General features: G+C 64.9%; 47 protein-coding genes and 2 rRNA genes (2 of these 49 running past the window's edge). 30 read left to right on the top strand and 19 right to left on the bottom strand.

Annotation, left to right across the window (positions count from 1 at the left end):
- Positions 1-337: ribosomal RNA gene (locus Ga0609869_RS05115) — 23S ribosomal RNA — on the top strand (it extends 2484 nt beyond the left edge of the window).
- Between the two features lie 76 nt (positions 338-413).
- Positions 414-528, top strand: a 5S ribosomal RNA gene (gene rrf, locus Ga0609869_RS05110).
- Positions 529-642: 114 nt separating this feature from the next.
- Here the strand turns inward: rrf and hemP are convergent.
- From hemP to Ga0609869_RS05090, 4 genes are all read right to left on the bottom strand, one after another.
- Positions 643-792, bottom strand: coding sequence for a hemin uptake protein HemP (gene hemP, locus Ga0609869_RS05105; protein ID WP_125406042.1), 150 nt, complete (start codon positions 790-792; stop codon positions 643-645).
- A gap of 5 nt (positions 793-797) precedes the next feature.
- A complete protein-coding gene (locus Ga0609869_RS05100; RefSeq protein WP_170168822.1) occupies positions 798-965 on the bottom strand; it encodes a hypothetical protein in 168 nt (55 codons plus the stop codon).
- Between the two features lie 133 nt (positions 966-1098).
- Entirely contained in the window at positions 1099-2382 is a 1284-nt protein-coding gene (locus tag Ga0609869_RS05095) for a Glu/Leu/Phe/Val family dehydrogenase (RefSeq protein WP_125406355.1), read from the bottom strand.
- An 82-nt stretch (positions 2383-2464) separates the two neighbouring features.
- Positions 2465-3079 (bottom strand): hypothetical protein, encoded by a 615-nt coding sequence (locus Ga0609869_RS05090; RefSeq protein ID WP_369022839.1) that lies wholly within the window; start codon positions 3077-3079, stop codon positions 2465-2467.
- Between the two features lie 151 nt (positions 3080-3230).
- On the opposite strand from Ga0609869_RS05090, the gene Ga0609869_RS05085 reads away from it, so the two are divergent.
- A complete protein-coding gene (locus Ga0609869_RS05085; RefSeq protein ID WP_125406045.1) occupies positions 3231-3854 on the top strand; it encodes a methyltransferase domain-containing protein in 624 nt (207 codons plus the stop codon).
- On the opposite strand, the gene Ga0609869_RS05080 is transcribed toward Ga0609869_RS05085, so the two are convergent.
- On the bottom strand, positions 3851-5701 hold the full coding sequence (locus tag Ga0609869_RS05080) for a glycosyltransferase (protein ID WP_125406048.1): 1851 nt from the start codon (positions 5699-5701) through the stop codon (positions 3851-3853). The genes Ga0609869_RS05085 and Ga0609869_RS05080 overlap by 4 nt on opposite strands.
- Before the next feature lie 366 nt (positions 5702-6067).
- Here Ga0609869_RS05080 and Ga0609869_RS05075 point away from each other — a divergent pair, with 366 nt between their 5' ends.
- The 5 genes from Ga0609869_RS05075 (at position 6068) to Ga0609869_RS05055 (ending at position 12255) form a co-directional block, all read left to right on the top strand.
- A complete protein-coding gene (locus Ga0609869_RS05075; RefSeq protein ID WP_125406051.1) occupies positions 6068-6781 on the top strand; it encodes a sulfotransferase family 2 domain-containing protein in 714 nt (237 codons plus the stop codon).
- 312 nt (positions 6782-7093) lie between these two features.
- Positions 7094-8215: a GDP-mannose 4,6-dehydratase gene (gene gmd / locus Ga0609869_RS05070; RefSeq protein ID WP_125406054.1), complete on the top strand. Its 1122-nt coding sequence runs from the start codon at positions 7094-7096 to the stop codon at positions 8213-8215.
- A gap of 50 nt (positions 8216-8265) precedes the next feature.
- A complete protein-coding gene (locus Ga0609869_RS05065) occupies positions 8266-9198 on the top strand; it encodes a GDP-L-fucose synthase family protein (protein ID WP_125406057.1) in 933 nt (310 codons plus the stop codon).
- A gap of 18 nt (positions 9199-9216) precedes the next feature.
- A complete protein-coding gene (locus tag Ga0609869_RS05060) occupies positions 9217-10401 on the top strand; it encodes a DegT/DnrJ/EryC1/StrS family aminotransferase (RefSeq protein ID WP_125406060.1) in 1185 nt (394 codons plus the stop codon).
- A 6-nt stretch (positions 10402-10407) separates the two neighbouring features.
- Positions 10408-12255 carry a discoidin/SUN/FTP domain-containing protein gene (locus tag Ga0609869_RS05055; protein WP_125406063.1) on the top strand — a complete coding sequence of 616 codons (1848 nt, stop codon included), beginning with the start codon at positions 10408-10410 and terminating at the stop codon, positions 12253-12255.
- Between the two features lie 108 nt (positions 12256-12363).
- On the opposite strand, the gene Ga0609869_RS05050 is transcribed toward Ga0609869_RS05055, so the two are convergent.
- The 8 genes from Ga0609869_RS05050 to Ga0609869_RS05015 all read right to left on the bottom strand — a co-directional run bounded on the left by Ga0609869_RS05050 (position 12364) and on the right by Ga0609869_RS05015 (position 23466).
- The gene (locus Ga0609869_RS05050; protein ID WP_125406066.1) at positions 12364-15009 is read right to left on the bottom strand and encodes a glycosyltransferase; all 2646 of its coding nucleotides are present in this window, start codon (positions 15007-15009) and stop codon (positions 12364-12366) included.
- Between the two features lie 311 nt (positions 15010-15320).
- Entirely contained in the window at positions 15321-17165 is a 1845-nt protein-coding gene (locus tag Ga0609869_RS05045) for a class I SAM-dependent methyltransferase (RefSeq protein WP_125406069.1), read from the bottom strand.
- Between the two features lie 112 nt (positions 17166-17277).
- On the bottom strand, positions 17278-17799 hold the full coding sequence (idi, locus tag Ga0609869_RS05040) for an isopentenyl-diphosphate Delta-isomerase (RefSeq protein ID WP_125406072.1): 522 nt from the start codon (positions 17797-17799) through the stop codon (positions 17278-17280).
- On the bottom strand, positions 17796-18977 hold the full coding sequence (locus tag Ga0609869_RS05035; protein ID WP_125406075.1) for a geranylgeranyl diphosphate reductase: 1182 nt from the start codon (positions 18975-18977) through the stop codon (positions 17796-17798). The genes idi and Ga0609869_RS05035 overlap by 4 nt, the downstream gene beginning before the upstream one ends.
- A 6-nt stretch (positions 18978-18983) precedes the next feature.
- Positions 18984-20273, bottom strand: coding sequence for a BCD family MFS transporter (locus tag Ga0609869_RS05030; RefSeq protein ID WP_125406078.1), 1290 nt, complete (start codon positions 20271-20273; stop codon positions 18984-18986).
- A complete protein-coding gene (gene chlG / locus Ga0609869_RS05025; protein ID WP_125406081.1) occupies positions 20270-21178 on the bottom strand; it encodes a chlorophyll synthase ChlG in 909 nt (302 codons plus the stop codon). Before chlG ends, Ga0609869_RS05030 begins: the two co-directional genes overlap by 4 nt.
- 34 nt (positions 21179-21212) lie before the next feature.
- Complete coding sequence (ppsR, locus tag Ga0609869_RS05020; protein WP_125406084.1) at positions 21213-22637, bottom strand: transcriptional regulator PpsR; 1425 nt, start codon at positions 22635-22637, stop codon at positions 21213-21215.
- Between the two features lie 34 nt (positions 22638-22671).
- Complete coding sequence (locus Ga0609869_RS05015) at positions 22672-23466, bottom strand: cobalamin B12-binding domain-containing protein (protein WP_125406087.1); 795 nt, start codon at positions 23464-23466, stop codon at positions 22672-22674.
- A gap of 311 nt (positions 23467-23777) precedes the next feature.
- Between Ga0609869_RS05015 and bchF the strand changes: the two genes are divergently transcribed.
- The 15 genes from bchF to Ga0609869_RS04940 all read left to right on the top strand — a co-directional run bounded on the left by bchF (position 23778) and on the right by Ga0609869_RS04940 (position 39653).
- Positions 23778-24278: a 2-vinyl bacteriochlorophyllide hydratase gene (gene bchF / locus Ga0609869_RS05010; RefSeq protein ID WP_125406090.1), complete on the top strand. Its 501-nt coding sequence runs from the start codon at positions 23778-23780 to the stop codon at positions 24276-24278.
- A complete protein-coding gene (locus Ga0609869_RS05005; RefSeq protein ID WP_125406093.1) occupies positions 24275-25570 on the top strand; it encodes a ferredoxin:protochlorophyllide reductase (ATP-dependent) subunit N in 1296 nt (431 codons plus the stop codon). Before bchF ends, Ga0609869_RS05005 begins: the two co-directional genes overlap by 4 nt.
- On the top strand, positions 25567-27114 hold the full coding sequence (gene bchB, locus Ga0609869_RS05000) for a ferredoxin:protochlorophyllide reductase (ATP-dependent) subunit B (protein ID WP_125406096.1): 1548 nt from the start codon (positions 25567-25569) through the stop codon (positions 27112-27114). Before Ga0609869_RS05005 ends, bchB begins: the two co-directional genes overlap by 4 nt.
- A complete protein-coding gene (locus tag Ga0609869_RS04995) occupies positions 27104-30679 on the top strand; it encodes a magnesium chelatase subunit H (protein WP_125406099.1) in 3576 nt (1191 codons plus the stop codon). The genes bchB and Ga0609869_RS04995 overlap by 11 nt, the downstream gene beginning before the upstream one ends.
- A 19-nt stretch (positions 30680-30698) precedes the next feature.
- Positions 30699-31595 carry a ferredoxin:protochlorophyllide reductase (ATP-dependent) iron-sulfur ATP-binding protein gene (bchL, locus tag Ga0609869_RS04990; RefSeq protein WP_125406102.1) on the top strand — a complete coding sequence of 299 codons (897 nt, stop codon included), beginning with the start codon at positions 30699-30701 and terminating at the stop codon, positions 31593-31595.
- Positions 31595-32278, top strand: a complete 684-nt coding sequence (gene bchM / locus Ga0609869_RS04985; RefSeq protein WP_125406106.1) for a magnesium protoporphyrin IX methyltransferase — start codon at positions 31595-31597, stop codon at positions 32276-32278. Before bchL ends, bchM begins: the two co-directional genes overlap by 1 nt.
- Positions 32275-33717, top strand: a complete 1443-nt coding sequence (locus Ga0609869_RS04980) for a PucC family protein (RefSeq protein WP_125406109.1) — start codon at positions 32275-32277, stop codon at positions 33715-33717. The genes bchM and Ga0609869_RS04980 overlap by 4 nt, the downstream gene beginning before the upstream one ends.
- Positions 33718-33734: 17 nt before the next feature.
- Positions 33735-34520 carry a photosynthetic reaction center subunit H gene (puhA, locus tag Ga0609869_RS04975; RefSeq protein ID WP_125406112.1) on the top strand — a complete coding sequence of 262 codons (786 nt, stop codon included), beginning with the start codon at positions 33735-33737 and terminating at the stop codon, positions 34518-34520.
- A gap of 10 nt (positions 34521-34530) precedes the next feature.
- Complete coding sequence (gene puhB / locus Ga0609869_RS04970; RefSeq protein WP_125406115.1) at positions 34531-35163, top strand: photosynthetic complex putative assembly protein PuhB; 633 nt, start codon at positions 34531-34533, stop codon at positions 35161-35163.
- Between the two features lie 3 nt (positions 35164-35166).
- Positions 35167-35649, top strand: a complete 483-nt coding sequence (gene puhC, locus Ga0609869_RS04965; protein WP_125406118.1) for a photosynthetic complex assembly protein PuhC — start codon at positions 35167-35169, stop codon at positions 35647-35649.
- A gap of 40 nt (positions 35650-35689) precedes the next feature.
- On the top strand, positions 35690-35986 hold the full coding sequence (locus tag Ga0609869_RS04960; protein ID WP_125406122.1) for an O2-dependent cyclase accessory protein: 297 nt from the start codon (positions 35690-35692) through the stop codon (positions 35984-35986).
- Positions 35983-37098 carry a magnesium-protoporphyrin IX monomethyl ester (oxidative) cyclase gene (gene acsF, locus Ga0609869_RS04955; protein ID WP_125406124.1) on the top strand — a complete coding sequence of 372 codons (1116 nt, stop codon included), beginning with the start codon at positions 35983-35985 and terminating at the stop codon, positions 37096-37098. The genes Ga0609869_RS04960 and acsF overlap by 4 nt, the downstream gene beginning before the upstream one ends.
- Entirely contained in the window at positions 37098-37916 is an 819-nt protein-coding gene (gene puhE, locus Ga0609869_RS04950) for a putative photosynthetic complex assembly protein PuhE (protein ID WP_125406127.1), read from the top strand. The genes acsF and puhE overlap by 1 nt, the downstream gene beginning before the upstream one ends.
- Positions 37906-39120 (top strand): 5-aminolevulinate synthase, encoded by a 1215-nt coding sequence (hemA, locus tag Ga0609869_RS04945; RefSeq protein WP_125406130.1) that lies wholly within the window; start codon positions 37906-37908, stop codon positions 39118-39120. Before puhE ends, hemA begins: the two co-directional genes overlap by 11 nt.
- Before the next feature lie 80 nt (positions 39121-39200).
- Positions 39201-39653 (top strand): c-type cytochrome, encoded by a 453-nt coding sequence (locus Ga0609869_RS04940; protein ID WP_125406133.1) that lies wholly within the window; start codon positions 39201-39203, stop codon positions 39651-39653.
- A gap of 59 nt (positions 39654-39712) precedes the next feature.
- On the opposite strand, the gene bchO is transcribed toward Ga0609869_RS04940, so the two are convergent.
- The 4 genes from bchO to Ga0609869_RS04920 are packed head-to-tail and all read right to left on the bottom strand — an operon-like array spanning position 39713 to position 44064.
- Entirely contained in the window at positions 39713-40582 is an 870-nt protein-coding gene (gene bchO, locus Ga0609869_RS04935) for an alpha/beta fold hydrolase BchO (RefSeq protein WP_125406136.1), read from the bottom strand.
- A gap of 4 nt (positions 40583-40586) precedes the next feature.
- Positions 40587-42272 (bottom strand): magnesium chelatase subunit D, encoded by a 1686-nt coding sequence (locus Ga0609869_RS04930; protein WP_125406357.1) that lies wholly within the window; start codon positions 42270-42272, stop codon positions 40587-40589.
- An 8-nt stretch (positions 42273-42280) separates the two neighbouring features.
- Complete coding sequence (gene bchI / locus Ga0609869_RS04925; RefSeq protein WP_125406139.1) at positions 42281-43285, bottom strand: magnesium chelatase ATPase subunit I; 1005 nt, start codon at positions 43283-43285, stop codon at positions 42281-42283.
- Entirely contained in the window at positions 43282-44064 is a 783-nt protein-coding gene (locus Ga0609869_RS04920) for a spheroidene monooxygenase (protein ID WP_125406142.1), read from the bottom strand. Before Ga0609869_RS04920 ends, bchI begins: the two co-directional genes overlap by 4 nt.
- 129 nt (positions 44065-44193) lie before the next feature.
- Here Ga0609869_RS04920 and Ga0609869_RS04915 point away from each other — a divergent pair, with 129 nt between their 5' ends.
- From Ga0609869_RS04915 to tspO, 3 genes are read left to right on the top strand one after another with little or no spacing between them, the layout of a single operon-like run.
- Positions 44194-45750, top strand: a complete 1557-nt coding sequence (locus Ga0609869_RS04915) for a phytoene desaturase (RefSeq protein WP_125406145.1) — start codon at positions 44194-44196, stop codon at positions 45748-45750.
- Position 45751: 1 nt separating this feature from the next.
- Positions 45752-46804 carry a 15-cis-phytoene synthase gene (gene crtB, locus Ga0609869_RS04910; RefSeq protein ID WP_125406148.1) on the top strand — a complete coding sequence of 351 codons (1053 nt, stop codon included), beginning with the start codon at positions 45752-45754 and terminating at the stop codon, positions 46802-46804.
- Positions 46805-46845: 41 nt separating this feature from the next.
- Positions 46846-47331, top strand: a complete 486-nt coding sequence (gene tspO / locus Ga0609869_RS04905; protein WP_281273281.1) for a tryptophan-rich sensory protein TspO — start codon at positions 46846-46848, stop codon at positions 47329-47331.
- 57 nt (positions 47332-47388) lie between these two features.
- Here tspO and crtC read toward each other — a convergent pair whose 3' ends face one another.
- Positions 47389-48264: a carotenoid 1,2-hydratase gene (gene crtC, locus Ga0609869_RS04900; protein ID WP_125406363.1), complete on the bottom strand. Its 876-nt coding sequence runs from the start codon at positions 48262-48264 to the stop codon at positions 47389-47391.
- Positions 48261-49796, bottom strand: a complete 1536-nt coding sequence (crtD, locus tag Ga0609869_RS04895) for a 1-hydroxycarotenoid 3,4-desaturase CrtD (protein ID WP_125406150.1) — start codon at positions 49794-49796, stop codon at positions 48261-48263. Before crtD ends, crtC begins: the two co-directional genes overlap by 4 nt.
- 114 nt (positions 49797-49910) lie before the next feature.
- Between crtD and Ga0609869_RS04890 the strand changes: the two genes are divergently transcribed.
- The 4 genes from Ga0609869_RS04890 to Ga0609869_RS04875 all read left to right on the top strand — a co-directional run.
- Positions 49911-50783, top strand: a complete 873-nt coding sequence (locus tag Ga0609869_RS04890; protein WP_125406153.1) for a polyprenyl synthetase family protein — start codon at positions 49911-49913, stop codon at positions 50781-50783.
- A complete protein-coding gene (locus Ga0609869_RS04885) occupies positions 50783-51943 on the top strand; it encodes a methyltransferase (RefSeq protein WP_125406156.1) in 1161 nt (386 codons plus the stop codon). The genes Ga0609869_RS04890 and Ga0609869_RS04885 overlap by 1 nt, the downstream gene beginning before the upstream one ends.
- A 113-nt stretch (positions 51944-52056) precedes the next feature.
- Positions 52057-53004 carry a chlorophyll synthesis pathway protein BchC gene (gene bchC / locus Ga0609869_RS04880; RefSeq protein WP_125406159.1) on the top strand — a complete coding sequence of 316 codons (948 nt, stop codon included), beginning with the start codon at positions 52057-52059 and terminating at the stop codon, positions 53002-53004.
- A protein-coding gene (locus tag Ga0609869_RS04875; RefSeq protein WP_125406161.1) for a chlorophyllide a reductase iron protein subunit X crosses the window boundary here: on the top strand, positions 52994-53520 show its 5' portion. It continues 478 nt past the right edge of the window; the window shows 527 of its 1005 coding nt (coding positions 1-527); it begins with the start codon at positions 52994-52996; its stop codon lies beyond the right edge, outside the window. Before bchC ends, Ga0609869_RS04875 begins: the two co-directional genes overlap by 11 nt.

The following is a 53520-nucleotide window of genomic DNA, read 5'->3' as shown; positions in this document are numbered from 1 at the left end:
GCTGTTCGCCATTTAAAGAGGTACGTGAGCTGGGTTTAGAACGTCGTGAGACAGTTCGGTCCCTATCTGCCGTGGGTGTAGGATACTTGAGAGGAGTTGCCCCTAGTACGAGAGGACCGGGGTGAACGATCCACTGGTGGACCTGTTGTGGCGCCAGCCGCAGTGCAGGGTAGCTATGATCGGAAAGGATAACCGCTGAAGGCATCTAAGCGGGAAGCCCCCCTCAAAACAAGGTATCCCTGAGGGCCGTGGTAGACCACCACGTCGATAGGCCGGAGATGTAAGCGCGGCAACGCGTTCAGTTGACCGGTACTAATTGCCCGATAGGCTTGATTTGATCCAGTAGAAGCCAGGCTTCACGGATCGAAAGCAGCACACAAAAGAGTACTGACTTGGAACGGTTTCTTCCTCGGTTTGGTGGTCATAGCGCGAGCAAAACACCCGGCTCCATCCCGAACCCGGCAGTTAAGTGCCGTAGCGCCGATGGTACTGCGTCTTAAGACGTGGGAGAGTAGGTCACCGCCAAACCTAGAAAGAAACCGTGTTGTATCTCTCGATACGATGACCAACCACACCGAATGACAGGCGCCCTTTTCGGGCGCTTTTTTTGTGGCCGTGCACCTGTCAGGCGCACGGCGCTCGTCATTTGGTCAAGATCAGCTTTCCCGCCCGCGTGATCCGCAGAAGGTAGGGCTGGCCGTCGAGGTCGATCACGACGCTCGTGCCGCCCTGCATCAAATCGCGCGCATCATAGGCCGGGCGCGGGCATGCGTTGTCCTTGCGGTCGGCCATGGTCGTCAACGCAGTTCGTGGGTTTCGATGCTGTCGATGAGATGTTCGAACATCCGGGCGCTGTCGGTGATGTCGAAGAGCCCCATCGACAGGGCCTCCCAGACCAGATGGCGCGTGGTGTCGCGCGGCGCCTCTGCGATGCCGGCGCGCGTGGCTTGGCTCAGCTCGTGCATTCTCACCTCCTGTGGCGTGAACGACTCCGGGCTTGTCCGTCGCGGATGGCTGGGAATCTCTGCCGATAGCCTACCGAAAGACTCGGAAATGTAAAGTCCGATTGTTTCACTTGGGTTTATGCGGCGGGTGCGCCTAGAGCGACCCGCCATTGGCAAAATAGGCCTCGGTGCCGCGCGCCTCGACCGACTCGGCGATGCGCTTGAGCCCATGGATATAGGCCGCCTCCCGCATCGAGACCGCCATCTGATTCTGCACCAGCCAGATCGCCTGGGTCTGGGTCTCGATCACCGATTTCAGGTGATCGCGCACCCGAGAGCCGTCCCAGTAGAACCCCGAGCGATTTTGCACCCATTCCAGATGAGACACCGTCACCCCGCCCGAATTCGCCAGAATGTCGGGCACGACGTTCTTCCCGGCGGCCAGCAGAACCCTTTCGGCGTTGGCCGTGACCGGACCGTTGGCCAACTCCAGCACAACGCGGGCCGCGATACGTTCGCAATTGGCCTCGGTGATCTGGCGTTCCAGCGCCGCGGGCACCAGCACGTCGCATTCCTGTTCCAGAAGCTCGGGGTTCGACATCTCCCGCGTCTGCCCGTGCCCCGCGGCGCCCAGCACGCCGCCGTTGAGATGTTTGTGTTCCATCACCGACAACGGGTCCAGACCGGCAGGGTCGTAGATCGCACCGCCGGAATCGCTGACACCGACGATGCGGTAGCCATCTGCGTGCAACAGCTTGGCGATGTGATAGCCGACATTGCCAAAGCCCTGCACGATCACCGAGGCGTTATCGGCGTTCAGCCCGAACGCGCTCTCCAGGTGGCGCAGGGCGTAATAGCCACCGCGCGCCGTGGCGTCGGTGCGCCCCGCCGTGCCGCCAAATGCGATCGGCTTGCCGGTAAAGGCCGAGGGCATCGGCCGGCCGCTGATCGAGGCGTATTCGTCCGCCATCCAGGCCATGACGATGCCGTTGGTGTAAAGATCGGGCGCCAGGATATCGCGGTCGGGCCCGATGAAGGCCGCGAAGGCCTCGACATAGGCGCGGCTCACCCGTTCGAGCTCGGTCCGCGACAGCGTCTTGGTGTCGACGCAGACCCCGCCCTTGCCGCCACCGAAAGGCAGATCGGCCACCGCGCATTTGAAGGTCATCCAGAACGCCAGCGTCTGGATCTCGTCGAGGCAGACGCCGGGGTGAAAGCGGATGCCGCCCTTGGTGGGGCCGCGCCGGTCGTTATAGCGGCAGCGCCACGCCGGCAAGGCACGGCGGCTGCCGTCGTCCATCCGGATCAAGAGTGTGGCCGCCAACGTCTCGCGCGGGGCCTTGAGCTCTTCGAAGACGTCGGGATGGATGTTCAGCCGCTCGCAGGCCAGCCGCAGGTTGTCCTGCGCGGCCGGAAAGAGCGGAACGGGTGCGGGCATGGCGGTGTCCTGCATGGGCCAAGCTTCCCGCGCCGGCGCGCGCTTGTCCAGCATGCATGGCCACCTGCGGCCCGCGGATGCGTCAGGCGGTCACCGGCTGGGCGGGGGCCTGCGCGTAAGAGGCCTCGAAAAAATAACCTACCATCTCCGAGACCTCGTCGCGGCTGTATTTGCGCGGCTCGACCTCGAACTCTGCCATGCGGCCGATACGGCGGGTCGGTTTGAAGAACCGCTCGACATGATGGTATTGCTTTCGATTGACGTAATCGTCGAACAGAATGGTTGCCGGTCGGGTCAACCGCAGGCACGTGGCCACGAAACAGCCCGGACGAAACCGGCCATCGATCAGAACCAGGTCGGGCATCCGAAAAAACGCCTCGTCCCAGACCGCAAGGGGGTAGCGGTAAAACTGCGTCCACTTGGAGGCGTTCACGGGCCGTCCCCAATCGCCCGTCGCACCGATATCGACGTAATAGATCAACGCTTGCGAGGGCAAGGCGGAGGTATCGAGCGCCCGTTGAAGACCGATTGCCCAATCGAAATCGCTCTCGACGCTGAAGATTAACTTCGATGGCCGGCTGGCGGCATAGGCCGTAGACCCGCCCGACCCGTACTCGAGGATGACCTCCGCCGCGTCATACCGGGATTGGACGTGCTTGCGTTCCTTCTCCGGAAAGCTCAACTCCGGTAGGTCCATGTCGCTCCCTTCCTCTGCCATCGGCTTCATTAACCTTTCTCGACAAGGGCGTGAAGCCCTGTTGGCAGCGCGTTGAGGGCTTCAACATGGCGCGATGGCGGTGGTAAGGAGGTTACTGCGGCACGAGCGGATATACACAGGCGAGAACGGCATGGAAAATCAGACCAACCGTCCCAGCAATTACCAGTCAGGCAAATACTGGCAGGAACGGATGGACATGCTGTATTACCAGTATCTGGATTATATCGTGCGAACCGTTGCCAGCTCGGCAGAAAGCATGATCGACGTGGGCAGCGGCAACTGCCCCTATCTGGAATGGTTCGACTGGATTCCCGAACGCTACTCGGTCGACATCCGCGTGCCGTACAACTCGCCCGCCGTGAAGGGCATGAAGGGCGACATACACAGCATGGATTTCAAGCGGAAATTCGACGTGTGCACCTGCTTCCAGGTGCTCGAACATGTGCCCGATGCCGGAAAATTTGCGCAGCGCCTGCTCGAACTCAGCGATCTTACCGTGGTGTCGGTGCCGTTCAAATGGCCCGAGGGGCGGACCAAGGGCCATGTGCACGACCCCGTCGATTGCCCGAAGCTGACCTCTTGGTTCGGCCGTCGCGCAAATTACCAGATCGTCGTGTCGGAGCCATTTCGCAAGGTGAAATCCGACCGGCTGATCGCGATTTACCACCGCGATCCGTCCGTGGAGTTTTCCAACGCGGCGGTCGAGGGCCGGATCCGGCGCGAAGACGGAATGCGCCCAAGTCTGCGCCGCTAATCCAATGCCGCGTCGGCGGGGGCGACCCGCACATCGCCGTACTCGACTGTGACGAGCAGGCACGCGTCCACCTGCGCCCCGCTGCCGGGTACGATGATCTGCACACCATCGGTCTGAAGCAGTTCGAAGAAGGCGGGGTGAAACTCCAGGGCTACGCCAGATTTCCTCTGCGCGCTGTCCAACTGCACGCGATGCGTCACGCCGACCGTGCCCCGTGCCGCGGCGGCGATCTCGGCCATGCGGGCGACCACCTCTGAACGGCTCAGATCGCCGATCAGGTGCAGGTCGCACTGCGCCGGAGCCGCGTCGCGGTCGAACATTTCGCGCGGGATCATGGCCATCCGCCGGGCCGTGTTCTCGGGTGTCAGGCCATCGGGGCGTTGGTGCCAGTAGCGGCAAATCTCGCGATAGTAGTGGCGCAACCCGTTGTAGACCGTGCTGACATGCGTGAGCTTGGTTCGGGTGAGCGAGGACTCGCCGTCAAGCGCGAAGGCGAGCGGCGCTTCGCGCACGAGGCGACGCACGGCGCTTTTTCCATAGCGCGACTGGATACGCCAGATGAACTCGGTATCGGCGCCCACGCGCAGGTTGTCCCAGCGGCCCACCTCGCGAACGATATCGCGGCGGAACAGAAATGATGAATGGCTCCAGTGAATCACAGCGTCGGACAGGCGCCAGTTCGTCGTGAACCGCATGTCGGGGCGGACCCGCGCCCAGTGGGTCACGACGCCCGTCGTCGCCACATCGGAGGCGAGCGCGGCGACCTGCGTCGCAATCTTCTGCGGGTGCGACCAGTCATCGGCGTCATGGGTGGTGACGAAGCGGCCGGTCGCGCGCTCCAGGCCGGCATTGCGGGCCGGGTAAGCGCCCTGATTGCGCGGTTGCCGAAGCGGAACGATGCGCGGGTCTTCACGGGTCAGCGACTGGACCACGTCAAAGGTGCCGTCCGTGCTGCAATCGTCGACGACGATGATTTCGAGCGATGGGTATGTCTGGTCCAGCAAGGAACGCAGCGCGGTTTCGATCGTCGCCTCGGCGTTGAAGGCGGGCATGATGACAGAGACAAGCCCGGTATTCGCACGCACGGCTTGCGCGGCGGGGCAGGCAAGATTGGACAAAGCCAAGGGGCGGTCTGGGTCGCGCAGGGCGATGGGCGCAAAGCCGCGGTTTGCGAGGACCGCGTTGATCAGCGCCAACCGCGCGTCGTCATCCTCTTCGGCACTGGCGCGGGCAAGCAGCATGTCCGGGTCATCCGGCGGGCAATCGCAGCTTTCGAGGCATCTCCGCGCCGCGTCGGCGTCGCCCCGCTGAAGATGGAGAAACCCCAATCGCATCTGCAGTTCCTTGCGGTCGGCAAGGTCTGGTGCATAGAGGGCAATGTCCTCCAGCACCTTCCGGGCACGGTCCGGCTCGTCCTGAAAGGCGTACCAGGTTGCCAGATGGTAGGCGGCCTCGAACCGGATGTCTGGTTCGACCTCCGGACCGTCGGCGATTTGTCGAAGGCTCTCGGCGGCGTCTTTTCCCCGCCCGCCCCACATATGGCTGGTCAGCCGGTACACCGCCTTGAGCTGCGGCGTGGCCTTGGGGCGCCGTCCCTCGGCGGCGCCAAACAGGATATAATGCAGCAAAGGGTTGTAGCCGCTCTCGGCCACGTCCGAGTAGACCTCCAGATAAAAGGCGGTATCGAAGGAAGGGTTCGGATCGCGGCCCATCCGCGCGCCGTATTTGACGTAGTGCTCGACCGGATCAAAGCCGAGGCTCGCCACATCAGGATAGGTTTCGCGGTACCATTCCTGGTCGACGCGCCCCGATTCGCGGATGGTGTCGATCTGGTCCTGGGTATTCATGGGGCTGTTCGGTTCCGGCTCTTGATGATCCCTGTTAGTGCATCGCAGGCGCCTGATCCATGGTGGCGCTGCTCTTGTCCTCGTCCCGTTTGTAGCGCGATCCGACTATGATCCGCAGACGGGTGCAACCGACAAGACAAAACACCCTGGTCACCCTCCGCAAAGCGGCGCCGGTCGTGGGGGTCGGACGCCACTTGAAAACCGACATGGTTTGTTATAGCTGCCACGCCAAGCGACTGTCAGAAACGGCAACGTTGAGTCCTTCGATGATCCTCGCCGGCGGCCATGCGCCCGCTTGGCGATTGCTAGAACGGCGCGTTGCGGGCCGCGTTACAGCCGAACTTCGAAGGGTGGGCCTTGAAGACGATGAAACTGAAGTCGCCGCAGCTTTATCTGTCCATTCCCTTCTGCAACGACGCATATCTCTACATTCGGAAAAACGCCTGCAGCAACTTCAAGCGTCTGATCGTCGAGACCAGCGAGATCCAGAAGCCAAAGCAAGAAACGGCGCTGCATTTCGCCAACTCTCGATACCGTATTTCCAGCGTTCGGCACCTTCGCAACCGCCGCGTCTTGTGCGTGGTGAGAGAACCGATTGGCCGCATCCATTCGGCGTTTCTGAACCAGTTCATCCAGAAGTTAGACGTCCCCGGCAACAATATCCGCAAACAGGCTGACGAAAGCCTGTCAAAGCCCGTCGTCGAGGCTACCGCCGACGACTTCTTTCGCGACGTGGTCATGGCCCGGAGCGACGTCGACCTGCACTTCCTGCCGCAGGTGAAACATATGGCCGATGTCCCCCATGAGATCTGGCCGTTGGAACGTCTTCACGACCGGGCCTCCGAGGCGTGGGGCGACGAGATTGCGGATCGCTTTTTCAAGTCTCACGTGAACTACACCTCCAACATCAATCGGATCGAAGGCGACTACCGGTCTGCATCGATTGGCGAGTTGGCGCAGATGTTGTCCGAAGGTGTTTTCCCAACCATCCGGTCGCTTCTCGGCGACGAGACACACGAAGGCCTCAGGCGGATGTACATGGACGACACGTCCCTCCATGAAAGATCCCTCGAAGCGTAGTGCCGAAGGACCTTTCCCCGGCGCAGACCGGTTTTCCCAGTGACGCCGGCTGTTGGCCCTGTGACGGGAACACGATGTGGGCCTTGGCCGCACTGCGCCATCCGGGCCGGGGCCCGTCACGGCGGGGTCAAGGCGTGACCCGCCCGCCCCTGCCGGTGGGGTCGGGCGCCTGTTGCGAAGGCATTATCACTGTGGAACTGAGCGCGGTCATGCACTAACACAGAGTGCAAATCGCTCTCGCGGGGCAGACCACCGACGAGAACATGATTGCCGGTCTGCTTGAGGAATGAGCACGTCAAACTGGAGACTTCTATGGCGAAGCGGGCACTGATTACCGGGATCACCGGTCAGGACGGGTCGTATCTGGCAGAGCTGCTGCTGGAGAAGGGCTATGAGGTGCACGGGATCAAACGTCGTGCCTCGCTGTTCAACACCCAGCGGATCGACCACGTCTTTCAGGATCCGCATGAGCCCAACCCAAAGCTGAAGCTGCATTATGGCGATCTGAGCGACACCTCGAACCTCACACGCATCCTGTGCGAGGTCGAGCCTGACGAGGTCTACAATCTCGGCGCGCAGTCGCATGTTGCGGTCAGCTTCGAGGCGCCCGAATACACGGCCGATGTGGACGCGATTGGCACACTGCGCCTGCTGGAGGCTATCCGGTTTCTCGGTTTCGAGAAGAAGACCCGCTTTTACCAGGCGTCGACCTCCGAGCTCTACGGGCTCGTCCAAGAGATCCCGCAGACCGAGACCACCCCGTTCCATCCGCGTTCGCCCTATGCGGTGGCCAAGCTCTACGCCTACTGGATCACGGTGAACTACCGCGAAGCCTATGGCATGTACGCCTGCAACGGCATCCTGTTCAACCACGAGTCCCCGCGGCGCGGCGAGACCTTCGTGACTCGCAAGATCACGCGCGGCCTGGCAAATATCGCCCAGGGGCTGGAAGACTGCCTCTACATGGGCAACATCGACGCCCTGCGCGACTGGGGGCATGCCAAGGATTACGTGCGCATGCAGTGGATGATGCTGCAGCAGGACGTGCCCGAGGATTTCGTCATCGCGACCGGCGTGCAGTACTCTGTACGCGAGTTTATCGTTTGGTCCGCTGCCGAGCTGGGGCTGACGCTGGAGTTTTCCGGCGAGGGTGTCGACGAGATCGCCACCGTGGCTGCAAACGAGGGCGACAAGGCGCCGAGCGTCAAGGTGGGCGACGTGATCATGCGCATCGACCCGCGCTATTTCCGGCCGGCGGAGGTGGAAACCCTGCTCGGCGACCCGTCCAAGGCCAAGGCCAAGCTGGGCTGGACCCCCGTAATCACCGTGCAGGAGATGTGCGCCGAAATGGTCCGCGAGGACCTCAAGGTCGCGCAGCGGCACGCGCATCTTAAATCGCACGGGTTCGACATGCCCATTGCACAGAGCGGCTGACCCAGCGCCGTTCGGATGCTAGCAAGCGCGTTTCGAGGAAAACCGAGAGTATGAAAGTCTTTCTCACAGGCGGAAGCGGCATGGTCGGCCGCAACGTGATAGAGGCTGCCCGCGCGGCGCAGCACGACATGATCGCACCGGGCAGCCGGGATCTAGATCTGACCGATCGCGCCGCGACCTTTGCCGCGATCGCCGAGATCCAGCCAGACATCGTCATCCATGCCGCGGGTCGGGTCGGTGGTATCCAGGCCAACATCGCCAATCCCGTGGGCTTTCTGGTCGATAATCTCGATATGGGGATGAACGTCGTTCTGGCGGCGCGCGCGGCGAACGTGCCGCGCGTGCTCAACCTCGGATCGTCGTGCATGTACCCGCACGCGGCGCCGAACCCCCTGAAGGAAGAGCTGGTCCTGACAGGCGCGTTGGAACCGACAAACGAGGGATACGCGCTGGCCAAGGTGGCCACATCGCGGCTTTGCGATTATGTCAGCCGGTCGGAGCAGGGGCTGTCTTACAAGACGCTGATCCCGTGCAACCTTTACGGACTGCACGACAAGTTTGACCCCAATGTCTCGCATCTGGTGCCGGCCATCATCCGCAAGGTCCACGAGGCCAAGCAGAACGGCGACGGCACGGTCGAGATCTGGGGCGACGGGCTGGCGCGGCGCGAGTTCATGTTCAGCGGCGACCTGGCCGACGTGATCTGGGAATGTGTCGAACGCTTCGATGATGTGCCGTCGCTGATGAATGTCGGCATCGGTCGGGACTACACCATCAACGAGTATTATCAGGCCGCGGCCGAGGTGATCGGCTGGTCGGGCGAGTTCGTGCACGATGTCACCAAGCCCGTCGGCATGAAACAGAAGCTCGTTTCGAACGAGCGGCTGACGTCGTTCGGATGGACGCCGGAAACCAGCCTGAAGGACGGGCTTGCGAAAACCTACGAGCATTTCCTGGCCGTCACCAAGCAACAACGCGTTTGAAGCCGAGGCATATCCAAAATGAGCACGATCAACTTTCCTCTTGCGACCTCCTCCTGGGATGAACGCGAATACGCGGCGATCGACCGGGTGATCAAATCGGACCGCTTTTCGATGGGCCAGGAGGTCGCCCTGTTCGAAAAGCAATTCGCCGAGGCGATGGGCGCCAAATACGCGGTCATGGTCAACTCGGGCTCTTCGGCCAACCTGCTGATCGCGGCCTCGCTGCGCTACCATTCCTCCTACGGCTTCGAGGACGGCGCCGAGGTGATCGTGCCGGCGGTATCGTGGAGCACGACCTACTTTCCGCTGTTCCAGCACGGCATGCGGATGAAATTCGTCGATATCGACCGGGAGACGCTGAACTACGACCTGACAGCGCTGGCCGAGGCGATCGGCCCGAACACGCGGGCGATCATGGTGGTCAACCTGCTGGGAAATCCCAACGAATTCGACGCGATCACGGCGATGGTCGGCGATCGCGACATCATGATCATCGAGGATAACTGCGAATCCCTCGGGGCCACCTACAAGGGCAAGCAGGCGGGCACGTTCGGGGTGGCGGGCAGCTATTCCTCGTTCTTCTCGCATCATATCGCCACGATGGAGGGGGGCCTTGCCGTCACCGACGACGAGGAGTTGTTCCACATCATGCTGGCCGTGCGCGCCCATGGCTGGACACGCAACTTGCCAAAGGAAAATCTCGTCACCGGCACCAAGAGCGACGATCCCTTCGAGGAATCGTTCAAGTTCGTCCTGCCCGGCTACAACCTTCGCCCGCTGGAGATGAGCGGCGCATTGGGCCAGGAGCAGATCGCCAAGCTGCCCATGATTGTCGAGGAGCGGCGCAAGAATGCCGATCTCTATCGCGAGATCATGGCGGATTTCCCGCAAATCGCCATCCAGAAAGAAATCGGCGAAAGCAGCTGGTTCGGCTTTTCCATGGTCGTGAGCGAGACGGCCGGCATCGACCGCGCGGCCCTGATCGGCAGCCTCGGCGCCAACGGCATCGAATGCCGCCCGGTTGTGGCCGGGAACTTCGCCAAGAACGAGGCGGTGAAACGCTACATTCCGCACGACATACACGGGACGCTCGACAATGCGGATTACATTGACCGGAACGGCTTGTTCATCGGCAACCACCACTACCCGCTCATCCAGCAGTTTCCCTATCTGCGAAAGGCCCTGAAGGAGGCACTGGGATAACCGCCAATGCCAGGGTACTTCGAAGATTTCGTCCGCCGGATCTGTGATGAACAGGGGCTTGTCGATATCGGCCCCGAGGGTCGCGCAAGCCAAAGCTCGTTCTCCAAATGGTCTCGAAAAGAAGACGCGCAGCGGGCCGTTACCGATATCGGACAGGCGGATTTCGCATTTCACACCGAAAGAGAGGCGGGCGCCTGGTGGCGGCTCGACTTTGAAAGCACCCATTTCCCCGATCTGATCTGTATCGAAAACCGCGGGAGAGAGGCGTTCTGGGACCTCGCGTCGAGGGTCCGGGTCAAGGTCTCGGCGGACGGCGAGGACTGGACGACGCTTCACGAAGGAAACCTGTTCTTCGGGAGCTTCCAGAACGGCACCCCGCTGTTGCTGCCGCTCGGTGGGAGGCTCGCGGTTCGTTCCATCCTCGTGGAGAATGATCCGCAGGCCTATTTCCACCTGCGCTCGGTCAAGGTGTTCGCACGCAAGCTGCACGTGCCGGCGGGTAAGCCCGTTACCTTTGTATCCAACAGGACCGATGGGTTGGGCGAGCGTCTCAAGGCGCTGGTGAACTGTATCGCGTTATCTGAATACTACGATGGGGATTTCGCCTTCGCCTGGAAACCGATTTCCAATTCCGTCTCGGACCAGCACGCAATCGGCAAGCCGCAAGACATTTTCTCGCAGGCGTTCATCGGGAAACATCTCTCCGAGCAAACGCCGGATAAGACCCTCAAGGATTTCCTCAAGGGAACATCCAGGGGCCAAGGGCGCGGCGCAAAAGCACATTCGCATCCCGTCGTCATCGACGTTCCGCAAAGAAGCATATATTCTTTTGAGCCCCAGCTTGAATCCGTTATCTCCCGCAAACATCTGAGCGAAGCTTTCTCGAAAATAGAATTCTCAGAGAAAATGGAGAAGGCAGCCGAGTTGGCGCGCTCCGTAGACATCCCTGCAGGATCTATCGGGATGCATTTGCGGGCCGGGGACATTATCTTTGGTCGCTACAGGTACAATGCCCGATATTTGAACAAGGTGGTTCCTTACCCGATCGCGCTGAGATTCGTGCAAAAGCAAAATGAATTCGGCCGAAAGGTCGCGCTTTTCGGGCAGGATCAGGAATTGTGTAAGGCGATAGAGGCTTCTCATGACGCCGTCTTCGCCGGTGGCTATCACGCCGAGTACGGGTTCGATAATCATCAGGCCGCCTTGTTCGACATCGTCCTCATGTCGCGTTGCGCAACGGTTGTGGCAGGCAACAGCGGATTCTCGCAGATTGCGCAGATCATCGGCATGTTTGAAACGATAGAGCCGACCAAGATCTTCCAGCCCGAAGAGGCGGTGGGCGCCATATTGGAAGAACTAAGTCCTGGCGGTGCAAAGCTCGAAGCGCATGACTTTCAAAAGGCGTTTGCCTGCAGCTATGCCTTGAATATGTTCCCCAACCAGGTTTCCGAACTAGAAGCCATTTCGCTGATGCAATTGGCATGCCGGATGGACCCTGACAACGCATTCTATTTCATGCTTCTTGCGATCTTGAACTTCCGGATTGGAAATATCGACGCGTCGCAAGAAATTCTTGAGACTTTGATAGACGAAGATTCACAAAAGTCCTCGTTTGGCTCTCTTTGGAACCTTGTCTCGACGATACATCCGGACGGCAGCTTTGCCATTGACCGGCAGGTGCGCGCGCTGACGGAAATGGCCGAACAGGGCGTTCCCGCTGCGTCGGGCATTCTCGCGCTGTTTCATAAGCTCAAGGGAGACACCAAGAATGCGGGCCGGCACCTGGACAGGTTTTTGACCTCGCACACCCACACGGCGTCGGACTACGTAGAAAAGCTGAGAGGCCAAGGCTGAACTCCGGCCGATATGGCCGGTCCTTCAAGTTGTCACGACAGCCCGCGGCCGACCGCTTGATCGGCCAATCTCCAGGATCGGGGCCGAGCGGCTGAAAACGCGCGCCGCCTAAACAAGCAGTTTTCTTAGCTTGGCCTGCACTGCCTCTTGCGACGAGGCACGGCGGACGAAACGAAGCCCTCGGTCAACCTGTGCGCGATACGCCTCTGGATCGGCAAACAGCGCGCGTGCCGTCTTTGCGACGTCCTGCGGCAAGGCGTAAACCGCGCCATCGCCGAACGTGCTTTTGAAATCGGGCGACAGGATCGCGACCCGCCCCGCGGCCATCGCTTCCATCGCGTTGCGCCCGAACTCTTCGATATAGTCCTCGTGGACGTAATGGACGAATACATCGAGGTCTTGCAGGAACTGGTTTACCGCGACGCTGTCGAACTCGGCCACATTCCAGTTTTCAGGCCGCGTGCCGAGGCTCTTGAGCGCGGTGCGTGCGCCGCCAAGCAGATTTACGCTGATCCCTTCGGCATCTGCGCAATAGGCTGCGCCCAGCGTTTCGGGGGCCGAGGGCCATTTCGTCCAATGGTCTCGCGCGTGCCGGCCTATCCGGATCGGGCGCGCCTTGCCCAGCCCCTCTGGCAGGGGCGGTGTGTCGTCGGGCAGGGTGCCGTGGAACGGCGGGTACCAGATATCGTCATGGATACGGCCGAAGCCGCCCACGCGCTGAAGGATTGCGCGCACCCGCGGCGAGATCGGAATCCAGACCGGGTCTAGCCCGAACAACTCTCGGCAGAGGGCGCCGGCCTCTTCACCGTCGTAGTAGAAGGGCTTTTGCGACCAGCACTGCATCGGCGATTGGTTGACCAGTACGGCAAGCCGATCGGCAGAGATCGTCGGTACCCCGTCGATGCGGGTCCCGAGGATCGGCGGATGATGGACGATCACCAGCTTCGCGGTGATCTTGTCTTCGGGCACCAGGATATCGACGCCGGGGTCGTACGAGAGTTCGAGATACTCCTTTGCCACCTCCGCGAATTTCAGATCGAAGCGCGGCCAGTGGAAAAGCCCGACCCGCAGCCCCTCGGCCCGCGCCGCGGCGATGTAGCCCTCGTTGCAGCGCCGCGTGCCGCCGAGCAGGCTGAGGTCGGAGACGAGCACTATGTCGTAGGCGGTGTTTTTCGCCCAGTTCTTGGGCGCAAGCCCGGCCGGGATCGGAAACGGGTCTTTCATGCTCCGGCGCGTCAGGGCAAGCTTGCCACCTTTCGCCTGACCCCGCGTCTGACGCCAGTAGGTCGCCTGCCGGGCATATTCCTTGCGGATGCCGAAGGTCAGGCTGTTGAGGCTGGTTCCCTTTTGCTGGGTCAGCGAGTTTTCATGCACCAAGAAGAACGACATCGGCACGTCGGGCAAGACATCCTCGATCGCGTCCTGGCCCCACAGCGTGCGAACGCGCTGCAACAACTCGTCGTCGGCATTGGCCGAGACCCCGTCCCACTCGCCCAGTTTCGCCAGATCCGCGCGCCGCATCAGCAGAGACGGATAGGACCGGTGGACGTACTCGAGGTTTTCGCGCTGCGGGCGCAGTATAAAGCGCAGGTCGGGATGCACCCGCACCATCCGAGACCAGGTCGCCTTGAGACTGGGCCGTGCCATTAGCGCGCGCATCTGCAATTCGATCATCTGCGGATGCGACCAGTCATCGCTATCATGCACGGTCACGAAATCGCCAGTGGCCCGGGCCAACGCATTGTTGCGATTGGAATATGCCCCGACATTGACGTCGTTGCGAAAGACCTTCAACCGGGTGTCGCGGGCCGCTAACGCCTGCAGCTTTTCCCAGCTGTCGTCGGGGCTGCAATCGTCGACGGCGACGATCTCGAGGTTGCGCCAGGTCTGCGCCAGAAGCGAGCCGATCGAGGTCTCGATGAAATCCGAGGCCTTGTAAACTGGAACCAGGATGCTGACGAGCGGGCCATCGACCGCGCGGTCGCCCGGTGCCGCGTCGCGCCAGTTGCCGAAGACGACGCCGCGAGCCGGATCGGCAAGCGCGACCGGCGAAAGCCCGGACGCGGTGAAGATCGCGTTGATCGTCTCGAAACGCTCGTGCTGGCCGGCACCCTCGGCGAGCGCCAAATTGCAGCGGGCACAGGCGAAATCGCCATCCATTCGTTGATCCAGCACGAAGTCGATCATGGCGCGGGCTTTTTCGAACTCGCCCAAATGAACAAGGCACTCGATAATCAGAAGCTTGCACTTCTTCGAGCGGAAGAAACCGCGGTCGAAATCGCTGATCCGCAAAAGACGCCGCAGCGCCTTGTCCCAGAGGCCCTGAAGCGAGTACCAGCGCGCAAGCACGAAAGCCGCACGGGTTCGGTCGCGTTTGGAGTAACGCGATGAACCGATGGCCGCCTCAAGATGGTTCAGCGCCGGCTCTGAAAAACCGCCCCAGAGCTTGCGCTCGAGATCCTTGACGGGAAAGTCGTCGGTGACGGGGCACGGGGTGGCATAGTGATCCAGGAAATGTGCGAGCGCGTCGGTGTCATTGGCCAGCGCGTGGCTGGCCGCGTAGCCGCGGGCGTCGAAAAGGGGGCCGGGGTTGCGCCGCAGAACGGCACCATAGCGGGCATAGTGATCGGCCGGATCCATACCCACCAAGCCCACATCGCGGTATTCCTGGCAATACCAGTCGGGATCAAACAGCAGCGTGTCCTTCAGCCGGTTCTTCCCAGTGTTTGGCGACAAAATCTCTGAATCTGACATGTTTCGCCTCCGTCGACAGCGCCGGGTCACTGTCTAAATATTGCTGCGGGTCACCCAAATCAGGGGCACGCCACGGGTAGGTATAAAGCTATACTCGCACGACACAACCTGAGGACCTCGCCACATGCCCTGCCATTTCCCTAGGGCTTGGAAGTCACGCTTTGCTGACAGTACAGCCATCCTGCAAGTTCCGTGAACTCGTGATGGTTCGGGCAGGTTTCAGAAACCAGAACTGCTTGTTTTTCAGGCTTCGCCCGACCCGGACGTCCAGCCGATCAGGCACGCGCTTTTCGGCGCTGCGTCATTGATGGTCAGGGCGTATTTCGGGACGAGACAGACGGCGTCAGTGCACGCCCTTCGTCTCGGCCGAACAATTGAAAGTGGACAAGAGCATTCCATCCCGCGCGGGCGACGTCCGGGTTGGCAAGGTAATAGGACATCGTATCGAATGCCGGCCCGGGATTGCGGCCCTCGCGCGCCCCGAATCGCAGGTAATGCTCTGCCGGGTCGTGTTCGCTTGCGCTGACGTCCGGATAGGTGGTCTGGTACCATGTCCCGTCGAACTCGGCGGCGTCATGCAGCGCCTTGATCTGTGTTTTCAGGTCAGGCATGCCGCTGCGGGCGTAAGCTTGGCGAAGAGCGCGGTCAGACAGGCCGGCCCGAAACCGTTCGATCTCGGCGCCGTTCAGTGCGTCGCGCACGGTTTGTCGCGCGGTCAGGTCCGCGCGGATGGCTTCGAGCTTTTGGTGAGAGTCTTCCGCCATACGCGTCAGTGCCGCAGTTTCGAAAAAGCGTAGCTCTTGCGCTTCTGAAACGTCGGCCCGCGCCTTGTCGAGCTGCGCCTTGATGTCATCCAACGCGCGCTGACGACTGGCCGCGTCCGCTTCGTTTTCTTGTTTCTGATGTGCGATCGTCGTCTCTGCCTCGCTCAGCCGGTCGGAAAGCGCGGCATGCGCCTGCTCCAGCTTCTCTCTCGCTTGCGTCTCTTGGCTGAGCTTGGTGTTTGCCGTGGCCGCACGCGCCTCGGCGGCCTTGGCGGCCTCTTTCCAGCGTTGCGTTTCTTTTTTTGCCTCGTCCCTTTCGGCGTTTGCGGTCTTGCGGTCTTTTTCAAGCGCCTCGATCTGTTTTTTCGCTTCGACGAAGTTTTCGGCTGCGCGTTCCTGCTCTTTGTCGAACAGCCGCGCCTGGAGTTCACCGATCACCCTGGTGCGTTCTTCATAGGCCGATTTGGCCTCTTCCAGCGCCGTCCGGGTCTGTTCGTTCTCGCTCTTTATCTCGTCGAGCCGCGTTTCCGCATCGCGCAACTGCTTGAGAAGACCCTGCTCAACCTCATCCGCGTCCCGAACCCTCTGTTCGAAAGCATGTGCGCGGCCCAGCCGTGTAAAGACCTGACGCACCTCGGAATGTCCGGGGTCGCCGAGGTCGAGCTCGGCCAGGCGTTTCAGTCGTTCCTGCTGCTTGGGGCCGTACAGGATCGCCGTCAGACCCTTGCCATGGTCAAAGCGCATGCTCTGGCGGTCCGTGCAAAGCGACTGAACCAGAGCCCGGCGCATGGCGTTGTCCGTAACATCCTTGGTGCCGTGAAGAACGATCACGGCGCGTTCCGAGAGCTTGCCAAGCCAATGATCGACCTCGGAAATCGGTGCGTCCCCGGCGTTGAGGTCGATATGCATCAGATCGACAGAGCCGTCACGAAAACGCGCCGGGTCGGCGGCTGCGGGGCCATCGACCAGCGACGAGACATCCTCGTAATACTCTTCGCTTTGCACGCGGACGGCGTCGGGAATACCGGCCCCGTCTTTTTCACCTGTGTGGAGACCGAAACACTGCGTGCTGCAGGCCGTTCTTTCCGATGCCTGGCAATATGCAAAATAGCTGACGCTGCTGCCGAGGCCGAGGTCGACCAAGATCGCTGGCCGGCAGGTTTCGACGAGCCAGAACAGGAAAGGAATGTGCAGAACCGCGTCGTCTTGCTGAAGATGCCGTGCCTTCCAGAACAGGCTGCGAGACGAAAGCGGCTGGATCATGTCGGCGACGGGGAGTGTTCCCTGAAGGTCCGTCGCGGGAGAAATCGAAGAGGGCATCGGGATCGCATCACCTTTGGGCGGTCGGTGGAGTTGCAGTCCACCGAGGACGGCATAGTTGGTCGCACCCATTTTGACAAGAAGCGGCACCGCGCCTGGTACCGCATCCGGTCATCGCCCGGCCGCTCCTTGCTCTTCCAAACCCCGAGCCCCGGGAAAGTCGCCCCTCGCGCGACTTGGCGCCTCAGCCCGGCTCGAAAATCCTCTCGCGATGCTCCTTCAGGTAGATGCGCAGCCACGGGGTGTAGCTGTCGGGCGCGCGCTCCACTTCGCGGGCCAGTTCGTCGAGCGCGATCCATTTCACGTCCATCACCTCGTCGGGGTTGGGCGCGATATTCAGGTCGGCGCCCGCGGCGGCGATGAAGATATCGACCACCTCGTGCTCGATCAGCCCGCCGCCCACATCGGCGCGGTATTCCACCCGGTCGCGGTGGTTCAGCGTAAGCCCGGTGATACCCAGTTCTTCCTCCAGGCGGCGGCGGGCGCAGGCCTCGGCGCTTTCCTCCCAATGGGGGTGGGTGCAGCAGGTGTTGGCCCAGTAGCCCGGCGTGTGGTACTTGCCCAGCGCCCGGCGCTGGATCAGCACCTTGTCGCCATCCATCACGAAGACCGAGATCGCCTTGTGGCGCAGGCCCTTCTGGTGGACCTCCAGCTTTTCGACCGGTTCCAGCTCGCCGTTCACCCAGGCCGGGATCATGTCGTTCATGTGGAGAGCGGCGAGACCAGGCCCGTCAGGTGGGCGACGTTCTTGATACCGATCTTGATATGCGCGAGCGGGCGCTTTTTGGTCAGCCGCTTGTTCATGTAGGATTCGAAGGTCAGCCTTTGCACGTCGATATCGTGGCAGAGCGACACGAACCGTTCGCGCCGTTCGTCCGACTTGTAATAGGCGTCCTGCATCGCCTGCAGCGCCTTGAAGACGTTCTTGTGATCTTTCATGAACATCTGCCGCGCCAGTTTCAGATCCGACGCCCGGCCCGAGGCCAGCGCCGCCGACACGGCCGACGCGCCGACGCGCCCGCCGTACATCGCGTAATAGATGCCTTCACCCGAAGACGGCGCCACGGTGCCGGCGGCATCGCCCACAACCACCACGTCGCGCCCGTTGTCCCATTTCGCCATCGGCTTCAGCGGGATCGGCGCGCCTTCCTTGCGCAGGGTCTCGCATTGGGCGAGGCCCGCCATCTGCCGCAGCTCGGCGGTGGCCTGTTTCAGGTCGACCCCGTCGACGCCCGTGCCCATACCGACCGAGCAGGTGTTGCCGTGCGGGAAAACCCAGCCATAGAAATCGGGGCTGATGCGCCCGTCATAGATCACGTCGCAGCGGTTGGGCTGGTAGTTGCCCACGGCGGCAGGGGCGTCGATGATCTCGTGATAGGCGATGACGTAGGGGATGGTGTCGCCGCCGGGCACCTCGGCGCGGGCCACGTCGGACCGCGCCCCGTCGGCGCCGATGATGTACCTGGTCTGGAGCTTGACCTCCTCGCGGGTCTCCTTGTCGCGGTAGATGAGGAAGGTCTTTTCCTCCTCGCGGTCGACGCGAAGGAAGGTGCCGGTGTGCCGCTCGGCGCCGGCCTTTTCGGCGCGGGCGCGCAGGAACGGGTCGAAATCCTTGCGGTCGACCATGCCGACGAAGCCGTCCTCGATCGGGATGTCCACGTGCCGGCCCGAGGGCGAGATCATCCGCGCGGTGTCGATCTTGGCGACGAGCTGCGCGTCGGAGATATCGTACTCGCGCATCAACTGGGGCGGGATCGCACCGCCGCAGGGCTTGATCCGGCCCTCGCGGTCGAGAAGCGCCACCTTGTGGCCCGAGCGGGCCAGGTCTTCGGCGGCCGTGGCCCCGGCGGGCCCGCCGCCCACGACGACTACATCATAGATCATCAGTCCTCACTCCCCGGGCACCAGGCCCGCATTCTCGGTTGTCGGCCGGTTGCCGTCCATGATCCTGAGCGCCATCCAGGCGGAAAGGCAAAACAGGATCGCCTCTGTCAAGAACACCACGCTGAAGGCCGGTGCGTCGCTTGTCATCGTGCGCAGCGTGTCTGCGGCGGCGGCACCCAAGAGCCCGCCAAAGCCTGCCGCGATGGCCTGCGCCGCGCCCCACAGGCCCATCCGCGTGCCTTCGCGCGCGTCGCGGCCCTCGCCGGCCAGCGCCATCATCGCGCCGATCGCGGCCACCGCGAACATGCCGTTGAAAAAGCCCATCAACACCACCGCCGGCAGCAGCGGCAGGTCGGGGCGGTACATCCCGATGCCCGAGATCAGCGCCAGCGCCGCCGCCGAGCCGATGCAGCCCCCGACGACCCAAGACCTGAGCGAGCCGAAGCGCAGCCCGGTCGCGCCCAGGCCCACCACCACCATGCCGAGGAACACGCCGCCGTTCTGCGCGCCCGAGAGCGAGGTGGACTGGCCGGGGGTAAAGCCGAAGACGAGGCCCGAATAGGGCTCCAGAATCAGCTCTTGCATGAAATAGGCCGACATCGACAGGAACACGAAGAGGGTAAAGATGCGCGCCTTGCGCTCGGCCCAGACCTCTTTCATCCCGTCCCAGAATGGCATCTCGTCGGGTTCCTTGCGGGCGATGACGCGGCCTTCCACGCCCCAGACGGCCAGCGTGGTGACAACGACCGCGCCGCCGGTGACGATGGCGACGATCTTCATCAGCAGTGCCGGCGTGTAGGGGTCGAGAAATGCGCCCACGGTGCCGGCCGTCACGGCGATGCCGGCGATCATCATCAGCCAGGTGATGGTGGCCGCCGCGGCGCGCCGCTCGGGCGCGGTGGCGGTGGCCAGGAGCGCCAGCAGCGATGTACCCGAAGACGCCACCCCGAGCCCGATCAGCGCGTAGGCGAGGATCGACAGCAACAGCCCCGGCCAGAACGCATGGTCAAGCACCAGCACCCCTGCGGCGGCCCCGAAGCCGCCCAGCGCAAGGATGACCATGCCGCCGATGATGAACCGCGTCCGCTGCCCCTTGGTGTCGGACATGAAGCCCCAGGAGGGCCGGGTGATCTGGATGCCGTAATGCAGCGCCACCAGCAGGCCCGGCAGCACGGCGGGCAGGGCCAGCTCGACCACCATCAGCCGGTTCAGCGTCGACGTGGTCAGCACCACGATCGCCCCAAGGCACATCTGCACGAGGCCGAGCCGGACAATGTTGAGCCAGCTAAGCGTCATGCGCCGCCCCCAAGGCTGCGGATTGCGAAGGCAGAGACCATCATGCCCGAGACGTAGAGAACGACGCCCACGCCGTTATACCACGGCGCCTTGCCCTTGGGGTCGCGCATCATCACCGACATCGCCCAGAACTGCGCCAGCAGAACGGCGGTGACGGCGGCGGCGTGGAACGGCCTGTCCCAAAGCCAAAGCAGGGTAATCACGACGACCTGCGGCACCGCCATGACGATGGAGGCCACCCAGGCGGCCTTTTCCGGGCCCATGGTCACGGGCAGCGAGTTGACGCCCATCTTGCGGTCACCTTCGAGCGCCTTGAAATCGTTCAGCGTCATGATCCCGTGCGCGCCGATGCCGTAAAGCAGGGCGATGACGACGACGTATATCGACGGCGCCCCGGCCGACAGCACCGCCGCGCCGGTGAACCAGGGCAGCGATTCGTACGAGAGCCCGACCAGGCCCGGCCCCCACCAGCCCGATTTCTTCAGCCGCACGGGCTCGGCCGAATAGGCCCAGGCCGCGGCCACGCCCAATAGGGTGGCGCCAAAGCCCCAGGGGCCCAGCTGCCAGCCGATGAGAAGCGACAGGAGAGACATCGCCAGCGCGATATAAAGGCCCCAGCGCCCCGGGATGCGCCCCGAGGGAATCGGGCGGTCGGGCTCGTTGATAGCGTCGACATGACGGTCGCACCAGTCGTTGGCGGCCTGGCTCATGCCGCAGACCACCGGCCCGGCCAGGAACATGCCCAGGATCACGAGACCGGGTTTCGACAGCGGTGATACGCCGGACGAGACCGTGCCGCACAGATAGGCCCACATCGGCGGGAACCAGGTGATCGGCTTGATCAGCGTAACCATGGCCGCGGGTTCGGGCAGGCGGCGATCCGGAACGGTGGGGATATCGGTCATCTTCGTCTTGTTTCCTGGGCGATGGTCGCGGCGTCTAGCTGTCGGCGCCGTCGCGGCTCAAGAGCCCGTATTTGCGCAGTTTCACGTAGAGGCTCTGGCGCGAGAGCCCCAGCATCTCGGCGGCGGCGACGCGGTTGTTGCGCGTCAGCTCGACCGCCGTCTCGATGCACATCTTTTCCACCACGTCCGTCGTCTCGGCGACAATGTCCTTCAGTGACGCAGTCCCGACCAATTCCATCACGCTGCGCACCGCGTCGTCCGATACGGCGACGCCGGGCTTGCGCACGACCTCCATCCGGCTGGCGTCGCGGATCACGAAGGCCAGCACCGGCGGCGTGTTGTCGCCCAGATATGTCGCCGAGATTTCGACCGAGACATGCGCGCCGTAATCGCCCGCCAGCTTGGTGGCGAACATCCGCATCTGCCCCGTGCGGGTCGCGTTTTCCACCAGGACCCGCAGATCGACGCTGCCGCGCACCAGGTAGTCGGCCAGCGACTTGCCCTTGACAGAGGACAGGTCCGAGGCGTCGGCGAGCCCGAGAAAGGCGTCGTTGGCGGTCAGGATGATCCCGTCGCGGTCGGCAAAGACGATGGCGTCCACCCCTTCCCGGAACAGCGCGGTCAACCCGGAGGTCAACTCGTCGGCCACGCTTTCCGCGGCCTCGGCGGTGTCGATCCGGCAGAGCAGCAACTGCTCGCCCGCGGCGCGAAAGGCCGTGGGCGTGACAAGTACGCGCTGCTCGGCCCGGCGCAGGTTGAGCTCCAGCGGGCGCACGGACTCGGCCTGAGCGGCTGCCGAAAGGCTTTGCATGAACTCGCCGCGCCGGCGGCCCTCGAACTCCTGCGAGAAGATCGTGCCGATCACGTCTTCGCGGGCCACGCCGATCAGAGCGGCCGCGGCGCTGTTGGCATCGATCACGCGTCCGGAATTGACCGAGACGAAGGCGAAGGCTTCGCGCGCCGCTTCGAGCAGCACGCGGTAGCGCGTGTCGTACTCGCGCTGGGTCTCGTAATCGCGTTCCAGCGCCATTTGCGCTTCGATCAGCTGCACCTGCATCTCGGCGATCGGGCGCAGGTCGCGGCCCAGCATCAGCAGGACGCTTTCGTCGGGGCCGATCCGGTGGAAGGAGTAGCGCACCGGGAAATCCCAGTTTTCACGGTCGGTGTGGTTGAGCTCGACCGCCTTGTCCGACTCGCCGCCGCCGGCAAAGATCTCCAGCATCTTCTCCAGCTTGGGCTGGCTGTCGGTGGTCAGGAAATCCCGCAGATCCAGGCCTTCCCAGTGGTCGAGCTTGCCAAAGCTGCGGTGCGCCTGGTTCACCAGTACCGACAGGACCCGCCCTTCCTGGGAGATGACGAGAGAAATGTCCGCCGCCGAGGCGATGATGTCGCCCAAGAGTTCGGGCGCGATCAGGGGGATCGCGCCGCTGCTCCAGTATTTCGTTCCGCGCGACGTCACGGTCTGGTCTCCGGTCCGCGGGACCGCCTCCTCATCAATCCGCCTCCGGCCGGGCGAGGGCGGCGAGGGCGGTTTTCAGACCGCACAGGCGAAGCGCCTCTTTCGGGTCAGAGGTGGCAAAATCCACCCCGGTCAGGGCCTTTACATCCTTCCCGCGCTCAAGAACGGTGCCGCCCAGAACGATGGGCGCAGCCCAGGCAGAGGCTTGCCGAACGTTCTTGACCAGATTGTGCAGCGAATCAAGCTTGGCGCTGGCCGACGCCGAGAGCGCGATCATGTCGAACCGGCGGGTGCCGAGCTTTTGCAGGATCTCGTCTTCGGGCAGGCCCAGGCACAGGCAGACCGACAGGCCCAGCCGGCGGAACTGGCTGGCCGCGGTCATGCCGCCGAGGGTGTGAAACTCGTCGAGGGGAACGACGATCATGATGTTGGGCGCTTTCGGGTCGGCCGCGCCATCCATCGTCCAGAGCCGCCCAAGGTCGCGCAGGATGGCCTGCAGCCGGGCAACCCCGATCGTCACCTCGGCAAAGCTGAGCTCGTCATCGGCCCAGCGCTGGCCCAGGGCGCGCGCCGCCTCGGGGATATAACCGTCGAGGATGATCGAGATGCTCAGCCCGTTGGCGCGCAGCTCGGCCAGCGCGCCGGCGTCGATGGTGGCGCTTCGCTGCAGGATCGCGGCGCAGAACTTGTCGAGGATCTCGCCATCGACGGCGTGGTCCGACAGGCTGGCCTTGGAGGCCAGGACGGACAGAACCTTGGAGGCCAGCGATTCGACCTCGTCATGAAGGTGCAGCGCATCGTGATGGGAGTGATGCGAAACCTCAGGCATCTGCGCCTCCTCTGCCTTGGTGGCCGCGCGCCGAGTCGCTTGGGCGGGCCGAACCGCGGTACGGGCCGGCCGGGCCGAAGTGGTGGGACATGTTGTCAAACAGGATTGACACCGCTAGCCTTGCCCTCGTTCCGGAATCACTCAATTCTTGAGCAACACCTTATAATTTAACCACTTTAATATCCGCCGCCTCGCATGTCTCTGGCACCGGACAGGTCGGAGTGTAAACTCAAAAAGTGTAAATTACAATTGACACTTTCTGGCGTCGGGCGCTAACTTGAGCACGCCACCGTCTGTCAGGGAGTCGGAGGATGTCTAAGCGCACGGAACGCGCCGCTGCCGCGGTCCAACTCTATACCGAAGAACAACGCCGTCGCCGGGACGAAACCGTCTGGACGGTCGTTCAGGGCGTTCTGGCGCCGCTTCAGTTCCTCGTTTTCCTGGTCTCGCTCGGGCTGGTTCTGCGCTACGTTTTCACCGGCGCGGGCTACGACGCGGCGACGATATCGATCATCGTCAAGACCGGCGTTCTCTACACTATCATGATCACCGGCGCGATTTGGGAAAAGGTCGTGTTCGGCCGCTACCTCTTCGCCCCCGCCTTCTTCTGGGAGGACGTGTTCTCGATGCTCGTGATCGCGCTGCACACTCTCTATATGTGGGCGCTGATCACCGGCAGCATCGGGCCCATGGGGCAGATGGGCATCGCGCTGGCCGCCTACGCCGCCTATGTCATCAATGCCGGCCAGTTCCTGTGGAAGCTCAGGATGGCTCGCCTGCAAGGCGCGCGGCAGGCCGAGGCTGCGGCATGACCGACGCCGCGCACCTTCCCCCGGCCCCCGCCCGCGGCTGCCGCGATGTGCCCGTCCTGAAAGAACGGGGACAGCGCGAGGTTTTTTGCGGACTGACCGGCATCATCTGGCTGCACCGCAAGATGCAGGACGCGTTTTTCCTGGTCGTGGGCTCGCGCACCTGCGCGCATCTGCTGCAAAGCGCCGCCGGCGTCATGATCTTTGCCGAGCCGCGTTTCGGCACCGCGATCCTGGAAGAGAAAGACCTCGCCGGGCTCGCCTGCGCCAACGAGGAGCTGGACCGCGAGGTCGACCGGCTGCTCTCGCGCCGGCCTGACATCCGCCAGCTTTTCCTCGTCGGCTCCTGCCCGTCTGAGGTGATTAAGCTCGACCTGCACCGCGCAGCCGAGCGGCTGACCCAGAAACACGCCCCCCATGTGCGGGTGCTGAACTATTCCGGCTCGGGGATCGAGACGACCTTTACCGAGGGCGAGGATGCCTGCCTCGCCGCCATGGTGCCGACCCTGCCCGATACCGACGAGCGGCAGCTCTTGATGGTCGGCGCGCTGCCCGACGTGGTCGAGGATCAGGCGCTGGGCCTCTTGCGCGACATGGGCGTGTCGCCCGTCCGCTGCCTGCCCGCGCACCGCGCGGCCGAGGCCCCTGGGGTGGGGGCCGGCACCGTTGTCGCCCTGACCCAGCCCTTCCTCAACGAAACCGCCGCGCATCTCGAACGCCGCGGCGCGCGCACCCTGCCCGCGCCGTTTCCCTTCGGCGAAGGGGGGACGACGGCTTGGCTGTGGGCCGTGGCGCAGGAATTCGGCGTGGATGCCGACACCTTCGCCAAGGTCACAGAGGCGCCCCGCGCCCGCGCCCGCAAGGCCATCGCCGGCGCGGCCGAGACGCTGAAGGACAAGTCGATCTTCTTCTTCCCCGACAGCCAGCTCGAGATCCCGCTGGCCCGTTTCCTGACCCGCGAATGCGGGATGAAGGCGGTCGAGGTGGGCGCACCCTTCATCAACAAGCAGATCGTCGGACCCGATCTCGACCTGCTGGCCGAAGGCCCCACGATCGCCGAGGGGCAGGATGTCGATCTGCAGCTGGAACGCTGCCGCGCGGCACGCCCCGATCTGACCGTTTGCGGCCTGGGTCTCGCCAACCCGCTTGAGGCAGATGGTCTGGCGACAAAATGGGCAATTGAGCTTGTCTTCACCCCCGTCCATTTTTACGAACAGGCCGGAGATCTTGCCGGCCTGTTCGCCCGCCCGTTGCGCCGTCGTGCGTTGCTGAGCGGTCTGGAAGGCGCGGCATGAAGCTGACTGTCTGGACATATGAAGGCCCGCCCCATGTGGGCGCGATGCGCGTTGCGACCGGCATGACCGGTCTGCACTACGTACTGCATGCGCCGCAGGGCGACACCTATGCCGACCTGCTGTTCACCATGATCGAGCGGCGCGGCCACCGCCCGCCGGTCAGCTACACGACCTTTCAGGCGCGCGACCTGGGCGCCGACACCGCGAACCTGTTCAAGACGGCACTGCAGGACGCCCGGGAGCGGTTCCAGCCGCAGGCGATGATCGTGGGTTCGTCCTGCACCGCCGAGCTGATCCAGGACGACCCGGAGGGCATGTCGGCGACGATGGACCTGGGCATCCCGATCATCCCGCTGGAACTGCCCAGCTATCAGCGCAAAGAGAATTTCGGCACCGACGAGACCTTCTTCCAGATCGTCAAGCGGCTGGCCCGCCCGATGGACCGCACGGCCCATGTCAGCGCCAACCTGATCGGGCCCACCGGCCTTGGCTTTCGCCACCGCGACGACATCGTCGAGGTCACCGCGCTGCTTGAGGAAATGGGCATCTCGGTCAACGTGGTGGCGCCGATGGGCGCCAGCCCGGCCGACATCGCCCGCATGGGCGCGGCCCATTTCAACGTGCTGATGTATCCCGAACACGCCGAGGCCGCCGCCCGCTGGGCCGAGCGCAACCTGGGCCAGCCCTACACGAAAACCGTGCCCATCGGCGTGGGCGCGACCCGCGATTTCATCCAAGAGGTGGCGCAGATCGCCGGCGTCGCCCCCAAGGCCGACGACGCGCGCCTGCGGATGCCCTGGTACTCGCAATCGGTCGATTCCACCTACCTGACCGGCAAGCGCGTGTTTCTCTTCGGCGATGCCACCCATGTGCGGGCGATGGCCCGCGTCGCCCGCGACGAGATGGGCTTCGAGGTGGTGGGCATGGGCTGTTACAACCGCGAATTCGCCCGCGATATCCGCGCGCTCGCCAAGGAATACGGGGTCGAGGCGCTGATTACCGACGATTACCTCGAGGTGGAACAGGCGATCGAGGAATTGGCGCCCGAGATGATCCTCGGCACCCAGATGGAACGCCATATCGGCAAGCGGCTGGGCATTCCCTGCGCGGTGATCTCGGCGCCGGTGCATGTCCAGGACTTCCCCGCGCGCTACAGCCCGCAGATGGGCTGGGAAGGCGCCAACGTGATCTTCGACACGCTGGTTCATCCGCTGGTGATGGGGCTGGAAGAGCACCTGCTGCACATGTTCCGTGAGGATTTCGAGTTCCACAGCGAGGCCGGCGCCTCGCACCATGGCGGCGCGGCCAAGCTGCGCGCGGTGGACGCGGCGCCGGAACCCGACACCGCCCAGCCCGGCGCCGCCCAGGCGCCCGCCGAGGGCGAGATCGTCTGGCTGTCCGACGCCGAGAAGGAGCTGAAGAAGATCCCCTTCTTCGTCCGCGGCAAGGCCCGGCGGAACACCGAGAAATTCGCGCTCGAAAAGGGCGTGTCCGAGATCAGCGTCGAAACCTTGTACGAGGCGAAGGCCCATTATGCGCGATGATCGCCATATCCCCGGCTACCGAGTTGTCATAGTCACGCTGGATTCCCATTCCGCCGGCCCCGCCGAACGTGTGACCGACCGCCTGGCCGACGATTTCCCCGGCCTGCGGGTCTCGGTCCACGCCGCCGCCACATGGTCGGAAAACCCCGATGCGCTGGCCCGCGCCAAGGACGACGTGCTCAACGGCGACATCATCCTGGTGAACCTCCTGTTCATCGAGGAACATATCAACGCCATCCTGCCCGAGCTTCAGGCCCGGCGCGACCACTGCGACGCGATGATCGGCATCATCGCCGACAAGCAGGTCGTGACCCTGACCCGGATGGGCGAGCTGGACATGTCCAAGCCCGCCTCGGGGCCGATGAAGCTTTTGAAAAAGCTGCGCGGCGGGGCCAAGGACGACGCGGGCCCCAAAAAGTCTGGCGGCGAAAAGCAGATGGCGATGCTGCGCCGCCTGCCCAAGATGCTGAAATACGTGCCCGGCAAGGCGCAGGACCTGCGCGCCTGGTTCATGACCATGCAGTACTGGCTGGGCGGCTCGGACGACAATGTCGAGCAGATGGTGCGTTTTCTCGTCTCGCGCTACGCCCACGAAGAGGCCTGGCGCGGCGGGCATTCCGAGGCGCCGGTCGAGTATCCCGAGGTCGGGCTCTACCACCCCGGCCTGCCGCACGGCATCACCACCGAGATCGACGACCTGCCAAGCCCGGACCAGCCCGTTGCGACCGTGGGCATCCTGATGATGCGGTCCTACCTTCTGGCCTCGGACACCGCCCATTACGACGCGGTGATCCACGCGCTGGAAGAGCGCAACATCCGGGTGATCGCCGCCTTTGCCGGCGGTCTCGACGCGCGCCCCGCGATCGACGCCTATTTCACCGGCGAGGAGGGCGTGCATATCGACACAATGGTGTCGCTGACCGGGTTCAGCCTGATCGGCGGGCCGGCCTATAACGACAGTGACGCCGCGGTCGAGGTTCTGAGCGGTCTGGACATCCCCTACATCGCCGCCCACCCGCTGGAATTCCAGACCCTGGGTCAGTGGAGCAAGTCCTCCGGCGGGCTCGGCCCCGTCGAAACCACCATGCTGATCGCGCTGCCCGAACTTGACGGGGCGATCTCGCCCACCGTCTTCGGCGGCCGCCACAGCCCCGAGGGCTGCACCGGCTGCGCGCATGATTGCAGCTGCAAGGGCGGCACCAAGGCGATGGCCGCCTGTTCGGAGCGGGTGACGACGCTGGCCGCGCGGGTCGAGCGTCTGGCCCGCTTGCGCCGGTCCGAAGTGGCCGAGCGCAAGGTGGGCGTGGTCCTGTTCGGCTTTCCGCCCAATGCGGGCGCTGTCGGCACGGCAGCCTACCTGTCTGTTTTCGAAAGCCTTTTCAATACGCTGCACCGGATGAAGGCCGAGGGTTACGACATGGGCGAGCTGCCCGCCTCGGTGGATGAGTTGCGCAACGTGATCCTGGAGGGCAACGCCAAGCAGTATGGGCAGGAGGCCAATGTCTGTGCCCATGTGCCGGCCGACGACATCGTGCGCGGCACTCCGTGGCTGAGCGAGATCGAGTCGGTCTGGGGGCCGGCGCCGGGCAAGATCCGGTCTGACGGGCGCGGCGTCTTCGTGCTGGGGCACCAGTTCGGCAATGTCTTTGTCGGGGTCCAGCCGACCTTCGGCTATGAGGGCGACCCGATGCGCCTGCTGTTCGAGCGGGGCTTTGCGCCGACCCATGCCTTCAGCGCCTTTTACCTGTGGCTCAAGAACACGTTCGGCGCCGATGTGCTGTTGCATTTCGGGATGCACGGGGCGCTGGAATTCATGCCCGGCAAGCAATCGGGTATGGGCGCGCGCGACTGGCCCGACCGGCTGATCGGCGACATGCCCAACGTCTATCTCTACGCCTCGAACAACCCTTCCGAGGCGACGCTGGCCAAGCGGCGGTCGAACGCGGTGACGGTCACCCACCTGACCCCGCCGCTCGCCTCGTCGGGCCTTTACAAGGGCCTGCAGGAGCTGAAGGACAGCCTGACCCGCTGGCGCCAGACCCTGCCCGACAGCCCCGACCGCGCCGACCTGGAAGAGCTGATCGCAATGCAGGCCGACGCCGTCGACATGGGCGGCACGCCCCCCGAGGACCTGTGGCTGAAGCTGCTGGAAACCGAGGACGCGCTGATCCCCGACGGCCTGCACGTCCTGGGCCGCGTGATCTCGGACGACGAGCGTGTCGAGCACCTGCGGGTGATGGCCGAAACCGACGACGACACCCGCGAGCGCGTCGATTACTGGCTGCAGCAGGACACCGAACTCCCCGCGCTGATGCGCGCGCTGGGCGGGCGCTATATCCGGCCGGTGCCGGGGGGCGACCTGATCCGCTCGGCCGAGGTGCTGCCCACGGGCCGCAACATCCACGCCTTCGACCCGTTCCGCATGCCGACCCTTTTCGCGATGCAGGATGGCGCGAAACAGGCGCAAAAGCTGCTGGACACGCACGCGTCGCTGCCGCGCTCGGTCGCAATGGTGCTGTGGGGGTCGGACAACATCAAATCGGACGGCGGCCCCATCGCCCAGGCGCTGGCGCTGATGGGCGCCAAGCCCCGCTTTGACAGCTACGGCCGCCTTTCGGGTGCCGACCTGATCCCGCTGGAGGAACTGGGCCGGCCGCGGATCGACGTGGTGATGACCCTGTCGGGCATCTTCCGTGACCTGCTGCCGCTGCAAACGCGGATGCTGGCCGAGGCCGCCTGGAAGGCCGCCATGGCCGAGGACGAGCCGCTGGAGATGAACTTCGTCCGTGCCCATTCGCTGGCCCATGCCGAGAAGATGGGCGTCGACATGGACACCGCCGCGCTGCGCGTCTTCTCGAACGCCGAGGGCGCCTATGGCTCGAACGTCAACGGGCTGGTCGACTCCGGCGCCTGGGGCGACGAGGACGAGCTGGCCGACGCCTACGAGGCGCGCAAGAGCTTTGCCTACGGGCGCGACGGCAAGTCGGCGGCCAACGCGGCGCTGCTTCAGCAGACACTCAAGGACGTGGATGTCGCCTACCAGAACCTCGAAAGCGTGGAACTGGGCGTGACCACCGTCGACCATTACTTCGATACGCTGGGCGGGATCTCCCGCGCGGTGAAACGCGCCAAGGGGAGCGAGGCCGCCGTCTATATCGGCGATCAGACCCGCGGCGAAGGCAAGGTGCGGACACTGCAAGAGCAGGTCGCCCTTGAAACCCGGTCGCGCAGCCTGAACCCGAAATGGTTCGAAGGGATGCTGCGGCACGGGCACGAAGGCGTGCGCCAGATCGAGGCGCAGGTCACCAACACCCTGGGATGGTCGGCAACGACTGGCCAAGTGGAGCCCTGGGTGTATCAGCGGCTGTCGGAAACCTTCGTCCTGGACGAGGAAATGCGCAAACGGCTGGCCAGCCTCAACCCGGCGGCCTCTTCCAAGCTGGCGAACCGCCTGCTGGAGGCGCATGACCGCAACTACTGGCAACCCGACGCCGAGACCCTGGCCGCCCTGCAAATGGCGGCCGACGAGCTGGAAGACCGGCTCGAAGGAATTGCGGCCGAATAGAGCCGCGACAGGAGGGAACATGAGCCCGAGAGATGAAATTCCGGTACTGAGAGGCGAGGACGGCGAAGGCTCCGTCCAGGTCCATCAGGACGAGACGATGAAGATCGAGGGGGCCAAGGTCTTTTCGGTCTACGGCAAGGGCGGGATCGGCAAATCGACCACGTCTTCGAACCTCAGCGCGGCGTTTTCCATGCTGGGCAAGCGCGTGCTGCAGATCGGATGCGACCCCAAGCACGACAGTACCTTCACCCTGACCGGCCACTTGCAGCCGACGGTGATCGACGTGCTGCGCGACGTGGATTTCCACCCCGAGGAGCTGCGCCCCGAGGACTTCGTGACCGAGGGCTTCAACGGTGTGCAATGCGTCGAGGCCGGCGGCCCGCCCGCGGGCACCGGCTGCGGCGGCTATGTCGTGGGCCAGACGGTGAAGCTGTTGAAACAGCACCACATGCTGGAAGACACCGACGTGGTGATCTTCGACGTCCTCGGCGACGTGGTTTGCGGCGGCTTTGCCGCGCCGCTGCAACATGCCGACCGCGCGGTGATCGTCACCGCCAACGATTTCGACTCGATCTACGCCATGAACCGCATCATCGCCGCGGTGCAGGCAAAATCGAAAAACTACAACGTGCGGCTCGCCGGCTGCGTCGCCAACCGGTCGGAAAATACCGACGAGGTCGACAGGTACTGCAACGTGGTGGGCTTCAAGCGCATCGCGCATATGCCTGCTGTCGATGCGATCCGCCGGTCGCGGCTGAAGAAGAAGACGCTTTTCGAGATGCCCGACGACGAGGACATCGTGCATTGCCGCGCCGAATATGTCCGCCTCGCCGAGACGCTGTGGAACGGTACCGATCCGCTGGCGCCCGCGCCGCTGCCCGACCGTGAGATCTTTGAATTGCTTGGGTTCGACTGATGGACAGCTACGCCCGCACCCGAGAACGGCTTGAGACCTACTTCGACCGCACCGCGTCGAAGACATGGGAACGGCTGACCTCGGACGCGCCCGTCTCGCGCATACGTCAAACGGTGCGCGAGGGGCGTGACCAGATGCGCGCGGCAATGCTGTCGCGCCTGCCGTCGGACCTGACGGGCAAGCGCGTGCTCGACGCCGGGTGCGGCGCCGGGCCGATGACGCTGGAACTGGTGCAGAAGGGCGCCGAGGTGACGGCCGTCGACATATCGCCCAGCCTGCTGGAGGTTGCGAAAAAGCGCATCCCCGACGGCTACCACTCACAGATCACCTTCGTCGCCGGCGACATGCTGTCCGACGCGCTGGGCCGGTTCGACTACGTCATGGCGATGGACAGCCTGATCCACTACAAGGCGCGCGACATCGCCGCCGCCCTGGGCACGCTTGCCTCGCGCACCGACGAGAAAATCGTCTTTACCGTCGCGCCCAAGACCGCGCTGCTGAGCGCGATGCATGTCTCGGGCAAGCTTTTCCCGAGGTCCGACCGCTCGCCGCGGATCATTCCCCATTCCGAGGCCGCCATCGCCAAGGCGCTGGAGAAAGCGGGCGTGCGGGGCGAACTCAACAGCGTGCTGCGCGTGAGCAAGGGCTTTTACATTTCCCAGGCGATGGAGCTTTGCAGATGAGCAAGAAGCCCCATCCGCTGACCCGCCTGACCGCCGAGTACCTGCCGTTTGCGGACGCAGCCTCGGAGGGTTTCCCGCTGAAGGACCTGCTGCGGCTGTCGCTGTTCCAGGTTTCGGTCGGCATGGCGACGGTCATGCTGTTGGGCACGCTCAACCGCGTCATGATTGTCGAGCTTTCGGTGCCGGCGATGGTGGTGGCCATCATGGTGGCGCTGCCGGTGCTGGTCGCGCCGTTCCGGGCGCTGATGGGGTTCAAGTCCGACACATACCGCTCGGCCATCGGCTGGAAGCGCGTGCCCTACATGTGGTTCGGCTCGCTCTGGCAGATGGGCGGGCTGGCGATCATGCCGTTTTCGCTGTTCATCCTGTCGGGCGACCAGACGCTCGGGCCCACATGGGCCGGCGAGGTACTGGCGGGTCTGGCCTTCCTCATGACCGGTCTTGGCATGCACATGACGCAGACGGCGGGACTTGCCCTCGCCTCGGACCGTGCGACGGACGAGACGCGGCCGCGGGTCGTGGCGCTGCTTTACGTGATGTTCCTGGTCGGCATGGGGGTTTCGGCGCTCATCATCGGCTGGCTGCTGCGCGATTTCTCGCAACTGCGGCTGATCCGCGTGGTGCAGGGCGCCGCGGTGGTCACCGTGGTGCTCAACGTCGTCGCGCTGTGGAAGCAAGAGCGGATGCGGCCGATGAGCAAGCAGGAGCGCGCCGCGCCGAAACCGCAATTCGCCGATGCCTGGGCCGATTTCGCCAGCGGCGGGCAGGCCGGGCGCCTGTTGGCGGTTGTGGCCATCGGCACGCTGGGCTTCAACATGCAGGACATCCTGCTGGAACCCTATGGCGGTGAAATCCTCGGCCTGTCGGTCTCGTCGACGACGATGCTGACGGGTATGTGGGCCGCCGGCGCGCTCGTCGGCTTCGGCCTGGCCGCACGCTGGCTGTCGGCGGGGATGAGCGCCTACCGCATGGCCAGCCTCGGCATCCTCGCGGGCATCGTCGGTTTCTCCGCGGTGATCTTCGCGGGTCCGCTGGTCTCGGCGCCGGTCTTCTTTGCCGGCGCGGGCAGCATCGGCTTCGGCGGCGGTCTCTTCGCCGTGGCCACGCTCACTGCCGCGATGACCATGCCCGTCGGCGGTGCCGCCGGGCGCGGTCTGGCGCTGGGCGCCTGGGGCGCGGCCCAGGCCACCGCTGCGGGGCTGGCCACGGCCTTCGGCGGCACGCTGCGTGACGCTCTGAACCATATCGCGCTTTCGGGCGCGCTCGGCGAGGGGCTCAACACCCCCGCCACCGGCTATGCCGCGGTCTACAACATCGAGATCGCGCTTCTGTTCCTGACACTCATCGTCCTTGGGCCGCTTATGCGGCACAGGGGTATCCAACCCAATCCCAACAGGGAAACCTCGGCCAAGATCGGGCTGGCCGACCTTCCCACCTGACCCGGAGGATCAAACCCATGGTGGCAACCTTCTTTGGAAATTTCGACCTTGCCAGTCTGTCGATCTGGCTGTTCTGGCTATTCTTCGCGCTGCTGATCTTCTACCTGCAGCGCGCCAACATGCACGAGGGCTTCCCGCTCGAGGACGAGAACGGTAACCCCGCGCCCAACCAGGGCCTGTTCCCGCTGCCTGAGCAAAAGACCTTCAAGCTGCCCCACGGCCGCGGCGAAGTGACCGTGCCCAACGGCAATCGCGACCCGCGCGCCATCGAAGGCCTGGCAATGAAGCAGCTCAACGGTAGCGGCGGCTTCCCGTTCGATCCCACCGGCGACCCGTTCGCCGACGGTGTTGGACCGGCTGCCTGGTGCATGCGCGAGGACGAGCCCGAACTTGACGGCAAGGGCCATCCCAAGATCCAGCCGATGGCGGTGCTCGACAGCTTCCACGTCTCGGCCGGGCGCGACCCGCGCGGCATGACGGTCGTCGCCGGTGACGGTGAGGCCGTGGGCAGCGTGGTCGACCTGTGGGTCGATGAGCCCGAGTCGATGATCCGTTACCTCGAGGTCGAACTCGACGCGGAGCATGGTGGCGGCAAACGCCTGCTGCCTCTGACCCTGGCCAGGGTCAGCTGGACCAAGCCGACGGTCAAGGTGCACTCGATCTATGGCAAGCACTTTGCCAACGTTCCCACGACCAAGTCGCCGACCCAGGTGACCAAGCTCGAGGAAGAGAAGATCTGCGCCTACTACGCCGGCGGCAAGCTCTACGCCGACATCGAGGAGCGGCTCGAGTCGCAAATCTGAGGATAAGGAAATGGCGCACGACGAATTCGAAGAATTCGAGCCCGTTCGCGGCCTGCCCGCGAAGCTCCCCGAGGGCGAGGAAATCCTCTGGCAGGGGGCGCCCGACTGGTGGGCGCTCGCCAAGGAGGGGCTCTCGCTTTACTGGGTGGCGGGGTATTTCGTCGTGCTCTTCCTCTGGCGGGCCGTGGTGGCGGCCGAAACCATGCCGGTTCCGACCGCCGTGGCCTCGGCCTCGATCTTCCTGCTTATGGGGGTGGCGGGCTGCGGGTTGCTGATGCTGATGGCCTTTTTGCAGGCGCGGGCCGCGGTCTACACGGTGACCAACAAGCGGGTCGTGCTGCGCATCGGCGCGGCGCTCTCGATGACGCTGAACCTTCCCTATACCTGGATCGGCAACGCCAACCTGGCCTTGCGGAAATCCGGCACCGGCACCATCGCCTTCGAACTGATGGGAACGCACCGGTTTTCCTACCTGATGTGCTGGCCTCATGTCCGTCCCTGGCGGATGGCCCGTACGGAACCCGCGTTTCGCTGCATCCCTGACGCGGCGATGGTCGCCAAGATCATCGCCGGCGCAGCGGAAACGCGGGTTGCCGAACCCAAGATCGCCCGCGTCAAAGATGACGCGGTCGCAGCGGAGTAACCCATGAAAGATCCGAAAAAACCCGTCCGCGGGCACCACCACGATGACGAGGAAATGATCCCGCCGGTGCTGCTCAAGGCGGTTTTCGCCCTGGTGCTCTGCTCGCTTCTGATCGTGGCCTATGCCAGGATCACCGACAGGCCGCTTTCCGCCAATCCCGACGACAGCGTGGGGATCGACAAGGAACGGCCCATCGTGCTGCAAGGCTCGATGTCCGGCTCGGCCACGGTGCTGACTCCGGAAGGCGAAATCATCGCCGAATACGCGGAAGACGAAGGCGGCTTTGTCGCCGGCGTCTGGCGGGTGCTGCAACGGGAGCGCAAGAAACACGGCGCCCCGCTCGACGCCCCAATCCGGCTGGTCCGCTTCAAGGACGGCCGGCTCTCTTTGCGCGACGATGCCACCGGCTGGCGCGCAGAGCTCATCGGCTTTGGTGCCGATAACGCGGCAGTTTTCGCGCGACTGCTGGACGACGTCGAGGGGTAACGGAACATGCCCCTCACCACAAAAAACAGGGAACCGAGAAATGGGACTATTTACCCGAGAAAAGGAGACTGCGCCCTGCACGGTTGAAGTCTCTCACAAGTTCGAAAGCCTTCACGCGCATGTACGCTTCAACAACGGGGCAGTCGTCTATCCGGGCGACGAGGTGCAGGTGCACGGCCCCGAGATCATGGCCCCCTACGGCGAGGTGGTGAGCGAGGACCGCACGGCGACGATCATGCGCGCCAGCGCGTTGGAACGTCTCTGGACGCGCATGACCGGCGATTTCGAGGTCATGGAGCTCTGTGAGTTCTCCTTCTCCGAGGAGGCCACGCTATGAACGTCCATACCGCAGATGCGACCACCGTCGAAGAGGGTCTCGCGATCCAGGAGAGCCAGGCCGTTCTCGACAGCGAAACCGCCACCGCCGTGGCGATGCAGGACACCCTGCTGACGCCGCGCTTCTACACCACCGATTTCGAAGAGCTCGACTCGATCGACGTCTCCCCCGTGCGCACCGACTGGGACGCGCTGATCGCCGAGATGAAGGCCGACCCCAACAAGGGCCACTTCAAGAAGGACGAGAACTGGGACACGGTCGACTGGGACGGTATGGAGCCGGCCCTGAAGAAAGAGTTCATCGACTTTCTCATCAGCTCGTGCACGGCCGAGTTTTCGGGCTGCGTGCTGTACAAGGAGATGAAACGCCGCGGCGCGAACAAGGACGTCACCGAGCTGTTCCAGCTCATGGCCCGCGACGAGGCACGCCATGCAGGGTTTATCAATGACGCGCTGCGCGAGGCCGGGATCGCGGTGAACCTGGGATTTCTGACCCAGAAGAAGAAATACACCTACTTCCGGCCCAAGTTCATCTACTACGCCACCTACCTGTCGGAAAAGATCGGCTATGCCCGGTACATCACGATTTTCCGGCACCTTCAGGAAAATCCCGAAAGACGCTTTCACCCGATCTTCAAGTGGTTCGAGGAGTGGTGCAACGACGAGTTCCGCCATGGCGAGGCCTTCGCGCTATTGATGAAGACCGACCCCAGGCTGACCTCGGGCGGCAACGTGCTGTGGATCAAGTTCTTCCTGACGGCGGTGTTCGCAACGATGCATGTGCGCGACCACCAGCGGCCGGCCTTTCACGAGGCGCTGGGCGTCGACACCGACTGGTACGGGCACGAGGTGTTCCGCAAGACCTCGGACCTGTCGAAGCAGATCTTCCCGATCACGCTGGACATCGACCACCCGCGCTGGGCGAAAGGGCTGAAGATGCTGCAGCGCGCCAGCGCCGACATGGACGCGGCCAAGCGCAAGGGCGGGCTGGGCGGCAAGCTGGCCGAGGCCTCGGCCGGCGCCCGGGCGGCGACGGCGTTTGCCATGCTCTACACCATCCCCGCCAAGCGCCATGAGGTGCCTGCCTCGACGCGTCTGGAGCCCGTCTACTGATGGGCGCGACCTGGGTCGCCGCGCTCTTGGCGCTGTTTATCTGGTGGTTCTCCACCGGGGCGATCCTGGTCATCGTCCGCCGCGCGGAACACCGCGGGCGGACGGCCCACCAGCGGGCCGCGCTCTTTACCCTGCCGGTGCTGGCCTTCGCCATCGCCGCCTTCGAGGTGACGCGGCACATGGAAACCGTCACCGCCTCTTACGGCGCCTTCCTGGCGGCCATCGGCATCTGGGGCTGGATCGAACTGGCCTTCCTGACCGGGGTGATCACCGGGCCGAACCGGCACCATTGCGACGACGAGGTGACGGGCTGGGAAAGGTTCGTGCGCGCCTACGGCACCATCGCCTATCACGAGACGCTCTTGGTGATCGTCGTCTTCGCCATGGTACTGACCAGCCAGGACGCGCCGAACACGGTCGGCCTGTGGACGTTCATCGTCCTGTTCTTCGCGCGCATCTCTGCCAAGCTGAACCTCTTTCTCGGCGTGCCCAAGATCAACACCGAGTTCCTGCCGACACCGCTGGCCCACCTGCCCAGCCATTTCCGCATCTCGAAGATGAACTGGATGTTCCCGATTTCGGTCTCGGCGCTCAGCTTTGCTGTCTATTGCTGGCTGGAACGCTTGATGGTCACCGCCGCGCCCCATGAACAGGTCGGGTTTGCCCTGCTATCGGCGCTGACGGCGCTGGCGCTGCTGGAGCACTGGCTGATGGTGCTGCCGCTGCCCGACGAGAAACTCTGGCGGTGGATGCTGCCGGCCCGCAAGACCAAGGAAAAGACAACCAAGATGACAGGGGGAGACGCCCATGGATTTTGAAGCTGCGTTCCAGGGACAGCTCGACGCGCTCAAGCAAGAGGGAAACTACCGGATTTTCGCCAATCTGGAGCGCCAGTGCGGCGCGTTTCCCCGCGCCAAGAACCGCGACGACGAAGACGACCGCGAGGTGACCGTCTGGTGCTCGAACGACTATCTCGGCATGGGCCAGCACCCCGAGGTGACGCGCGCCATGGTCGAGACGGTGGAACGCTGCGGCGCCGGCGCCGGCGGGACGCGCAACATTTCGGGCACCAACCACCACCACCTGTTGCTGGAGCGCGAACTGGCCGAGCTGCACGGCAAGGAGGCGGCGCTTCTGTTCACCTCGGGCTACGTGTCGAACTGGGCCGCGCTCTCGACCCTGGGCAGCCGGCTGCCCAACGCGGTGATCCTGTCGGATGCGCAGAACCACGCCAGCATGATCGAGGGCATCCGCCATTCCCGCGCCGACAAGGTGATATGGAACCACAACGACCCCGAGGATCTGGATCGCAAGCTCGCCGCGGTCGGCCCGGACCGGCCCAAGATCGTGGCGTTCGAATCCGTCTACTCGATGGACGGCGATATCTGCCCGATGGCCGAGATCGTAGAGGTCGCCGAAAAGCATGGCGCGATGACCTATCTCGACGAGGTCCACGCGGTCGGCCTTTACGGCGCCCGCGGCGGCGGGATCTCCGAGCAGGAGGGGCTGGCCGACCGGATCACGCTGATCGAGGGCACGCTGGGCAAGGCGTTCGGTGTGGTCGGCGGCTACATCACCGGCTCGGCCGCGCTCTGCGATTTCATTCGCTCCTTCGCCAGCGGGTTCATCTTCACAACCGCGCTTCCCCCCGCGGTCGCGGCGGCGGCCACCGCCTCGATCCGGCATCTAAAGCTCAGCGACTGGGAGCGGCAGAAACAGCGGCGCAACGTGGCGCGCCTGCGCGCGCGTCTCGATGCCGAGGGCATCCCGCATCTGCCCAACCCCAGCCACATCATCCCGGTCATGATCAAGGACCCGGTGAAATGCCGGATGATCAGCGACATCCTGATGGAAGAGTGGGGCATCTACGTGCAGCCGATCAACTACCCCACCGTGCCCAAAGGCACCGAGCGGCTGCGCATCACACCCTCGCCGCTGCACACCGAGGCCGATATCGACCATCTGGTCGCGGCGCTGTCCACGCTCTGGCAGCAGTGTGCCATTTCACATGCAGTCGCCTGAATTTGTCGTGTGAAGCGATTGACGCCGACCGGCCGGCGCTACATGGTACCCGCGGTTGTTTTGAAGTCAGGGAGAGACGCATGAAAATGAACCTGGTGCTGGCCGCCGCGATGAGCCTTGCCGCCGCCGCTCCCGTCTTGGCCGAGAGCCATGGCGGCATGGTCGAGGCGTCGGGCGACGCCGCTGCCGGCGAGAAAGCCTTCCGTCAATGCATCGCCTGCCACGTCGTCGAGAACGACGAGGGCGAAACGCTGGCCGGCCGCGCCGCCAAGGTCGGACCCAACCTTTATGGCGTCGCCGGGCGCCAGGCCGGTCATATCGAAGGTTTCCGTTACTCCAAGTCGATGGAAGAAGCGGGAGAAGAGGGCCTGGTCTGGACCGAGGAAGAGTTCGTCAGCTACGTGCAGGACCCGACCTCCTACCTGCGCGAGTATCTGGATGATGCCAAGGCCCGCGGTGCGATGACCCACAAGGTCCGCAAGGAGCAGGAAGCGATCGACGTCTACGCCTATCTTGCAGACCTCGCCAAGTAATCGCTTTTCGGTATGACGAAAGGGCCGCCGGTTTTTCGGCGGCCTTTTTGGTTTTCGGCTCAGCGCGGGATGTGGCGATCGAGAAACGCCATGATCGGCTCGGTCACCGGGCCGGGGGCCTCTTCGTGCGCAAGATGCCCGAGTTCGGGAAACTCGGCCAGTTCGGCCCTGGGCATCCGCTCGGCCGCGCGCCGTGCCTCGCGGGGCGGGACGGCGTGGTCGCGCGCGCCGGTGATAAAGAGACAGGGCGTGTCGATGTCCGGCAATTCGGCCTGCAGCCCGTCCAGCGTCCATTGCGCCATCATGGTCAGCGCCGCGTCCACATGGTGGCGGTCCGAGATCAGCCGATGATAAAGCGCCAGCCCCTCGGGGCTGAGTTCGCTGCCGGTCGAGCCGATGAGCGCGCGCACGCTGGCCTCCGACGCGGTGAACCGGGCGAACATGGAGGCGGTGAACGGGTTGAGCGACAGCATCCGCGCCGTCATCGGGAAAAGCCACCCGGCCATGCCGGCGAAATTGGCCAGCGCCGCGTTGATGCCGACGATGGCCCGCGGCGGCTGGGGCAGGTGCCTGACCATGCGCAGCGCGATGGCCGCGCCCGCGGAATGGCCGACGATGGCCTCTGGCGTCAGCCCCTCGCTGGCCATCAGCGCGGCGATGTCCGCGCTCATCGGATCCAGCCCGCAGCGTTGCCGCGCGCCCATCTTGGTAAAGCCCTGTCCGGGCAGGTCGAGCGCGACCACCCTGTACCGCTCTGCCAGGATCGGCAGCACGTCGCGCCAGCTGTGGGTCGCGCCCCCGGTGCCGTGCAGCAGCAGAACCAACGGGCCCTCGCCGGCCTCTTGCACATGCCAGTAGTGGGGCCGGTGGCGCACGAAACGCGAATACTGGCGGTTGGGCCAGTCCGCGCCGTCGCGCCGCCAGTCCATCGGCTCAGGCGTCCAGAACCGCCGAAACCGCCGAGGACAGGCGGTTGGCATCGGCACGGGGCAGGGGAATGTACGGCGCGCCCATCGCATCGGCCAGCACCTTGAGGCTGCGCTCGGGACGCATCCCCATGTCGATCACCATGCCGGGCAGGTTGTTCAGCCGCAGCGCCTGGGCCATGCGCGTGGCGTCTTCGGCGGCGATGGCCCGGTTGGCGGTGCCCTCAAGCGTGATGTTGGCCCGCCCGTCGGTCAACAGCGCCACGGTGGGCGTCATGCCCCGCCCCGACGCGGTGGTCGCCACCTCCAGCGCCAGCCGCAGCCCCGCGGCCAGCGGCGTGCCGCCGCCGCCGGGCAGCGCGGCCAGCCTCCGTTTCGTCTGTACCAGCGACCGGGTGGGCGGCAGCAGCAGCTCGGCCCCCTCGCCGCGAAAGGCCACCAGGGCCACGTGGTCGCGCCGGGCGTAGGCCTCGGCCAGCAGCAGCTCGACTGCGCCCTTGGCCTCGGCCAGGCGCGTCATCGCGGCCGAGCCCGAGGCATCGACCACGAAGATCAGCAAACGGTCGCTCTTTTCCTCGTAGCGTTTCACGCGGATGTCGTCGGTGCGGATATGCAGCTTGCGCTCGATCAGCGAGTCGCGGCGGCGGATGGTCTGCCACGGCGCGGCGGCGCGGAGCGTCGAGATGATGTCGACGCGGGTCTGCCCGTCGATCCGGCCCCGGCGCGACGGGATCGGCCGGCCGCGCCGGTTGCCCTTGCGCTTGGCGCCTGCGCCCGCGCCGCCCTGGCCACGCTGGGCCTTGCCGGCGGCAAGCTGGGCCAGCAGGTCGGCGGGCAGCGCGGCCTGGGCGGCCTCCAGCAGGATGTCCTGCAGCGGCAGGTCGTCGAGCGATTGCTCGCCCTCGTCGCCACCGTCGGGGTCGTCCTGCGGGTCCTCGGGCGGGGGCGGGGTGTCGTCCTCAGGCGGCTCTTCGGGCTCGGGCTCGGGGAACTGGGTGGCGCGAGGTGCGAGCACCAGCTCGACCGCGGCGGCCACGTCGTCGGTCTCGACCTCGCTCTGCCCGGCCAGCGCGGCCAGCGCCTTGGACATGCGCAGCGCCAGCATGGGTGCGCGCAGACTGTCGATGCCCAGCCGAACGGCCACGATGGTGAGGTCTTCCAGGATGCCCGGCGCGGCGCGCACCGCCGCCAGCCGTGCCCGCGCGGCGGCCAGCCCCTCGGGGTCCAGCTCCAGCGGATCGGTCTCGCCCCAAGGCAGCGCGTCGAGGTCGACATGCACGCCCAGCCGGTCATTCAGCGCCACCGGCAGCGCCTCGTCGGGCTCGGCGCCTTCGTCGAGCGCGACCAGGCAATGGCCGATATTCTGGTCGAGCGCCCCGGCCAGCCGCGCGGCGAGGCCCGGCGTCGCGCGCTCGGCCATTGGCAGCACCAGGAGCGCGGGCTTGGCCAGGATGCCGGCCCGTTCCACCACCTTGCCGGAGGCCAGCGTCGCGGCCAGGTCGATGCCGCCGAAAAGCTGTTCGTCGCCGATCGAGGGGTGCAGCCGGCGCTGGGGCAGGGGGATGACCGACAGCCCCGCGACAACGCGGTCGCGCACCGGGCCGGACCGGGCGCGCAGCCACATGCCGCCCAGGCCAGCGGGATCGACGGCCAGCGCAGCCAGCGCCGTCTCCACCCGTTCCCAAGGCGACATCGGCGTTGTCACGCCAGCACCTCCTCCACCACGCGGGCGACGCGCGTCGTCGAGCCCGCCTCGTCCAGCGGGTCGCGGCGCAGCCGGTGCCGCAGGCAGGAGGACGCGACGCTGCGCACATGTTCGCGGGTCACTTCCTCGGCGCCCTCGAACCCGGCCAAAGCGCGCGAGGCGCGCAACAGTGTCAGTTCGCCCCTCAGCCCGTCGGACCCCAGTGCGAGGCACAGCTCGGCGCAATCGCGCAGCATCGAGTCGGGGGTCTGGACCTGGCCGAGATGGGCACGCGCGGCGAGGATCTTGTCGCGCAGCACCGCGTCTTCTTGCAGCCAATGGGCCATGAAGCCCTCGTAGTCCATTTCATAGGCGTCGCGGCGGCGGATCACTTCGATTCGCACGTCGATATCCTTGGGCGAGACCACTTCGACCGACAGTCCGAACCGGTCGAGCAGCTGCGGGCGCAATTCGCCCTCTTCGGGGTTGCCCGAGCCGACGAGGACAAAGCGCGCCGGATGGCGGATCGACAGCCCCTCGCGCTCGACCACGTTCTCGCCCGACTGGGCGACATCGAGCAGCAGGTCGACGATGTGGTCCTCCAAGAGGTTGACCTCGTCGATATAGAGATACCCGCGATTGGCGCGCGCCAGCAGCCCCGGCTCGAACGCCTTTTCGCCCGAGGTCAGCGCCTTTTCAATATCGAGCGCGCCGACCACCCTGTCTTCGGTGACGCCGAGCGGCAGGTCCACCACGGGGGTGGCCCGCTCGACGATGTCATGCTGACCGACATGCGCCCATTCGGGGCACTTGTCGAGCGTGGGAGAGTTCACCGGGCAGCCCGCGACCACCTGGATCGGCGGCAAGAGCGCGGCGAGCGCCCTGACCGCCGTCGATTTCCCCGTCCCGCGATCGCCAAAGACCAGAACGCCACCGATAGCAGGGTCGATGGCCGTCAGTACCATCGCCTGTTTCATCTCCTCCTGGCCGACGATCGCGGAGAAGGGAAAGGGTTGTGTCATGCAGGTTCTTCCGTTTTCTTCGGCGCCTTCTTTTTCTTCTTCTTCGGCGCCGACTTGGGTTCGTCAAATGTACGGCCCGTGGCGAGCAGACTCATCGGGCTTCCGCCCTCCCACGTACCCTCTTCTTTCAGGATGTTGAAGCGGGCATACAGTTCTTCCTTGAACCAGTCGCCTTCGCGGACCTTTTCAACCGCGTGGCCATGCGGGCAATCGCCATAGGCAAAGCCGCTCATTTGGTCGGCGTTGTTCCACAGGGAGAAGGTCACCTGCTGCACCCAGGGCACCTCCGCCATGCCGATATGGAAGACGCAGTTGGGGTGCTTGGCCACCCGTTCCTGAACTTCCGGCACCTGGGACCAGAATTGCAGCGCCAGGGGCAGCTTGACGGTGGCACGGGTCAGCACGGCGATGTTGCCGCTGTCGTCGGGCTTTTCGGTGACATCCAGCGGCTCGACGCCGGACCACATGCCGCGCGCCGAAGTGGGCGCCAGGTAGATGGTGTAGGTTTCGCAGGAATGATCGCGCAGGGTCTTGTGCGTGATGCTCTTGGCCAGCCCCTGCTCGGCGGCGTCCATGTCGACCCAGACGCAGAGGATCGCATTCACATCCACGTTCGGGCGCGGGTTGAAGCCCTCGTCGGACCCGGTGCCCAGCATCTTGAAGAACTCCAGCCCCGGCTCGTTCTTCAGCGCGAACCGTCCGCGTGCCATCTGGCTGAACGCTTCCAGCCGTGACGCCCAGTTGTCGTACCGAAAAAAGCTGATCGTGGTGACTTGCATGAGCGATTCTCCTTCGAGACTGTCAAGTATGTGTGACACTTTGGGTGCGACCGCAAGGGCGGTGCCCCTCTGCGAACGCTTAGGCTAGGAGTCATTGTAAACTAAACTAGACAGGTTTAACCTAGCGACATGATGACACGAGTCGATCCCGAACTGGCAGACGAAGCCGCGCGCGCGCGAGGGCCGCATGCCATCGTAATCGGCGCGGGGCTGGGTGGTCTGGCGGCCGCGATGCGGCTGGGCGCCAAGGGCTATCGCGTCACGGTGATCGACAAGCTGGACGTGCCTGGCGGGCGCGGCTCGGCGCTGTGGATGGACGGCCACCGGTTCGATCTGGGCCCCACCATCGTCACAGTGCCGCAGATCTTCCGCGAGCTCTGGGCCGCCTGCGGGCGCGATTTCGACGCCGATGTAAACCTCGTGCCGATGGACCCGTTTTACCAGATCGTCTTTCCCGATGGCGAGCGGTTCACCGCGCGGCAGGACACCGAAAAGATGCGCGCGGAAGTCGCGCGGCTGTCGCCTGGCGACCTGGCCGGCTATGACAGGTTTCTGAAAGACAGCGAGAAACGCTACTGGTTCGGGTTCGAGAACCTCGGCCGCAAGCCGATGAACAAGTGGTGGGACCTCATCAAGGTGCTGCCGGTTTTCGGCCTGCACCGCGCCGACCGCTCGGTCTACGCGCACGCCGCGCACCGGGTGAAGGACGAGCGCCTGCGCATGGCGCTGTCGTTTCACCCGCTCTTCATCGGCGGCGACCCGTTCAACGTGACCTCGACCTACATCCTCGTCAGCTACCTCGAAAAGGAATTCGGGGTGCATTACGCCATGGGCGGCGTCGCGGCGATCGCCCAGGCCATGGCCAATGTCGTGGCCGGGCAGGGCGGCCTCATGCGGATGGAAACCGAGGTGGACGAGATCCTCGTCAAGGACGGCCGCGCGCGCGGCGTAAAGCTGGCCGGGGGCGAGGTGATCCCGGCCGATATCGTGGTGTCGAACGCCGATTCGGGCTTTACCTACCAGCGGCTCCTTCGCAACCACAAGCGCAAGCGCTGGACCGACCGCCGGCTCGACCGGACCCGCTGGTCGATGGGCCTGTTCGTCTGGTATTTCGGCACCAAGGGCACACGCGACATGTGGTCCGACGTGGGCCACCACACCGTGCTGAACGGGCCGCGCTACAAGGGGCTGGTGCGCGACATTTTCTTCCGCACCGATCACCTGGCCGCGGACATGAGCCTTTACATCCACCGCCCCTCGGTGTCCGACCCCTCCTGCGCGCCCGAGGGTGACGACACGTTCTACGCCCTCTCGCCGGTGCCCAACCTGCATGACGGCGCGCCGGTGGACTGGACGGCGATGGGCGAGCGCTACCGCAAGATGGTGCAGGATTTCATGGAAGAGTCGCTGTTGCCCGGTCTGGGCGAGCGCGTGACCGCCAGCACTTATTTCACGCCCGAGACGTTCCGCGACCGCTACCGCTCGCCCCACGGCGCCGGTTTTTCGATGGAGCCGCGGATCCTGCAAAGCGCCAATTTCCGTCCCCACAACGTGTCGGAAGAGGTCGGCGGGCTTTACCTCGTCGGCGCCGGGACGCATCCCGGCGCGGGCCTGCCCAGCGTGATCACCTCGGCCGAGGTGCTGGCGAAACTCGTGCCCGATGCGGCACATGTCGCGGCCGAGTGACATGATTGCACCGGCGGACCTCGCCTATTGCGAAGCAGCGATCCGCACCGGGTCGTACTCTTTCCACGCGGCCTCGCGGCTTTTGCCGGGGCGGGTGCGCGACCCGGCGCTGGCGCTATACGCCTTTTGCCGGCTGACCGACGATTCCGTGGACCTGACCGACGAGAAAAGCGCCGCGGTGCTCAGCCTTGGCGAGCGGTTGGAGCTGATATATCGCGGCACGCCCCGCGATGCGCCCGCCGACCGGGCCTTCGCCGCCGTTGTCGAACAGTTCGCCATGCCCCGCACCCTGCCCGAGGCCCTGCTGGAAGGCATGGCGTGGGACGCGATGGAGCGGCGCTATCCCACGCTGTCGGGCGTCTACGCCTATTCCGCGCGGGTCGCCGCGGCCGTGGGGGCGATGATGACCGTGCTGATGGGGGTGCGCTGCCCCTATGCGCTGGCGCGGGCCTGCGACATGGGCGTGGCGATGCAGCTGACCAACATCGCCCGCGACGTGGGCGAAGATGCGCGCGCCGGAAGGCTCTACCTGCCGCTGGACTGGTTCGAAGACGCCGGGCTCGACCCCGAGGCGTTTCTTTCCGATCCGCGGCCGACGCCCGAGATCCGGCGCATGGTCAAACGGCTGGTCGCCGATGCCAACCGTCTCTATTTCCGGGCCGAGGCTGGTCTGTCCGAGCTGCCCTTGTCGTGCCGCCCGGGCATGTTTGCGGCGCGGTATATCTACGCCGGCATCGCGGCCGAACTCGGCCGCGCCGATTATGACAGCATCACGCGGCGTGCGCATACCACCAAGACGCAGAAACTCGGCTGGCTTGCGGCATCGGCAATCAAGGCCGGCTCCGGCGCGGTGATGCCGCGCTCGGCGGTACTCTATGCCAAGCCGCTGCCCGAAGTTGCCTATCTGGTCGAGGCCGCCGCCGATACCAAACCCGACCACAGCCCCTGGGGCCAGGGCCGCACCGGCGAACTGATCTCTGTGCTGGCGCAGCTCGAAGCGCGCGAGCGCGCGCGGCGTGACGCATTGGCCACGTCGGCGCGGCGCGCTAGCTAAGAAGAAGATTCGATTTTCGCCCTTAGCGCAGGAGGCCCACCGTGAGCTTCGACTGGATGCTGTTCGCCCTCTTCATGGGCACTGCCATGGCGGCCGGTTCGACCGGCGCCTTTTTTTCGCCCGGCTCGTGGTACGACCGGCTGGACAAACCGGGCTGGACGCCGCCCAACTGGCTGTTCCCGCTGGCCTGGCTGGTGCTTTACATCGCCATGGCGGTGGCCGCCACGCGGGTTGCGGTCTCGGGTCATCCCGGCGTGATCTACGCGCTGGCAATCTGGGGCCTGCAGATCGTGTTCAACACGCTCTGGTCGCCGGTCTTTTTCGGCCTTCACCGGCTCGGCCCGGCGCTCGTGGTGCTGCTGGGCATGTGGGCGTCGGTGCTGGCGATGGTGGTGGCGTTCTGGCGGGTCGACCTCACGGCCGGCCTGCTGGTGGCGCCGTATCTCGTCTGGACAAGCTATGCCTTCGCCCTGAATTTCGTGATCTGGCGGCGCAACCCCGGTGCATCCGAGATGCAGGCGGCCTGAGGCCGCCTGGCGCAACGCCGAGGGTTTTATTGGCCCGCCGCTGGTGCGACGCGGGCCCTACTCGGCAAAGCGCCAGCCGCGCCGGCGGGGCACCTTGACGGCCAGCATCGGCTTCAGCCAGGGCGAGGCGAAGCGGTTGAGGTCGAGCGCCTCGTGCACGCCCACCATTTCTTCCCCGAAGACCTTGGTGCGCACGGTCGAGCGGCAGTAAAACGGCGCGTCGAGCATGTCATGCACCTGGTGGGGCACATAGCCCGGGTCGGCCCGGGTCTCGCGCCGCACCTGCCACAGCGACCGGCGGAACCGGGTGCGCGGCGGCGCGTCGATCACCTCGACCGTGCCATCGGCACCGAAATGCAGGCCAACCGCCAATTCCGAGCCATCCCTCACCGTCGCGTCGTAAAAGCAGTAGGCGCCGTTGTCGTGCGTCGGGAACCGGCCCCAGGTCCAATAGCTGAAATCGTCTTCCAGCGCGTGGATCCCGAAATTGGCGTCGAAATAGCCGTGGCCCGTCCAGTGCCAGCCCGGCTGGTTCAGGTCGACCTCGATTTCCGACGACGGCGCGAAGGGGCGCCAGACATGGCTGCCATCGGCCTTGAGCGGCAATTCGACGTCCGTGACCGCCGAAGGCGTCACTGTCACCCGGCCCTTGAGCCGGTGCATGTGCGGCCAGGCCAGTTCGTCGATCTCGACGATCAGCTTGCCGCCCTCCCAGCGCAGCGACGAGGGCCCCACCTGAAAGGTTGTCGGCGTCTGGCGCAGCGCGGGCTGGCCGCGGTCGGTCATCGTCCAGCGCCCGCCGCGCCCGTAGGTGGCCACGTTGATGCAGACGTGGTCTTCGGGGTTCTTGCGGCCCGACCAGCGGTACCACGGAGAGAAGACCGAGCCGATGAAGGCAATGATCGAGATCTGTTGATTTCCGTCGTTGCTTATGCCGTCGACGTACCACCAGGCATAGCCGTCGGGCGGGACGTCGAGGTTGAAGCAAGGTCCGTCAATATCGCCGCGGCCGCGTGCCGGCCGGAGAGGGTTGCCATGGGAATGCCCGCCCCCGGATGCGCCCCGCCCCCCGCCAGGTAGACCCCCGGCACCGTCAGACGGGCCGTCGGTCTCTGAAAGGCCGCCATCAGCCCGTGCGGGCTCCGCCCGTAGAGGGAGCCTTCCGACGCCGGAAACAGACGTGCGAAATGACGGGGCGTTGTCAGCCATTGCACCCCGGGCCGGGGATCGAAGGTCAGCCCGAACCGGGCCAGCGTTTGGAAGGTGCGTGTCCGGCACGTCTCTTTCTCCTCGTCCGTCGCCTCGGCCCCGTCCGCAGAAGGGGAGGCGTTCATGATGATCTCGAAGCGTTCGATCCCGTCGGGCTGCTGGCCCGTGCCCCTGTCCTGGGCGCAGATATAGAGCGTTGGGTCCTCGGGCATACGGCCCTCGGCGATGGGGCCGAACTCGTTCTCGGGCGCGTCGCAGAAGAACACGTTGTGATGCACCATCTCGGGCCCGTGGGGCACCGCCGCAAAGCTCCAGACATAGGCCGACAGGCTGCGGGGCCGGGTCGCGGCCTCTGGCAGAGCATCGCGCAGCGCCTCGCCCATCAGCCCGGCGCCAAGCGCCGCGGGGTCGCCGTTGAAGACCACGCGCTCGGCCGGCAGGCGGGTGCCGTCGTCGAGATAGACCGCCGCGACCGCGCCGTTCTGTATCTCTATGCGCGTGGCGGCGGTTTCAAAGCGAAAGCTCACGCCTTGCGCCCGCGCGAGACGCTCCAGCGACCGGGCCAGCTGGTGCATACCGCCCTCGACCCGCCAGACCCCCTGGGCCTCGGCATGCCAGACCAGCCCGAGAATGGCCGGCGAACGAAAGGGCGAGCCGCCCACATAGGTGGCGTAGCGGCCGAAAAGCTGGGCCAGCCGGCGGTCCGAGAACTGCGCCGCAAGGCTTTGCGCCAGCGTCCTGTGCGGCGCCATGGCCGGGATAAGCGCGGGGTGCCGCATCACATGGGCGGTGAGACGGCCCATCGAAGGGGTGACCGCGCGCATCATCGGCGCGTCGAACGCCTCGAACAGGCGCTTGGCGCGGCGGCAGAACGCCTCGAACTCGGCCCTGGCCCGGGCGCCCGCGAAGGCGCCCACCGCCTCGGCGCTGGCCGCCTGGTCAGCGTAAAGATCCAGCGTGCTGCCATCGGGCCACCAGTGTCGGGCCAGTACCTCTTCACGGTGTAGCGTCACATAGTCGCTGAGACGGGCGCCGACGCTGTCGAAAAGCTCTTCGAAGACCGGTCGCAGGGTCATCACCGTGGGGCCTGCATCGACCGGCCCGGCATCGGTCGTGAACGTGCGCATCTTGCCGCCCGGCACCGGCGCGCGGTCGATCACGGTCACATCCAGCCCGGCATGGGCCAGCCGGATCGCGGCCGAAAGCCCGCCCATGCCGGCGCCGATGACAACCACCTTCTCGGCGGGTGCGGCCATTGGTTCTCCTCAAGAAATATTGACTCGAAAGGATAGAGTGTCCAATCTGATTTACAATCTCAAATGTCTCGTCAGGCTGACACGCTCTGACGCATCAGACGACAGGAGTTTTCAATGGGGCTTTCGCAACGTGTCGAGTCGGCCATAGGGGCGGCGATCCGGCAAGGGCAGGGCGACTCGGCGCCGGCACAGCTTGCTTCGGCGCTCGAATACTCGGTCACGCCCGGGGGCGCGCGCATCCGCCCCACGATCTGCCTGAGCGTGGCGATGGCCTGCGGTGACGACAAGCCGGCGCTTTCCGATGCCGCCGCCACCGCGCTGGAGCTGATCCACTGCGCCAGCCTGGTGCATGACGACATGCCCTGTTTCGACGATGCCGATATCCGCCGCGGCAAGCCCACGGTGCACAAGGCCTATGGCGAGCCGCTGGCGCTACTGACCGGCGACAGCCTGATCGTGATGGGCTTCGAGGTGCTGGCACGCGCCGCGCCCCACGATTGCGAGCGCGCGGTCGAGCTGATCCGCATCCTCGGCAAACGCACCGGCATGCCCTTCGGCATCTGCGCCGGGCAGGGCTGGGAAAGCGAAGAGACGGTCGATCTGTCCGCGTATCATCAGGCCAAGACCGGGGCGCTGTTCATCGCCGCGACCCAGATGGGTGCGGTCGCAGCGGGGCAAGAGGCCGAGCCCTGGCAAGAGCTGGGCGCGCGCATCGGCGAGGCGTTCCAGGTCGCCGACGACCTCAAGGACGCGCTGATGGAGGCCGAGCAGATCGGCAAGCCCGCGCATCAGGACGAGGCCAACAACCGCCCCAACGCGGTGTCCGAACTCGGCGTGCCGGGCGCGGTGGCGCGGCTCAACGACATCCTGTCCGGCGCCATCGCCTCGATCCCGTCCTGTCCGGGCGAGGCGGCGCTGGCGCAGATGGTGCGCAAGACCGCCGATCGGCTGGTGCCCACGGCGGCCGCCCAATACGCAGCGGAATAATGACCGACACCTTGTCGCAACCCGGCCCCGCGCAACCTGCGCGGGGGGGCGGTTGGCGTCGCTGGCGTAACCGGCGAATCGCGTCGCCCGCCTTTCAAAGCTGGGCCAGCCGGTTTTTTCTCACCCGCGGCCGCTCTCGCCGCGAGGGTGAGCGGCTGTTCGATCTGGTTTCGGGCTTTGTCTATTCGCAGGTGTTGCAGGCGGTCGTCGAACTGGACCTCCTGGAGGCCCTCCGCGACGAGGCCCAATGCACCGCGGCGCTGGCCGCGCGCACCGGTATCCCCGAGGACCGGATAGAGGCGCTGGCCCAGGCCGCCACCGCGCTGGATCTGTTCGAGCGGGTGAAGGGCGGCTATCAGCTTGCCCCCCTCGGCGCGGCGCTGATGGGCGTGTCGGGCCTGCGCGAGATGATCCTGCACCACAAGGTGTTCTACCGCGACATGGCCGATCCGGTGGCGCTGCTGAAAGGCGAGGGCGAGACCGAACTGGCCCGGTTCTGGCCCTATGTCTTCGGCGCCGGCAGCGCCGAGGACCCGAGCGTGGCCGAGCGTTATTCGAAACTCATGGCCGACAGCCAGACGCTGGTGGCCGAGGAAACGCTGCGCACGGTCAAGCTTGACGGGGTGCGGCACCTTCTGGACGTGGGCGGCGGCACCGGCGCCTTTCTGGCCGCCGTGGGTGCAGCCTATCCGGACCTGAAGATGACGCTGTTCGATCTGCCCGCGGTGGTGCCCGCCGCCGAGGCGCGATTTCAAGAGGCCGGCATGGCCGGACGCGCTGCGGTTGTCGCCGGCAGCTTTCGAGACGACCCGCTGCCGCAGGGCGCCGATTCGATCTCGCTGATCCGTGTGCTGTACGACCATGCCGATGAAACCGTCGAGGCGCTCCTGGCCAAGGTTTTCACCGCGCTGCCCCCGGGCGGACGGCTGATCGTGTCCGAGCCGATGTCGGGCGGTCGCAACCCTCAGCGGGCGGGCGACGCCTATTTCGCGTTTTACTGCATGGCGATGCAAACCGGGCGCGCACGCTCGGCCGAGCGGATCGCCGGACTGATGCGCAAGGCCGGGTTCGAGAGGGTCGAAACCCCGCGCACGCGACGGCCTTTCATCACGTCGGTGGTGACCGGGTGTAAACCTGATGCGGCGAATGGCGCAGGTTAAGATGTCTAATTAGGTTGACACTTTGCCCTGTCAGAATAGACTGACAAAAAGTTGAACACCCGTAGACGTGAGTCTCGGACACCGGACTCACCGACATCGAGGGGGAGGCGCAAATGCAAACGACGGCTGTCATCCTTCGAGGGCCCAGGGAGCTGGGTCTCGAGCGGTTGACGCTGGCGGAGCCGGGCGCCAAGGACCTTGTCGTGCAGATCAGCCATTCGGGCATCTCCACCGGCACCGAAAAGCTGTTTTACACTGGAAACATGCCCCCTTTTCCGGGGATGGGCTATCCGCTGGTGCCCGGCTACGAGGCGGCCGGCGAGGTGGTCGAGGCCGGGGCTGAAACGAATTTCAAGATCGGCGATCGCGTCTTCGTGCCCGGTGCGAATTGCTACGAGGGGGCCTTTGGGCTCTTCGGCGGTTCGTCGCGGCGGATCGTCACGGATGCCAGCCGGGTGACCCAGATCGACCCGGGGCTGGGCGCCGAGGGCGCGCTCTTGGCGCTGGCCGCGACCGCGCGCCACGCGCTGGCCGGCGTCGACAAGAAGATGCCCGAACTGATCGTCGGCCACGGCGTTCTGGGCAGGTTGCTCGCGCGGTTGACCATCGCCGCCGGCGCCTCGGCCCCCACCGTGTGGGAGATAGACCCCGACCGCCAGGGCGGCGCGTTGGGCTATGACGTGATCCACCCCGATGACGACCCGCGCCACGACTACCGCACGATCTACGACGCCTCGGGCGTGGGGTCGCTGCTCGACAGCCTCATCACCCGCATCGCCAAGGGCGGCGAGGTGGTGCTGGCCGGGTTCTATACCGACCCGCTTTCCTTCGCCTTCCCGGCCGCCTTCATGAAAGAGGCCCGGCTGCGCATCGCTGCCGAATGGGACCGCGAAGACCTGATTGCAACGCGCCAGCTCGTCGAGTCTGGCGCGTTGTCGCTGGGGGGGCTCATCACCCACTCGGTGCCCGCGGAAGAGGCCGCAGAAGCCTATGAAACCGCATTCAACGATCCTGCATGTCTGAAAATGATCCTGAACTGGGGAGCCGCGCATGACGCTTGACGTCCCGAATATCAAAGACATCGATCAGCGCCTTCGTGACGAGGCGAATGAGCCGCTGGACGACGAGATTCCCGTGACCGAACCGACCAAGAAAACCCAGATCATCGCGATCTACGGCAAGGGCGGCATCGGCAAATCTTTCACGCTGGCCAATCTCAGCAACATGATGGCCGAGCAGGGCAAGCGCGTGCTGCTGATCGGCTGTGACCCGAAATCGGACACCACGTCGCTGTTGTTCGGCGGCAAGGCCTGCCCGACCATCATCGAGACCTCGACCAAGAAGAAGCTGGCCGGGGAAGAGGTGAAAATCGGCGATGTCTGCTTCAAGCGGAACGGCGTTTTCGCGATGGAGCTCGGCGGGCCCGAGGTCGGCCGCGGCTGCGGCGGGCGCGGCATCATCCACGGCTTCGAGTTGCTGGAAAAGCTGGGCTTCCACGATTGGGATTTCGACTACGTGCTGCTCGACTTCCTGGGCGACGTGGTTTGCGGCGGCTTCGGCCTGCCCATCGCGCGGGA

The sequence above is a fragment of the Rhodovulum iodosum genome (assembly GCF_041020385.1).
GTDB lineage: Bacteria > Pseudomonadota > Alphaproteobacteria > Rhodobacterales > Rhodobacteraceae > Rhodovulum > Rhodovulum iodosum.
This window is presented reverse-complemented; position numbering and strand designations above follow the sequence as displayed.

Bases quoted from the DNA above. Each gene is read 5' to 3' on its own strand.
- puhC (WP_125406118.1), top strand. From the start codon at position 35,167: ATGAAAGATCCGAAAAAACCCGTCCGCGGGCACCACCACGATGACGAG.
- bchO (WP_125406136.1), bottom strand. From the start codon at position 40,582: ATGGACTGGCGGCGCGACGGCGCGGACTGGCCCAACCGCCAGTATTCG.
- Ga0609869_RS04930 (WP_125406357.1), bottom strand. From the start codon at position 42,272: ATGTCGCCTTGGGAACGGGTGGAGACGGCGCTGGCTGCGCTGGCCGTC.
- crtB (WP_125406148.1), top strand. From the start codon at position 45,752: ATGATTGCACCGGCGGACCTCGCCTATTGCGAAGCAGCGATCCGCACC.
- chlG (WP_125406081.1), bottom strand. From the start codon at position 21,178: ATGACCGATATCCCCACCGTTCCGGATCGCCGCCTGCCCGAACCCGCG.
- Ga0609869_RS05030 (WP_125406078.1), bottom strand. From the start codon at position 20,273: ATGACGCTTAGCTGGCTCAACATTGTCCGGCTCGGCCTCGTGCAGATG.
- Ga0609869_RS05090 (WP_369022839.1), bottom strand. From the start codon at position 3,079: ATGGACCTACCGGAGTTGAGCTTTCCGGAGAAGGAACGCAAGCACGTC.
- bchL (WP_125406102.1), top strand. From the start codon at position 30,699: ATGAGCCCGAGAGATGAAATTCCGGTACTGAGAGGCGAGGACGGCGAA.
- bchI (WP_125406139.1), bottom strand. From the start codon at position 43,285: ATGACACAACCCTTTCCCTTCTCCGCGATCGTCGGCCAGGAGGAGATG.
- Ga0609869_RS04915 (WP_125406145.1), top strand. From the start codon at position 44,194: ATGATGACACGAGTCGATCCCGAACTGGCAGACGAAGCCGCGCGCGCG.
- Ga0609869_RS05075 (WP_125406051.1), top strand. From the start codon at position 6,068: ATGAAACTGAAGTCGCCGCAGCTTTATCTGTCCATTCCCTTCTGCAAC.
- Ga0609869_RS05080 (WP_125406048.1), bottom strand. From the start codon at position 5,701: ATGAATACCCAGGACCAGATCGACACCATCCGCGAATCGGGGCGCGTC.
- bchB (WP_125406096.1), top strand. From the start codon at position 25,567: ATGAAGCTGACTGTCTGGACATATGAAGGCCCGCCCCATGTGGGCGCG.
- Ga0609869_RS05005 (WP_125406093.1), top strand. From the start codon at position 24,275: ATGACCGACGCCGCGCACCTTCCCCCGGCCCCCGCCCGCGGCTGCCGC.
- Ga0609869_RS05045 (WP_125406069.1), bottom strand. From the start codon at position 17,165: ATGGGTGCGACCAACTATGCCGTCCTCGGTGGACTGCAACTCCACCGA.
- hemP (WP_125406042.1), bottom strand. From the start codon at position 792: ATGGCCGACCGCAAGGACAACGCATGCCCGCGCCCGGCCTATGATGCG.
- Ga0609869_RS05085 (WP_125406045.1), top strand. From the start codon at position 3,231: ATGGAAAATCAGACCAACCGTCCCAGCAATTACCAGTCAGGCAAATAC.
- idi (WP_125406072.1), bottom strand. From the start codon at position 17,799: ATGAACGACATGATCCCGGCCTGGGTGAACGGCGAGCTGGAACCGGTC.
- Ga0609869_RS04995 (WP_125406099.1), top strand. From the start codon at position 27,104: ATGCGCGATGATCGCCATATCCCCGGCTACCGAGTTGTCATAGTCACG.
- acsF (WP_125406124.1), top strand. From the start codon at position 35,983: ATGAACGTCCATACCGCAGATGCGACCACCGTCGAAGAGGGTCTCGCG.
- bchC (WP_125406159.1), top strand. From the start codon at position 52,057: ATGCAAACGACGGCTGTCATCCTTCGAGGGCCCAGGGAGCTGGGTCTC.
- Ga0609869_RS04885 (WP_125406156.1), top strand. From the start codon at position 50,783: ATGACCGACACCTTGTCGCAACCCGGCCCCGCGCAACCTGCGCGGGGG.
- bchF (WP_125406090.1), top strand. From the start codon at position 23,778: ATGTCTAAGCGCACGGAACGCGCCGCTGCCGCGGTCCAACTCTATACC.
- Ga0609869_RS05100 (WP_170168822.1), bottom strand. From the start codon at position 965: ATGCACGAGCTGAGCCAAGCCACGCGCGCCGGCATCGCAGAGGCGCCG.
- Ga0609869_RS05060 (WP_125406060.1), top strand. From the start codon at position 9,217: ATGAGCACGATCAACTTTCCTCTTGCGACCTCCTCCTGGGATGAACGC.
- Ga0609869_RS04980 (WP_125406109.1), top strand. From the start codon at position 32,275: ATGAGCAAGAAGCCCCATCCGCTGACCCGCCTGACCGCCGAGTACCTG.
- puhA (WP_125406112.1), top strand. From the start codon at position 33,735: ATGGTGGCAACCTTCTTTGGAAATTTCGACCTTGCCAGTCTGTCGATC.
- Ga0609869_RS05095 (WP_125406355.1), bottom strand. From the start codon at position 2,382: ATGCCCGCACCCGTTCCGCTCTTTCCGGCCGCGCAGGACAACCTGCGG.
- puhE (WP_125406127.1), top strand. From the start codon at position 37,098: ATGGGCGCGACCTGGGTCGCCGCGCTCTTGGCGCTGTTTATCTGGTGG.
- Ga0609869_RS05035 (WP_125406075.1), bottom strand. From the start codon at position 18,977: ATGATCTATGATGTAGTCGTCGTGGGCGGCGGGCCCGCCGGGGCCACG.
- bchM (WP_125406106.1), top strand. From the start codon at position 31,595: ATGGACAGCTACGCCCGCACCCGAGAACGGCTTGAGACCTACTTCGAC.
- hemA (WP_125406130.1), top strand. From the start codon at position 37,906: ATGGATTTTGAAGCTGCGTTCCAGGGACAGCTCGACGCGCTCAAGCAA.
- Ga0609869_RS05050 (WP_125406066.1), bottom strand. From the start codon at position 15,009: ATGTCAGATTCAGAGATTTTGTCGCCAAACACTGGGAAGAACCGGCTG.
- crtD (WP_125406150.1), bottom strand. From the start codon at position 49,796: ATGGCCGCACCCGCCGAGAAGGTGGTTGTCATCGGCGCCGGCATGGGC.
- Ga0609869_RS04890 (WP_125406153.1), top strand. From the start codon at position 49,911: ATGGGGCTTTCGCAACGTGTCGAGTCGGCCATAGGGGCGGCGATCCGG.
- Ga0609869_RS05015 (WP_125406087.1), bottom strand. From the start codon at position 23,466: ATGCCTGAGGTTTCGCATCACTCCCATCACGATGCGCTGCACCTTCAT.
- gmd (WP_125406054.1), top strand. From the start codon at position 7,094: ATGGCGAAGCGGGCACTGATTACCGGGATCACCGGTCAGGACGGGTCG.
- Ga0609869_RS05065 (WP_125406057.1), top strand. From the start codon at position 8,266: ATGAAAGTCTTTCTCACAGGCGGAAGCGGCATGGTCGGCCGCAACGTG.
- puhB (WP_125406115.1), top strand. From the start codon at position 34,531: ATGGCGCACGACGAATTCGAAGAATTCGAGCCCGTTCGCGGCCTGCCC.
- Ga0609869_RS04960 (WP_125406122.1), top strand. From the start codon at position 35,690: ATGGGACTATTTACCCGAGAAAAGGAGACTGCGCCCTGCACGGTTGAA.
- Ga0609869_RS04920 (WP_125406142.1), bottom strand. From the start codon at position 44,064: ATGCAAGTCACCACGATCAGCTTTTTTCGGTACGACAACTGGGCGTCA.
- Ga0609869_RS04940 (WP_125406133.1), top strand. From the start codon at position 39,201: ATGAAAATGAACCTGGTGCTGGCCGCCGCGATGAGCCTTGCCGCCGCC.
- Ga0609869_RS05055 (WP_125406063.1), top strand. From the start codon at position 10,408: ATGCCAGGGTACTTCGAAGATTTCGTCCGCCGGATCTGTGATGAACAG.